The organism is Stenotrophomonas sp. STEN035, assembly GCF_056759935.1.
The window spans coordinates 115344-157015 of record NZ_JBRRDY010000005.1 but is presented as its reverse complement, the minus strand read 5'-3'; the positions used below and the strand labels follow the sequence as shown (position 1 = coordinate 157015).

At 64.8% G+C, this 41672-nt stretch carries 31 protein-coding genes (1 of these 31 only partly in view); 19 read left to right on the top strand and 12 right to left on the bottom strand.

The features are described from left to right. Positions 1–74: 74 nt before the first annotated feature. Positions 75–2012 (bottom strand): transglycosylase SLT domain-containing protein, encoded by a 1938-nt coding sequence (locus ACVOLL_RS04415; RefSeq protein ID WP_481511777.1) that lies wholly within the window; start codon positions 2010–2012, stop codon positions 75–77. 178 nt (positions 2013–2190) lie between these two features. Here ACVOLL_RS04415 and ACVOLL_RS04410 point away from each other — a divergent pair, with 178 nt between their 5' ends. Together ACVOLL_RS04410 and ACVOLL_RS04405 are read left to right on the top strand one after the other, a co-directional pair. Continuing rightward, positions 2191–2601 (top strand): ExbD/TolR family protein, encoded by a 411-nt coding sequence (locus tag ACVOLL_RS04410; RefSeq protein ID WP_481511776.1) that lies wholly within the window; start codon positions 2191–2193, stop codon positions 2599–2601. A gap of 162 nt (positions 2602–2763) precedes the next feature. After that, positions 2764–3639, top strand: coding sequence for an EamA family transporter (locus ACVOLL_RS04405; RefSeq protein WP_481511775.1), 876 nt, complete (start codon positions 2764–2766; stop codon positions 3637–3639). An 8-nt stretch (positions 3640–3647) separates the two neighbouring features. Here ACVOLL_RS04405 and ACVOLL_RS04400 read toward each other — a convergent pair whose 3' ends face one another. From ACVOLL_RS04400 to ACVOLL_RS04385, 4 genes are all read right to left on the bottom strand, one after another. Further along, a complete protein-coding gene (locus tag ACVOLL_RS04400; RefSeq protein WP_481511780.1) occupies positions 3648–4385 on the bottom strand; it encodes an endonuclease/exonuclease/phosphatase family protein in 738 nt (245 codons plus the stop codon). A gap of 71 nt (positions 4386–4456) precedes the next feature. Continuing rightward, a complete protein-coding gene (locus ACVOLL_RS04395) occupies positions 4457–5275 on the bottom strand; it encodes a thiol:disulfide interchange protein DsbA/DsbL (RefSeq protein ID WP_481511774.1) in 819 nt (272 codons plus the stop codon). 128 nt (positions 5276–5403) lie between these two features. Then, entirely contained in the window at positions 5404–6051 is a 648-nt protein-coding gene (locus tag ACVOLL_RS04390) for a thiol:disulfide interchange protein DsbA/DsbL (protein WP_481511773.1), read from the bottom strand. 94 nt (positions 6052–6145) lie between these two features. Beyond that, positions 6146–6931: a c-type cytochrome gene (locus ACVOLL_RS04385; protein WP_481511772.1), complete on the bottom strand. Its 786-nt coding sequence runs from the start codon at positions 6929–6931 to the stop codon at positions 6146–6148. 173 nt (positions 6932–7104) lie between these two features. Here ACVOLL_RS04385 and yihA point away from each other — a divergent pair, with 173 nt between their 5' ends. After that, positions 7105–7746: a ribosome biogenesis GTP-binding protein YihA/YsxC gene (gene yihA / locus ACVOLL_RS04380; protein ID WP_481511771.1), complete on the top strand. Its 642-nt coding sequence runs from the start codon at positions 7105–7107 to the stop codon at positions 7744–7746. A gap of 324 nt (positions 7747–8070) precedes the next feature. Here yihA and ACVOLL_RS04375 read toward each other — a convergent pair whose 3' ends face one another. The 3 genes from ACVOLL_RS04375 to ACVOLL_RS04365 form a co-directional block, all read right to left on the bottom strand. After that, the gene (locus ACVOLL_RS04375) at positions 8071–9039 is read right to left on the bottom strand and encodes an MBL fold metallo-hydrolase (protein WP_481511770.1); all 969 of its coding nucleotides are present in this window, start codon (positions 9037–9039) and stop codon (positions 8071–8073) included. A gap of 100 nt (positions 9040–9139) precedes the next feature. Continuing rightward, entirely contained in the window at positions 9140–9973 is an 834-nt protein-coding gene (locus tag ACVOLL_RS04370; protein ID WP_481511769.1) for a helix-turn-helix transcriptional regulator, read from the bottom strand. A 3-nt stretch (positions 9974–9976) separates the two neighbouring features. After that, the gene (locus tag ACVOLL_RS04365) at positions 9977–10675 is read right to left on the bottom strand and encodes a VIT1/CCC1 transporter family protein (RefSeq protein ID WP_481511768.1); all 699 of its coding nucleotides are present in this window, start codon (positions 10673–10675) and stop codon (positions 9977–9979) included. Between the two features lie 203 nt (positions 10676–10878). On the opposite strand from ACVOLL_RS04365, the gene ACVOLL_RS04360 reads away from it, so the two are divergent. From ACVOLL_RS04360 to ACVOLL_RS04315, 10 genes are all read left to right on the top strand, one after another. Beyond that, entirely contained in the window at positions 10879–12243 is a 1365-nt protein-coding gene (locus ACVOLL_RS04360) for a glutamate--cysteine ligase (protein WP_481511767.1), read from the top strand. A 427-nt stretch (positions 12244–12670) separates the two neighbouring features. After that, a complete protein-coding gene (locus ACVOLL_RS04355) occupies positions 12671–13309 on the top strand; it encodes a glutathione S-transferase family protein (RefSeq protein ID WP_481511766.1) in 639 nt (212 codons plus the stop codon). Further along, positions 13309–13773 (top strand): DUF6265 family protein, encoded by a 465-nt coding sequence (locus ACVOLL_RS04350; protein WP_481511765.1) that lies wholly within the window; start codon positions 13309–13311, stop codon positions 13771–13773. The genes ACVOLL_RS04355 and ACVOLL_RS04350 overlap by 1 nt, the downstream gene beginning before the upstream one ends. Positions 13774–13819: 46 nt before the next feature. Then, entirely contained in the window at positions 13820–15415 is a 1596-nt protein-coding gene (locus ACVOLL_RS04345) for an AAA family ATPase (RefSeq protein ID WP_303747440.1), read from the top strand. 1 nt (position 15416) lies between these two features. Further along, positions 15417–16409, top strand: coding sequence for a hypothetical protein (locus tag ACVOLL_RS04340; protein ID WP_481511764.1), 993 nt, complete (start codon positions 15417–15419; stop codon positions 16407–16409). Beyond that, positions 16406–18187 carry a hypothetical protein gene (locus ACVOLL_RS04335; protein ID WP_481511763.1) on the top strand — a complete coding sequence of 594 codons (1782 nt, stop codon included), beginning with the start codon at positions 16406–16408 and terminating at the stop codon, positions 18185–18187. Before ACVOLL_RS04340 ends, ACVOLL_RS04335 begins: the two co-directional genes overlap by 4 nt. A 22-nt stretch (positions 18188–18209) precedes the next feature. Next, complete coding sequence (locus ACVOLL_RS04330) at positions 18210–18791, top strand: hypothetical protein (RefSeq protein WP_481511762.1); 582 nt, start codon at positions 18210–18212, stop codon at positions 18789–18791. After that, positions 18776–20149, top strand: coding sequence for an AMP-binding protein (locus ACVOLL_RS04325; RefSeq protein ID WP_481511761.1), 1374 nt, complete (start codon positions 18776–18778; stop codon positions 20147–20149). Before ACVOLL_RS04330 ends, ACVOLL_RS04325 begins: the two co-directional genes overlap by 16 nt. After that, positions 20146–20715: a nicotinamide riboside transporter PnuC gene (pnuC, locus tag ACVOLL_RS04320; RefSeq protein ID WP_481511760.1), complete on the top strand. Its 570-nt coding sequence runs from the start codon at positions 20146–20148 to the stop codon at positions 20713–20715. The genes ACVOLL_RS04325 and pnuC overlap by 4 nt, the downstream gene beginning before the upstream one ends. Next, a complete protein-coding gene (locus ACVOLL_RS04315) occupies positions 20712–21803 on the top strand; it encodes an AAA family ATPase (protein WP_481511759.1) in 1092 nt (363 codons plus the stop codon). Before pnuC ends, ACVOLL_RS04315 begins: the two co-directional genes overlap by 4 nt. On the opposite strand, the gene ACVOLL_RS04310 is transcribed toward ACVOLL_RS04315, so the two are convergent. Then, positions 21797–23482, bottom strand: a complete 1686-nt coding sequence (locus ACVOLL_RS04310) for a tetratricopeptide repeat protein (protein WP_481511758.1) — start codon at positions 23480–23482, stop codon at positions 21797–21799. The two genes, ACVOLL_RS04315 and ACVOLL_RS04310, sit on opposite strands and share 7 nt — an antisense overlap. A 153-nt stretch (positions 23483–23635) precedes the next feature. On the opposite strand from ACVOLL_RS04310, the gene ACVOLL_RS04305 reads away from it, so the two are divergent. After that, entirely contained in the window at positions 23636–23776 is a 141-nt protein-coding gene (locus ACVOLL_RS04305) for a hypothetical protein (RefSeq protein ID WP_481511757.1), read from the top strand. Continuing rightward, entirely contained in the window at positions 23773–24657 is an 885-nt protein-coding gene (gene bla, locus ACVOLL_RS04300) for a subclass B3 metallo-beta-lactamase (protein ID WP_481511756.1), read from the top strand. The genes ACVOLL_RS04305 and bla overlap by 4 nt, the downstream gene beginning before the upstream one ends. A gap of 235 nt (positions 24658–24892) precedes the next feature. Here bla and ACVOLL_RS04295 read toward each other — a convergent pair whose 3' ends face one another. Next, a complete protein-coding gene (locus tag ACVOLL_RS04295; protein WP_481511755.1) occupies positions 24893–25594 on the bottom strand; it encodes a LytR/AlgR family response regulator transcription factor in 702 nt (233 codons plus the stop codon). Next, positions 25582–27291: a histidine kinase gene (locus ACVOLL_RS04290; protein ID WP_481511754.1), complete on the bottom strand. Its 1710-nt coding sequence runs from the start codon at positions 27289–27291 to the stop codon at positions 25582–25584. The genes ACVOLL_RS04295 and ACVOLL_RS04290 overlap by 13 nt, the downstream gene beginning before the upstream one ends. A 170-nt stretch (positions 27292–27461) precedes the next feature. Between ACVOLL_RS04290 and ACVOLL_RS04285 the strand changes: the two genes are divergently transcribed. Both ACVOLL_RS04285 and ACVOLL_RS04280 read left to right on the top strand, forming a co-directional pair. Next, complete coding sequence (locus ACVOLL_RS04285) at positions 27462–29048, top strand: alpha/beta fold hydrolase (RefSeq protein WP_481511753.1); 1587 nt, start codon at positions 27462–27464, stop codon at positions 29046–29048. 302 nt (positions 29049–29350) lie between these two features. Next, positions 29351–30457 carry a serine hydrolase domain-containing protein gene (locus tag ACVOLL_RS04280; protein ID WP_481511752.1) on the top strand — a complete coding sequence of 369 codons (1107 nt, stop codon included), beginning with the start codon at positions 29351–29353 and terminating at the stop codon, positions 30455–30457. Here ACVOLL_RS04280 and ACVOLL_RS04275 read toward each other — a convergent pair. Then, a complete protein-coding gene (locus tag ACVOLL_RS04275) occupies positions 30441–31967 on the bottom strand; it encodes a winged helix-turn-helix domain-containing protein (RefSeq protein ID WP_481511751.1) in 1527 nt (508 codons plus the stop codon). The two genes, ACVOLL_RS04280 and ACVOLL_RS04275, sit on opposite strands and share 17 nt — an antisense overlap. Before the next feature lie 408 nt (positions 31968–32375). Here ACVOLL_RS04275 and ACVOLL_RS04270 point away from each other — a divergent pair, with 408 nt between their 5' ends. Further along, on the top strand, positions 32376–32726 hold the full coding sequence (locus ACVOLL_RS04270; RefSeq protein WP_481511750.1) for a hypothetical protein: 351 nt from the start codon (positions 32376–32378) through the stop codon (positions 32724–32726). Between the two features lie 319 nt (positions 32727–33045). Next, on the top strand, positions 33046–41672 hold the 5' portion of the coding sequence (locus ACVOLL_RS04265; RefSeq protein ID WP_481511749.1) for an SdrD B-like domain-containing protein. The gene runs 2503 nt beyond the window's last position; only the first 8627 of its 11130 coding nucleotides appear in the window; it begins with the start codon at positions 33046–33048; its stop codon lies off the right edge, out of view.

Sequence of the window (41672 nt, the reverse complement as noted above, 5' to 3'; positions counted from 1 at the left end):
GAGCCATGCTCGGCAGGGGTTTTACCGGTAACGCCTCTGCCGAGCATGGCTCGGCACTACAGATATCGCGGTTGCTACTGGCAGCTGAAGGCTTTGCGCGCGCCCTGGGTCTTGCCGACCATGCGGTCGCTCAGGGTCAGGGCGTTGTTGTTGAGGCGCCAGTCGTAGATCACGCTGAAGGCCAGAACACGCGCAACGTACTCGCGGGTTTCCTTGTAGCTGATGGTCTCGATCCAGAAATCCGGGTCGTAGTTCGGTCGCTGGCTTTGCCAGCGTGCGGTCGGCGTGGGGCCGGCGTTGTAGGCGGCGATGGTGACGTAGGGCAGGCCGTTGTACTTGTCCATCAGCTGACGCAGGTAGGCGGTGCCGATGGCGATGTTGGTATCCGAGTCGTACAGGCTGTCCGCACCGCCATAGCCGCTCAGGCCGATGCTTTTGGCCACGCTGGCGCCGGTGGCAGGCAATACCTGCATCAGGCCCATGGCGTTGGCCGGTGAGCGCGCATTCGGGTTGAAGATGCTTTCGGCGCGGATTTCCGCCGCAATCCAGGCCGGGTCCAATGCATTGCGGGCGGCTTCGCGGCGGATCGTGTCGTCGTGGTGCAGTGGGAAGCGCAGGTTGTACAGGCGCAACTCCTGCGGGCCTTTCAACGCAAACACCGCGCGGTCAAACCAACCGTTGTTGCTGGCTACTTCCACGGCGAGACGGCGCTGGCTGTCGTCGAAACGCGACAAGGCCTCCGCCCATTCGCGCGCGGCCCAGCTTGGGCGTTCGATCTTGAACAACTCGATGGCGCGCACGAGCGCCGGGTCACGGGCAACTACGGCTTTTGCCGCTGCGCTGTCGCCCGGATTCCATGGACACAGGTTGTAGGGCTGCTTGAGCTTGTCGGCGGCCAGGAAACCGTGGAAGGTCGGCTCGGTCGAGGCGGCGCGGTACAGCGCGGTCGCCTCGGCCGGTTTGCCGGTCTTCTCCAGCAGGCGGCCCTCGAACCAGCGCCAGCGCGAATCGTTGCGCTGGCTGGCCGGCATCTTGCGGATGGCGGTCAGTGCCGCCGGCCAGTCGCCGCGCGCCATCGCTTCGCGGGTGCGCCACTCGTGCAGGCGTTCGTCATAGGCCGATTCGGGTACGGCGGCCAGTCGCCGCGCCGAATCCGGCAGGTAAGAGGCCACCGTCCACAACGCGATCTCGTACAGCACCTGGCCTTGCTGCTGGGCGCTCAGGGCGAGCGCCTGCGCGTACTGCGGCAGCTGCAGCTCGGCGGCGCCGGGGTCGGCCTTGGCCAGCTTCTGCAGGCCGTCGACGGCGATGCGGCGGCTGCGCTCGTTCTTCGGCCAGTTCAGGGCGCGCGCGTCGGGCTTGTCGACGAAGGCTGCGTAGTCATTGGCCTGGGCAAGCTCGGTAGCTGGCAGGCCACGTGCGGCGGCGCGCATCACCGCCGCTTGCTGTGCATCGGCAGCAGCGTCGATGCGTTCCCAACGCAGCGCCGGGGTCAGGCCGCCACGGCTGGCGAGGACTGCAAACACCGGATCACAGCCATCGGGCAGCGACTTGCCGGCGCTGCGCCATACAGACTGGGCGTCGCTGGTCCATTGCGCATCGGCCTTGCCGGTGGCTTGGCGTGCATTGAGTTCAGCACATCGCAGGCCGGGATCGCTGCTGGTTTTCCAGTTGGCCAGCAGGGTCGGCCAGTCCTGGCGACGGGCGAGGGCGGGCAACCAGGCCGAACGGAAGCTCTCGGCGACGGCCTGGCCCTGGTAGCGCTTCAGAAAGTCCTGCGCCTGCGTATTCGGCAGCGTGTCGATGTTGCGACGCAAAGCGCTGAACTCCAACCAGCCATACAGCGGGTGGTTGCGCAGTGGCGCGGTCGCATTGGCATCGAACTGCCCACGTTCGGCGTTGTCGATGGCGGAGCGCATCGCGGTGCGCTGTGCGTCCAGGTTCTGGGCTTGGACGCAGGCGCTGAGCAGCGCGGCGAGGGTGGCCAGAGGCAGCAGGAGGATTTTATTCATGGCGGAAGGATAACGGCCACAGCGTCAACGGCAGAGCAGCAGCCCGACCCGCACATGAACAAGCGCGTCGCCGCCACGCAAATGGAAGCTGAACGGAAACCACGGCATTGCTGGAAACCCTTGGAAGCAGGCGTAGCTTCGATGGCGAGGCAGCCGGCCTCGCCCTGGGGGAACTGGAATGGCATTCAGTGCAGCAGGCAATAGCGGGCGTCCATTGGCCGATATCAACGTGACACCTCTCGTCGACGTGATGTTGGTGTTGTTGATCATTTTCATTGTGACCGCGCCGATGGTGTCGGTGCCGATCCCGGTGGATCTGCCACAACGAACCGACAAGATCGTGCAGCGCGTCGAGCCGCCACCGCCGATCGAGTTGCGGGTGGATGCATCCGACCAGCTCTTCTGGAACGGCGAGTTGCTGGCGATAGGCGACTTGCAGGCCCGGCTGCAGGCTCAGGCCGATCTGCATGAGGGCAACCAGCCCGAGCTGCGCATCGACGCCTCGCCGGATGCGCAGTACCAGGTGATGGCCAAGGTGTTGGCGGCGGCCAACAACACGCACATGCAGCGTATTGCCTTCATCCAGTAGCGTGCCGCGCGTGGCAGGAATCAACCAGTCGATGTACTGGTTGATTCCTGTCCAGCGGCGATGGTGGCCGCACCGCCACGCAGGTCCGGCGACATCATTGGATCTGCCGCCCATCGCCATTTCGCCCAAGCGTTTGCAGCAGCGGCCGAATACACTAGCGGGATGCAAAATTCCCGATTCGCATCGCTGTTGCCGGTGCTGGCGGTACTCGGCTCGGTGACCTCGTTGTCGATCGGCACGTCCTACGCCAAAAACCTGTTTCCCATCATTGGTGCGCAAGGCACCAGCGCGTTGCGCGTGGGCTTTTCGGCGCTGTTCCTGTTGCTGCTGTGGCGGCCATGGCGCTGGCATACCAGCCGCGCCGATGGCGCAGCGATCCTGCGCTATGGGCTGACGCTTGGGCTGATGAACCTGCTGTTCTACATGGCGTTGCGCACGATTCCGTTCGGGATTGCCGTTGCCATCGAGTTCACGGGTCCACTGGCGGTGGCGATGTTCTCCTCGCGGCGGCCGATTGATTTCGTCTGGGTCGGCTGTGCGCTGGTCGGGCTGGTGCTGCTGTTGCCGCTGGATGGTGGCCAGGCGCTGGACCCGGTCGGGGTCATGTATGCCTTGGGCGCTGCATTCTGCTGGGCGCTGTACATCATCTACGGCAAGCGCACCGGCCATCTGCATGCCGGCCACAGCGTGTCATTGGGCTTGCTGGCGGCGTCGCTGGTGGTGGTGCCGGTCGGTGTTGCGCATGCCGGCATGGCGCTGCTGGAGCCGAAGATTCTGCTGGCCGGTTTCGTGGTGGCGGTGGTGTCCAGTGCCATCCCGATGTCACTGGAAATGATGGCGCTCAAGCGCCTGCCCAAGGAAACCTTCGGCATCCTGATCAGCATGGAGCCGGCAGTGGCTGCGCTGTGGGCATTGCTGTTGCTGCACGAGCACCTGACCGGCCTGCAGTGGCTGGCGATTGGCTGCACGGTGTTGGCATCGGTGGGCAGTACCTTGACCGCGCGACGGCGGCCACCACCCGCCGCAGTGGCAGGCTGAGCCTGCGCTCAGCGCAGGCTGTCGACAGGGACTTCGACTTCCATTTCCACGGCCAGATGGTCCGAGTGCGCGGCAGGAACGGCGCGGGTGTCGAGCATCTTCAGGTTGTCGGAAATCAGGATGTGGTCGATGGCGCGGTCCGGGCCCCAGCTGGGGAAGGTCGGCACCAGGCAGCTCGGTGGCTGCAGCCGGGTCTTGTGGTACAGCACGCGCATTTCCGGGCGGTCGGCCATGCAGTTGAAGTCGCCCATCAGTACCGCGTTCGGATGGTCGGCCAACAGGTCGGAAATGAAGTCCAGCTGTGCCAGGCGTGAGCCGGTGCCCAGTGACAGATGTGCCACCGCCACGGTCAGGCCTTCCTTGCCATCGCCATAGCGCGCCAGCAGCACGCCGCGGCCGCCGATGCGGCCGGGCAGGGCGTGGTCCTGTACTTCTACCGGTTCCAGTCGGCTCAGCAGGCCATTGGCGCTGGAGGCCACGCCGCCCATGCGGCGATTGGGCTGGTGTGCCCAATAGTTGAAACCAGCGCGTTCGGCCAGGTAATGGGTCTGGTTGGTGAAGCCCGAGCGCAGGCTGCCCGGATCGGCTTCCTGCAGGCCGACGATGTCGCGGCCGCTGGCCAGTTTGGCAATCGCGTCCAGGCTGGAGCGCTTCTGCCCTGCGGGCAAGGCGTGCGACCAGCTACGGGTTACGTAGTCACTGTAGCGGCGGGTGCTGGAGCCGGCCTGGATATTGGCGGTCAGCAATCGCAATGTCTGGGTAGGGGATTTCACGACGGGTCGAACTCAAGGGCCTCGTTGCCGAGGCCCTTGATACCTCACTTGGCGTTGGCGGCGCGTTCGCGCGCGATCAGGTGGTCGGCAATGCGGAGCATGTCTTCATAGCCCTTGCCCTTGACCAGGTACTTGCCGTTGATGATCAGCGACGGGGTACCGGCGATCTTGCTGCGCTGGGCGAACTGCTTGCCACGGTTGACCTTGGCGGCGACGCCGAAGCTGCCCATGGTGTCGGCGAAGGTCTTGGGATCAACGCCGTACTTGCCGTAGAAGTTGGCGATGTCCTGGACCGAATCGCTGCCGCGCTCGCCCTTCAGGGTCTGCTCGATGTGGATGGCTGAGTACAGCGCGTCGTGGGTCTTTTCCTGCACACCCAGAGTTTCAGCGGCGTAGAAGGCGCGCGCGTAGTTGTCCCAGGTACCGCCAAAGGCGGCCGGCACGTAGACGAAGCTCACGTCCGAAGGCAGACCGGCCTTCCACGAGCTGATCAGCGGCTGGAAGCGGGCGCAGGCCGGGCAGACATAGCCGAAGATCTCAGCCACTTCGACCTTGCCGGTAGCCGGCTGGAACGGCTGGCCGCCTTCGATGGCGACATAGTCGGTGCCGGCGACCGGCTCCGGGCCGACCAGGCGGGCCTGTGCCGGGACCGGGGTAGCCGGAGCGGCGTCGGTGGCAGCCGGAGCGGCGGTAGCGCCTTCAGCGGCGGCACCTTCAGCGGCCGGGGCCGGGGTGGCAGCCGGAGCGGCTTCGGTTGCGGCCGGGGCTGCCGGAGCGGTGGTATCAGCAGTGCCGTCCTGGGCTTTGCAGGCAACCATCAGCGGCAACAGGGCGGTCAGGGCCAGGGCGAAGCGGATCTTCATCGGGAGGGGTCTCCAGCAGGGTGTGTTTGGGGCGCCGGGCAGTGAGACTGCAACCGGCGCGCAGGGACGCATTATGTGCGTATTCGGCTGAACAGGTGGCCCGGCTCAGCCGGGCTTCAGCCGAGGTTTCAGCCGCGGCTGGCGGCGCTGCGTTCGCGTGCCACCAGGGCACCGGCAATGCGCAGAGTGTCATCAAAGGTCTTGCCCTTGACCAGGTACTTGCCATTGACGATCAGCATCGGCGTGCCGGTGACCTTGACCCGCATGGCGAAGGCGCGGGCGTACTTGACCTTGTCTTCCACCTGCGGGCTGCGCAGGGCTTCGACAAAGCGCTGCGGCTGCACGCCGTACTGCGCATAGAAGGTTGCCAGTTCGTCGGGCGAGACGTTCTGCGCTGGCAGGCTGCCCTGCACATGCAGCGCCTTGAACACGTCGGCATGGCTGCGCTGGCGTACGCCGACCTGTTCGGCGGCATAGAAGGCACGTGCGTAGGAATCCCAGTAGCCGCCAAATGCTGCCGGCACCGGGGTAAAGCGCACGTCGGCTGGCTGCTTTGCAACCCAGGCTTCCAGCTGCGGCTCGAAGTGGGCGCAGTGCGGGCAGGTGTAACCAAATACCTCGACGACCTCGATCTTGCCGGCCAGCGGCGCAAACGGGCCCGGCTCGGCGATCAATTCATAGTCATCGCCTTCGACCAGCGCGGTAGGGGCGGCGGCACAGGCCGAGAGCGGGGCTATTGCCAGCAGCATCAGCAACAGTCGGGGGAACAACTTCATCGTGGTGAGTCTCCGTTGGAAAAACAGACGCCGACCTCGCGGCCGGCGTGTCTGCTTGGGGCAGTTGCCGGGTCGCCGGAGCGACCGGCGGGTATCAGGGTTGCGCGGCGGCGGTGGCTACCGCGGCATCGTTGGCTCGATCATGCAGGCCCTGGACGTAACTGGCCAGCGCCTGGATCTCCTGCCCGGTCAGCGCGTGGCTGATCTGGGCCATGATCTTGAACTGTGCGGCATCCGTCTCGCCGGTCTGACCAGATTGGTAGCGCTGCAGACGTTGCGCGACGTAGCCTGCATGTTGGCCGCCGATGTGCGGATACGCCGGGCCCGGGTTGCCGGCGCCGGTTGGGCCATGGCAGGCGATGCAGGCCGGGATGTTGCGGCTGGCGTCGCCGCCGCGGTAGAGCTTCTGGCCGACTTCGAAGAACTTCATGTCCTTGTACGGGCCTTCGCTGACCACGGCGTCATCGGCCACACCGGCACCGGACTTCTGGGTGGCGAAGAAGGCACCGATATCGCGCATGTCCTGCGGGGTAAGCCCTTCCATGAAGGGCAGCATCGCGGCGACTGCGCCTTCGGTGCGCTGGCCGCTGGCGATCAGGGCCATCTCCTTGGCGATATAGCGCTCGCTCTGACCGGCCAGGCGCGGATAGATCTCCACGGCCGAGTTGCCGTCGGCGCCGTGACAGGCCGCGCAGGTTGACGCTTTGGCCTCGCCGGCCTTGGCATCACCGGGTTTGGTCTTGCTGAAGTCGATCTCCAGCGAAGCGGTTTGTACGGGCGCATTGTCCGGCACGGGGGTAACCGAGCTCTGGGCAAAGGCGACGGCGGCGATTACGGGGACTACCAGTGCTGCAACGGCAAGAACACGAGCATGGCGCATGCTGAAGCTCCGTGTGGACCGGGCCGGGCGGGGCTTTCCGCCGGCATCGCCCGGATTATCAACGGCGTTTTGCGGCACGGTCAACGCAGCAGTGCAGCAAAATCGGCCGGCTCGGTGGTCCCGGGACAGCGGCCAGGCCGACGCGCGGCGCCGCAACATGCGATCCTATGCATATGTCATTGCTCATCGAACGCGCCCGTTACCACCTTTCCGCCCACAATTCCCGGCAATTGCCGCCGGATCTGGGGGCCGAAGTGGCATTTGCCGGTCGCTCCAACGCCGGCAAGTCCAGCGCGCTCAACGCGCTGACCCGCCAAAACTCACTGGCCCGCGTCTCCAAGACCCCCGGCCGCACCCAGCAGCTGGTGTTCTTCGAGGTAACCCCCGAGGCGCATCTGGTCGATCTGCCCGGTTACGGCTACGCCAAGGTGCCGCTGGACCTGCAGGCGCACTGGCAGGCCTTCATTGACCAGTACTTCCGCACCCGCAACGCGCTCAAGGGCCTGGTGGTGGTGATGGACATCCGTCATCCGCTGAAGGACTACGACCGGCAGATGCTGGGGTATGCAGTACAGCGCGGCCTGCCGGCGCATGCGCTGCTGACCAAGGCCGACAAGCTGGGCCGTGGCCAGCAGATGCAGACCCTGCAGAAGGTGCGCAAGGAGCTGCATTCGATTTTTGGTGACACCGTCAGCGTGCAGACCTTCTCCGGCGAATCCCGCCAGGGCGTGGACGAAGCGCGCGGCATCATCGGCGGCTGGCTGGGCTTGAACCCGCCGGCAGCCGAAGGCGCAGCGCCTGTAGGAGCGGCGTAAGTCTTGTAGGAGCGGCGTAAGCCGCGAAGCTGATGGTCCATCAGACTTGAGGGCATGGAGAACGCCGCCTTGATCAGGGTGGCGTTTTTGTTTTTGTGGGTTTTGCTTGTTACTGGATCAGAAGCCAAAGCCAAAGCCAAAGCCAAAGCTCCCCTCACCCCTACCCCTCTCCCGTAAACGGGAGAGGGGACAGCAACGTCAACAGCAATATCCAAGCCCAAAGCCCAAACCAAGCTCTCCCCTTCGCTGCGCGAAAGGGAGGGCTTCAAGCCCCTCTCCCTCCGGGAGAGGGGTTGGGGTGAGGGTAGGGGGTATCCCTCAATGTCACTTCAACGGCGAAAATTCACCCGGCACCCACGCAAACGCTTCGCCTTCGCGGCGCACATGCCCCAGACCCGGGAACGGCAGGTGTGCACCGGCCACCCACCAGCCCTTGTCGGATGCTTCCGCCATCAGCCTGCGGCGGCTGGCAATGGCAGCGCTACGGTCGCTGTCGGCTTCAAATGCGGCGTCGGGACGGGCGAACTGCACCGCATGGAAGTGCACGATGTCGCCCCACACCAGCAGCTGCTGGGCACTGTCGCCCTCAAGCAGATACGAGACATGACCCGGGGTATGGCCGTGGCTGTCCAACGCGGTGATCCCTGCCGGAAGAGGCTCGCCCGAACCGAACCGGTGCAATTTGCCGGCGGCCACATAAGGCGCCACCGCATTGCGGGCCAGGCCAAACGCGAACCGCAGCGGCTGCGGGGCGGTGGCTTCGCTGGCCGGATCGAGCCAATAGGCGGCATCGGCCTGCGACAGCCATACCATGGCTTTCGGGAAGGCCGGCTTGCCCTGCGCATCCAGCAGGCCGCACATATGGTCCGGATGGGCATGTGTCAGCAGTACATCATCAACGTCGGCGGGGTCGTAGCCGGCGGCGCGCAGGTTGCCCAGCACCTGCCCAAGTCCCGGGCCGAAGCATTGCGCAGTGCCGGTGTCGATCAGGCTCAAATGATCGCCGCGTTGCACCAGATAGGCGTTGACTGCGGTTTGCAGGCCTTTGCCATCTTCCGGGACATAGCCATGCTCCAGCAGACGGGTGACTGCACCGGGATCAATGCCGACCAGTTCCTTGCGGCCCAGTGCTACCGTGCCGTCGAACAAGGCAGTTACCTGCAGTTCGCCGATCTGCTGGTGATAGACACCGGCAACCTGCTGCTGCACGACATGCGTGCTGCGCGCCTGCGCAGCGCAACTGACAGCAAGGATCAACAAGGCGGCTAGACGGTAGTGGGGGCGGATACGCATGGGGGTTCCTGCAGATACGGCTGTGCCGCGGGAACTCAATGCTGCGCTGGAGTGCCGCTGCGTTTCGCTCACAATGCTGCGCGAAACGCTCGCATCGCGATCAGCTGTTGCCAATTGCCGCAGGCTCCAGGCCGTAGCGCGCGGCGAAGCGCTTGTTGAAGCTACCGAGCGAACGATAGCCGGCGCGCGCTGCCACGGTCTTCAGCGGCAGTCGCGTGGTGTAAAGCAGCTGCATGGCATGCGCCAGCCGCGCATCGGTCACCAGCTCGCGCACACTGAGTTGTTCGCCAGCCAAACGCCGCCGCAAGGTGGCACCACTGATGCCCAGGTGCGATTCGAAATCACGGGACTGCCAATCGCGTTCTGGCTGCGCGGCAACCAGGTCGCGGATGCGGTCGCCAAGACCGGGTTCGGGTGCGGCGAGCAGGCTGCCATGGCCACGACGGCAGAACGCCACCACCAGTGCGGCGAGGGCCAGTCGCGCCTCGGTGTACTGGCCGTTCTGCAATGCCTGCCGCCATTGCAGCAGGGCGTTGCCATGTTCGGCCAGCGGCAGGCGCGCCAGCGCGTGGCCGGCATCGGGCAGGTCGTCAGTCCACAAGGCGCGGGCGGCTGCCAGCACTTCCGGGCATAGCGGCACGATGGCACTCAGATACAGGCCACTGTGCGGATCGGGAATATTGACCACGTCGATGCGGCTGCGCCGGGTGATCAGGAACAGATCGCCAGGGCCGAATTCCAGCGACTGCTGCGCGGTGCGGGCCTGCTTGCGTCCCTGCAGCAGGATGGCGAACTGTGGCTGTGGGATGTCCACCGAGCTGGCACCGTGCTCGCGCCGTGCGGTGATGCAGGCATAGCCTTCGGCGCGTTGGCAGTCGACCAGTGAGGACAGCTGGGCCAGCAAGTTGAGCGTGGGATCGGCTTCGGTATTCATCGCTTACACCGTGATCTGGAACAGGTGGCCGATGGCGGCGGCTGCGGCCATTGCCAATGCGCCCCAGAACACTACCCGCAACGCACCGCGCATCATCGGTGCGCCGCCTGCGCGTGCTGCCAGTGCGCCGGTGATGCACAGTCCGACCAGCGTGGCGGCGGTGGTTATCTCCGCGACCCGTGCATGCGGAGCCAGCAGCGCGGTCAGCACTGGCAGGGCCGCGCCGATGATGAAAGCACTGGCCGAGGCTGCCGCCGCCTGCAGCGGCCGGGCCCGCAGTTCCTCGGTGATGCCCAGTTCGTCGCGCGCATGGGCGGCGAGGGCGTCGTGGGCGGTCAGCTGCTCGGCAACCTGCTGGGCAAGCTCGGGGCTGAGCCCGCGACGGCGATAGATGCCGGCCAGTTCCTGCAGTTCGCTATGCGGGTCTTCGTGCAGCTCGCGGCGCTCCATGCTCAGGTCCGCATGTTCGGCATCGGCCTGGGACATCACCGAGACATATTCGCCGGCCGCCATCGACATGGCGCCGGCGACGGTGCCGGCGATGCCGGTGGCCAGGATGGTCGAGGCGCTGGCACCGCCAGCGGCAACGCCAACCACCAGGCCGGCGACCGAGACGATGCCGTCGTTCGCACCCAGCACGGCGGCGCGCAGCCAGCCGACGCGGTTTGACCGGTGGGTTTCACTATGGTGGGCGCGGCTCATGCCTACAGTGTAGGACCAGTGCCCAGTCAGCCGCGGAATGACTCGCAAGTGCAGCTCCGGCGGCGGTCAAGTCTGCTTTTTTAGGACGCTGAAAACCGCTGCCGTGACACGATGGCAATGTGCGCCGATATATAGTGCGCCCTTGCGATGGCGGGGGCTGGCCCCCACCTTCCCGCCCTGACCAGAATTCTGCGAGCCTGCCCTTGTCGAGCCCGAGCCACGTCGCTGATACACCCATCACCCACCGCGACCAGCTGGTCCAGAGCATCGCGTCGGGTGAAAAACCCAAGTCGCAATGGCGGATCGGCACCGAGCACGAGAAGTTCGGCTTCCGCCTGGATGACCTGCGCCCGCCGACGTTTGAAGGCGAGCGCGGCATCAATGCGGTGCTCGATGGGCTGACCCGCTTTGGCTGGGAGCCGGTGCAGGAGAACGGCAATACCATCGCGCTGCTGCGTGACGGTGCCTCGGTGAGCCTGGAGCCTGCCGGGCAGCTGGAGCTTTCAGGCGCTGCGTTGGAAACCCTGCATGAAACCTGCGTGGAGACCGGCAGCCATCTCAACGAAGTGGCGCAGGTGGCCAGTGAGCTGCAGCTGGGTTTCCTCGGCATGGGCTTCCAGCCCAAGTGGGCACGTGCGGACATGCCGTGGATGCCCAAGGGCCGCTACCAGATCATGAAAAGCTATATGCCCAAGGTCGGCTCGCTCGGCCTGGACATGATGACCCGCACCTGCACCACCCAGGTCAACCTTGACTACGCCAGCGAAGCGGACATGGTGAAGAAGTTCCGCGTGTCCTTGGCCCTGCAGCCGATCGCCACTGCGCTGTTCGCCGATTCGCCGTTCACCGAAGGCAAGCCCAACGGCTACCTGAGCTACCGCTCGCACATCTGGACCGATACCGATCCGGACCGCACCGGCATGCTCGATTTCGTGTTCGAGGATGGCTTCGGTTACGAGCGTTACGTCGACTATCTGTTGGACGTGCCGATGTATTTCTCTTACCGCGACGGCATCTATCACGATGCCAGCGGGCAGAGCTTCCGCGATTTCCTGCAGGGCAAGCTGCCGGTGTTGCCGGGCGCGTTGCCGACCCTGCGCGACTGGTCGGACCACACCACGACGGCGTTCCCGGAAGTACGGCTGAAGAAGTATCTGGAAATGCGCGGCGCCGACAGTGGCCCGTGGAGCCGCATCTGCGCGCTGCCGGCATTCTGGGTTGGCTTGTTGTATGACGAGACCGCGTTGGATGCGGCGTGGGACCTGGTCAAGGATTTCAGCCTGGCCGAACGCAACGTGCTGCGCGATGGTGTGCCCAGGCACGCGATGAACCTGCCGTTCCGCAATGGCACGGTGCGTGATCTGGCCCGTGAAGCCTTGGCGATTTCGTACGATGGCCTGCGCCGTCGTGCCGCGCTCAATGCCGATGGTCAGGATGAAACGCGCTTCCTGGATGTGCTGCAGGAGATCGTGGATTCGGGCAAAACCGCGGCCGAGCGCAAGCTGGAGCTGTTCCATGGGCGTTGGAATGGTAGCGTGGATCCGTTGTTCGGTGAATTTGCGTACTGACTGAGTGTGATCGAGGCGCGGTGAGGGCTTAGCCTTTCGCCTTGGTTGTCGCCTTGGTTGTCGCCTTGGTTGTCGCCTTGGTTGTCGCCTTGGTTGTCGTTTTTGCCTTTGCTTTTTTGCCGTCATTCCCGCGAAGGCGGGAATCGCTCTGGCGTTGGCTTGCGCGTCAAGAAGCGAAGGACCTTGCGGAAGGCAAGGGCAGACGTCATTACCGCCAGCGCGGGAATGACGAGCCTGAGGAGCGATTACCGCCAGCGCGGGAATGACGAGCCTGAGGAGCGATTCCCGCCTGCGCGGGAATGACGAGCCTGAGGAGCGATTCCCGCCTGCGCGGGAATGACGAGCCTGAGGAGCGATTCCCGCCTTCGCGGGAATAATAGAACTGGCGTATTGCTAGACTGCAGCCTCACCCTCTGGAGTCAGGCGCATGGGCAGCACGGCAGAAGAAATCGTCTTCTATACCAACCCGATGTCGCGCGGGCGCATCGTGCGCTGGATGCTGGAGGAGTTGGGCCAGCCGTATCGCACGGAAGTGCTGGAGTACGGCCAGAGCATGAAAGGTTCGGACTTCCTCGCCATCAACCCAATGGGCAAGGTGCCGACCATCGTGCACCGAGGCGTGGTGGTGACCGAGGCTGCGGCGATCTGCGCCTATCTGGCCGATGCCTTCCCCGCTGCAGGGCTGGCGCCAGCCTTGGATGATCCACTGCGTGGCAGCTACCTGCGCTGGTTGTTCTTCGCCGCCGGACCGGTGGAAGCCGCTGTCAGCGCCAAGGCGCTGGGCCTGCTTGCGCCGCTGGAGAAGGCCGGCACCGTGGGCTATGGCAGCTTCGAGCAGACCATCGATACCCTGGAGCAGGTGGCCGCATCGGCGTCGCCGTGGCTGCTTGGCGAGCGCTTCAGTGCGGCCGATGTCTATGTCGGCAGCCAGATCGTGTGGGGACAGATGTTCAAGAGCATGCCTGCGCGCGACGCGTTTGCAGCGTATGGAGAGCGCCTGCGCGGCCGCCCGGCCTGGCAACGTGCAAGCGCGTTGGATGATGCGCTGATCCCGCCGCGCGGCTGATGCGCAGGTCCTTGCTCTGCTTGGTCCTGCTGGTCGGTGCGGCCAGTGCCGTGACCGCTGCTGCGGCAGAACTGGCGTCGCTGGACTGGCTGCTGGGCAACTGGCAGCGCACGGGCATGGCAGCCGGCACCAGCGGCGCTGAGCAATGGCATCGGCAGGCGGATGCGCTGGAAGGCGAGGGTCGCAGCTATCGGCAAGGCGAACTGCGGTTCCAGGAGCGTCTGCGCATCATCGATGAAGGCGGGCAGCTGTACTACGTCGCCGATGTTGCAGGGAACCCCGCACCGGTCAGGTTCGCACTGGTGGAGCAGGGCGCGCAGTCGGTGGTGTTCGAGAACCTCCAACATGACTTCCCGCAACGGATCGCCTATCAGCGTAATGGCCGGCAGCTGACGGCCACAGTATCCGCTGGCGAACACGTGCAGGTGTTCGAGTTCGAGCAGGCCGCGCCGCCTGCTGACTGAGTGGCGGCCAAGCTCACGGCCCCCACGTTAGAATCCGGGCTCCGTGATGAAGGGACGCCCGGTGTCGCCATTCAACCTGTTCCAGCGCCTGTCGCAGGCGCCAACCAATCCGAAGGCCGAGCCGGTGGCGCGCACCTTCGATGTGGCCGAATTGTATGAAGGACCGGTGCAGTTGGCCGGCGCCGCGGATGCCGCGCCGCTGGCGTTGGACGAGAAGTTGCGCCAGGCCTATTTCTGGATCGTCAACAACGCCATCATCAGCCCGCATTACGACATCGAGTACCACGCCGGTCCGTCGGCCAGCTTCAATGTTGGCGATACCCGCCGCCAGCTGACCTTGCCCTCGGCGCAGAGCTATTCCAGCTACGTGCTGCTGCCGCTGCTGACCTTCGCCACCCGCCGCAAATGCCTGTTCGTTGGCGGTCCCGGCCGTGGCAAGACCGCCAGCGCGATCCTGATGGGCGTGCTTGCCGGTTACCCGGTGCGCGAGGTGCGCCGCGCAATGCAGCACGGCCACCCGCAGATGACCATTGCCGACCTGCTCGGCAATCCGCTGCCGGCCGACCTGGTCGCCGCGCAGGACATGTCGCAGATCCGCATTGCCTGGCGCAGCTGGCTGGGCATGCGGGTCAAGATCATCGACGAGTACAACCGCATCCCCACCCGCACCCAGAGCGCCTTGTTGACGGTGATGGGGGACAACTACGCCGAAGTGCTCAACCAGGTCTACGAATGCCCGGAGTCGGCGTGGTACCTCACCGCCAACGACGACCGCGGTGGCGGCACCTACCAGGTGATCGAGGCCCTGCGCGACCGCATCGACGTGGTGGTGCAGGCGCTGGCCTTCAACCCGCGCTTCCTCGAAGAGATGCTGCTGCGCATCGAGCAGAACATCCGTCCGGAAGAAGTGGTGCCGCGCGAGATCATCTTCAGTGAGGAGGAAGGCGATCAGATGCTGCAGCAGATCCGTGCGGTGGAGGTACCGCAGGATGTGCGCAGGCGCATTGAGTTCTTCAGCAGCCAGTTCGAGTTGATGGAAACCGCGGGTGCGCAGTTCGAATACCTGACCAAGGACACCGTGCGCCTGGCCGGCGTCGACTGGGCCCAGGCGATTGCTGCTGATTCCGGCCGTGATCGCATGAAGGACCTGGGCTGCCAGACCCGCAATGGCTTGTCGGTACGCAACCTGATGACCTTGCTGATGTTCGCCAAGGCGTTGGCCTGGTTCCGTGGCAATGCCGCAGTCGCGCTGGACGACGTGCGCCAGGTATTGCCGTTCGTGCTCAACGACAAGCTGCAACCGGATCTGGACGCGCCGTTCTTCGCGCTGCCGGAAAACGCCGCTTACCGCAGCGACCGGCTCAGCTGGCTGCGCTGGTTGCTGGACAGCTCCAATGCCGAGTACGACCGCCTGGACCTGGACCGCAACGATCCGGTCGGCGAGCTGTCCGCGCAGTTCGCGCGCGGCCTGGATGGCGTCAGCGAGCGCGAGACGCGTGCGCGTCTCACGCGCATCGAACGGCTGGTGGAGGAACGGGTGAAGGGCCGCAAGCTCTACGGTCATCTGTACGACGACCTGCTCAAGCTCAAGTACCTGCACCAGCGCTATACCAATTACCTGCATTGGCAGCAGGCGCGCTGAGGTGCTGTCACCCGCACTGACCGGCCTGCTGGCATCGCGCCGCAGCCTGCTCAACCAGCAGGTTGCCGAAGCGCGGCAGCGCTGGCCAAATTTGGACACCGCAGCGTTCTCCATCTTCGTCGCGCAGACGCTCGACCCCTTGTGCCTGGCGCTCGCCGCAGCGGACGAAGCCGCAATGCCGGCGGCCACCGAAGCGGCCTTCGAGCTGGGCCTGGAACTGGTGGCGCAGGGGCTTGCAGGCCCGGCAGCTCGCCTGCCGTGGGTGGATGCGGCGTGGCAGCAGCTGGCAGTGCCTGCTGCAGCACTGATCGCAGCTGCACCGCTGGCGACACTGGGCGCACTCAGCAATGCGGTCGTGCGCATGCATGAGGTGCCGGGCGTGCGCATTGACGCGTGGCTGCAGCGCATGGCCGCATTGGCGCCGCGCTGCGACAGCACGGCGGCCTTGCGCAGCGTCGGTGCGCTGCGTGCGTGGCAGGCGGGCATGGCGCATCTGCGCGAGGCAGCGTTGGCGCAGGCCGATGGTCTGCCTGTCGCCTTGGCTGCAGAAGCGATGGGCGTCGACGAAATGCAGTGGCCGTCGCTACGCAGCCAACTCTGCAGCGAGCGCTGGTGGCACCCGCAGGGCGCAGCGGCGAGCGTACAGGGGCAGACGGTGGGTGGCTTCAGCGGGCTTGGCGGCCCTTTCGTCGCGCCGCCGGAGCTGCGCGCCAGCGCGGAAGGTTTCATCGCATGTAGCGGCGACCGCCATTACCTGCTGATTGCCGATGCCTTTGGTGGCGTGGTGTTGCCGGCCAGTGCAGCAGAGTTTGCTGCCGCGCGGGTCACGCCGGCCGCGCAGCTTTCGATCGACAACCAGGGCGCGCGTATTGGCACGACGGCCATCGCTTACGCCGCACCCGCTGATGGCCTTGTGGCGGTGGCTGGGCCGGCGGGTATCGCACTGTATTCGCCGTGGTCGCACCACGTGCGCCTGCTACCGGGCGTGGCATGAGCAGCACCGAGCAGGAAAGCCTGCTGGCCAACTGGCGCGCCGCTTGGCCGCTGGCGCTGGCCGACTGGAGCCGTTTCACCCGTTTGCAGGATCCGCGCCTGTGCGCCAGCAGCGTCGAGGCGGCGAAGGAGGGCCTGACCGGCAGCTTCGCGATGATCCGCCTGGCCGACCAGCGGGTGGTGATCGATCTGCCACAGGTGCAGCGCTTGGGGCTGCAGGATCACGCCCGCGAAATCCTCGCCCACGAGATCGGCCATCACGTGCTGGCACCTGCGACCGCAACGGATCACGCGCGGCTGCTGGCGCGTATCCATCGCGCATTGCCGACATTGGAAGCGCACGCGCCGATGGTCGCCAACCTCTATACCGATCTGCTGATCAACGATCGCCTGCAACGCCAATGTGGCCTGCGCATGGCCGACATCTACCGGCGTCTTGCCACCGGCGCCAGCGGCAGTTCGCCGCTGTGGCAGCTGTACATGGGCATCTACGAGCAACTGTGGCAGCAGCCCGCCGGCAGCCTCGGCGGGCCAGCGCTGGAAGCTGCAGGCCTGCGCGGCGATGCCTGGCTGGGCGCACGGGTGATCCGCACCTATGCCGGCGAGTGGATGGAAGGTGCCAGCCGTTTCAGTGCCTTGTTGTTGCCGCACTTGCTGGAGACGATCAGTGACGCGCGCGTCGACGCGCTGATGGATACCCGCCATGCCGGCCGCGGCAGTCAACCGGTGGGACTGGACCGGCTGGAAGAAGACGAACTCGCACCGGTGCTGCATCCAGCATTGGATCCGCGCATCACTGGCGAGGACGAGGCTGGCGTAGCAGACGTGGTGGCGGAGGACGCATTGCCAACCAGCGCACCGGGCTACGGGCAGACCCGCGAGCCGTTCGAGTACGGCGAGATCCTGCGTGCGGCCGGGCTGGACATGGACCCGCAGCAGTTCGCGGTGCGCTATTACCGCGAGCGCGCCCTGCCGCACCTGATCCGTTTCCCGGTCAGCCCGCAGCCGCAGGCGCAGGAGCTTGAACTGGAGGGCCTGGAGCCCTGGGAGCCGGGCGATCCATTGGATGCGGTGGATTGGCTGCAGACCTTGATGCAGTCCCCCACCGTGGTGCCGGGGGTGACCACGGTGCAGCGGGTGATGGGGCCGGCGCCGGGCAACGAGCCTGCCAACGAACCCATTGATCTGGACCTGTACGTGGACAGCTCCGGCTCCATGCCCGATCCGCAGCAGGTCACCTCATGGTTGACCTTGGCCGGGGCAGTGATCGCGCTGTCGGCATTGCGTGCGGGCGCGCGCGTGCAGGCCACCTTGTGGAGCGGCAAGCAGCAATGCCTGCACACCGATGGTTTCGTGCGCAGCGAGGACGACATCCTCAAGGTGCTGGTGGGCTATTTCGGTGGGGCAACGGCTTTTCCCATCCATCGCCTGCGCAGCACCTATGCACAGCGGCCGGCGGCTGCGCGTGCGGTGCACATCCTGCATATCTCCGACGATGGCATCACCACCATGTTCGAACCGGACGAGCGCGGCAACAGCGGCTGGGATGTCGCCGCGCAGGCGCTGCGTGCAGCCCGGGCTGGCGGCACCATGGCGCTGAATCTTTACAGCCCGCTGCCAGCAAGCATGGCCGGCGCCAAAGGCTGGACCGCAGACCTGCTGCGCGCCCGCGAGCACGGCTGGGATATCCACGTCGTGCGTGACATGACCGACCTGCTGGCCTTCGCACGTGATTTCAGCCAGCACCATTACCAGTCATCGGGTGGGGTCAGCCGATGAAGAACACCTTACGGAACCAACCATGAGCAACAGCGCCTCGCTGGACGCCCTGCTGCGTCGCCTGATCGATACGCCACCGGACTTCCTCGATCCGCCACGGCGCGGCCGCGAAGGGCAGCTGCAGGTCGCCGCTGTGGTCAATGACGTGCTGGCCCTGCACGGCGTCGCCTTGCCTGCTGCGTTGCAGGCCAGCCTGTCCGGCAACCTGGCAGCGGTCACCGCCAACCAGCTGAGCCTGTCCGCGGTGATGGCCTGGCTGCTCGCCGATGACGCGTGGCACACGCTGCGCTTCCCGCGCGAGGCGCTGCTGCCGGTATTTGCCGAAGCGGTGCCCGCGTTGGCGGCAGAAGCCGCAGTGAACCGCTATCTGCACGACCCGGACCGGCGCGAGGAACTGGTGCGTACGGCCATCGCCCGCCTTGGCTTGCTGCCTGCGGGTGAAACCGCGGCACAGGCAGCCGATCGCCTGGCCAGCGTCAGCAGTGTCGAGCGCCGTCGCCTGCTCGAAGCCAGCCGTGCCGCCGAGGCGCGCGCACGTGCCATCCGCGAGGCGCTGGCACGCAAGGCCGCCGAGGAGTCGGCGGACAAGTGGACACGCGAGTGACCGCGCGAGTGAATCAAGACCCGCACGACGGTGAGCGCTATCCCACCCTGAGCGAAGCGGGCAGGGCGATGCTGCAGCGGATGCGCGAGCATCCGGCGGCACCGCGTTACCGCAACCAGAGTGGCAATCGACTGCTCGCCGCGGAAGTGCAGGAACTGCGCGCGTACGAGCACGACATCCTCGGTGCTGGTTTCCAGTGGCAGCCGGGTTCACCGCCACCGTGGTTGCAGGGCTTTGTCGAGGATGTGGTGGCACAGGTGCCGTATTTCCGCGCGCGCGGACATGCTGCATGTTTCGAGGACATCGCCACCACCCATCGCGGTGACCTGGCTGCCGACGTCGCCCAGTTCGTTCCCGATCCGGTGCCGTTGCAGCGGATGATGAATTTCCGCACCACCGGAACCACCGGCCATCCGCTGGTGCTGCCCTCGCATCCAGTCGTGGCCGGCCGCTATCTGGCCTATCACAAGCGTGCCTTGGCACGCGCTGGCGTGGTATTGCGCAACGGCCGCGGGCAGATGGGCGTGATGCTGCTGGGCATGCAGCAACGCTGCTTCACCTATGTATCGGTGACGCCGAGCATGGACGAGTCCGGGCTGGCCAAGATCAACCTGCATCCGGATGAGTGGCGTCATCCCGGTGACCGCGCGCGCTATATCGATGCGCTGCAGCCGGAAGTGATTGCCGGTGATCCGATCTCCTTCGCCACCTTGCTGGAACTGGGGGTCAGCCACCGGCCACGCGCGCTGCTGTCGGTGTCGATGGCCTTGTCGCCGGGCCTGCGGCAGGCCTTGCAGCAGCGCTTCGACTGCCCGGTACTGGACATTTACTCGATGAACGAAGCCGGTCCGCTCGCGGTGCATGATGCCGCCGCCGGCGGCCACGTGTTGCTGCAGCCGGGCATGTATGTGGAGGTGCTGGACGATGCCGGTCGTGCCGTTGCGGATGGACAGGTCGGTGAGATCACCCTGACCGGTGGTTTCAACTTCTGCCTGCCGCTGCTGCGCTACCGCACTGGCGACCGTGGCGCGCTGGCGATGTGTGGTGATGTGCCGATGATTGTCGACCTGCAGGGCAGGCGACCGGTACGCTACCGCACCTGCAGTGGCCGCTGGATCAACAACATCGACCTGACCCACGCCTTGGCGGCGCTGCCGCTGTCGCGTTTTCGTGTGCACCAGCAGGGCGACGGCAGCGTCAACCTGCATCTACCAGCCGCCGAGGCCGGTTACGCACAGCAGGCGCAAGCGGCCCTGCAACATAGCCTGGACGACCTGCCGGTGCAGGTCGTGCTGATGCACGTGGAGGACAAAGTGCTGCAATACACCACCGATCTCAACGAAGGCCTGGGCGCATGACCGCACTGGAAATCGCTGCCAACGCCTTCGCCACCGCGTCCATCCTGTGTGCGGCGCGCAACAGCGTGCATACCTGGTGGACGGGCATCATTGGCTGCTCGCTGTTCGGCCTGCTGTTCTGGCATACCCAGCTGTATGCCGATGTGCTGCTGCAGGTGTTCTTCGTCGTCGCCAGCATGTTCGGCTGGTGGAACTGGCACGCCAGTGCCAGCCATGCGGCACTGCCGATCAAGCGCACGCCGATGCGCAGCTTCCTGCTGATGGGCGCGGGCGCCCTGCTGGCCGGCGCTGCTTACGGGCTGGTGCTGCATCGCTTCACCGACGCCTATGCGCCGTTCGCCGATTCCTCGGTGCTGTGCCTGTCGGTGCTGGCGCAGCTGTTGCTGATGCGCAGGCGCATCGAAACCTGGCCGGTGTGGGTGCTGGTCAATACCATTGCGGTGCCGCTGTACGCCTCGCGCGGGCTCACCCTGACGTCCGTGTTGTACGCGGTTTACTGGATCAATGCATGGCTGGCCTGGCGGCACTGGCGCCGGCTGTGGCGCGAACAGGGCACGGCTGCGTGAGCACGTTGCAGGTTGGCCTGGTGGTGGGCAAGTTCTGCCCGCTGCATCGCGGCCACCAGTTGCTGCTGGATCATGCACAGGCCGCTTGCGAGCGATTGGTCGTGGTCAGTTACACCAAGCCCGAGTTCCCCGGCATGGGGCCTGCTCGACGTGAGGCTTGGTTGCAAGCGCTGTACCCAGATGCGGAGCACTGGGTGCTCGATGACAGCCGGCTTGGCGCACATTGCGAACGGCTGGGGCTGGCTGTGCGATGCCTGCCGGACAACGATGCGGATGATGAGGCGCATCGCTTGTTCATGGCCTGGCTGCTCCGTGAGGTGATCCAACGCGAGGTGGATCTGGTGTTCACCAGCGAGAACTACGGCCCCGGTTTCGCCGCAGTGCTTTCGCAGCAACAGCAACTGCATGGCGGTCGCGCGGTGGCGCACGTTGAGGTCGATCCGGCACGGCGAAGCGTGCCGGTATCGGGCACTGCAGTGCGCGCGGATCTGCATGCGCAACGACAGCAGCTGGCGCCGCAGGTGTATCGCGATTTCGTCAGGCGGGTGGTGTTGCTGGGCGGTGAATCCACCGGGAAATCGACCTTGGCCCAGATACTGGCCACACGCTGCGGCAGTGTCTACGCGGCCGAATATGGTCGCGAGCTATGGGAGGCGCAGGATGGCCAGCTGCAGGAGACGGATCTGCTGCATATCGCGCAGACCCAGGTGGCGCGCGAGGAGGATCTGCTGGGAGCCGCCACCGGCTGGCTGGTCTGCGACACCTCGCCGTTGACCACCTTGTTGTACGCAGAGGCGATGTTTGGTCGCGCCGATCCGTGCTTGCTGGAATTGTCGCGGCGTCGCTATGACCTGGTGTTGCTGTGCAACCCTGATGTTCCATTCGTGCAGGACGGTACCCGCCGCGACGAGGAGTTCCGCCGCTGGCAGCATGCTTGGTATCTGCGTGAGCTTGGCAGCCGGCAGATTCCTTTCCGCCAGTTGGGCGGCGATTGGCAGCAGCGTGAGGCGGCGGCGCTGGCAGCGATGGCCGAGCTGCAGCCGGATGTGGATGCAGCCACGTCGCGGCCAGCGCTGCCGGTTCAATAGCGCGCGGCTGCCAGTGGCGCATCCGCCCATTGCCAGGCTGCTGCTTGTTGGCGTTTGGTTTCGGCCGCTGCATTGGCTTGGCCCAACATCTGTTGTGCCTGTGCCAGCCCGAACAACGACCAGCCATTGGCCGGATAGGTCTTCAGGTCCTGACGGAAGGCTTCGGCTGCGGATTTCGCATCACCTGCATCCAGCAGCGCGGCACCCAGGTAGGGGCGCACCGGCAGCGGCCAGTCGGCGGGCTCGTTGTAGGCCAGGGCATCTTCGGCGGCTGCGGCCTCGCGCAATGCAGTGATGGCAGCGTCGTGCTTGCCTTGTGCGAGTAGCAACTCGCCACGCAGGAGCGCATCGGCCACACGCAGCACGCTGTCTGCATGGTTGATGTCGAAGAAACTGACCTGCGCCATTGCCGTATCGGCAGCAATGGCATGCAGGGTTTCGGCGTCGCGTGCTGCTTCGGCCAGCGCACCCTTGCGGACATTTGCCATGCCGCGGGCGAAATGGCGGATCGCGGCAGGATAGGGAAGTTCGGCTGCAGTGCTGGGGTCGGCGAGGATGCCGTCCCAATCGCCGAAGCGGACCTGGGTAAGCAGCGGTGCCACCACGAACTGCTGCATGAAGTGCATCGGGGCCTCGCCCATGACCGCGCGGTCCGCCCGATCGGCCGTCTGCTTGGCGGCCTGCATGGACAGCGTGCGCGAGCCGGTCAGTCCTGTGGTCATCGTGGCGAAGTGCCAGTTATGCGGCACATAGCCCAATGGATACACGCCATTGCTGCCACGGCAGACCGCGAGGAAGTCCTTGTCGGCGGTGGTCGCAGCCAGATTGGTCAGGGTTGCGTCGTGGTAGCGGCCAACGCGAATGTAGATATGCGCGGGCATATGCACTAGATGACCGGATCCGGGCGCCAGTGCAGCCAAGGCGTCGGCGTAGGGCTCGGCACGCTTTGGCTCGGGAGACGATTCCATGGCGTGGATGTAGTAGTGCATCGCGCCGATATGGCGCGGGTTGCGTGCCAGCACGCGCTCCAGTTCGCCGACCAATGCCTGCGTGAACTCGGCGGGCTTGCCATCCTGCCAGTAGGCCCAGGGCGAGAGATCCATCAAGGCTTCTGCGTACATCGTGGCGGCATCATCGTCATCCGGGAACTTCGCGACCACCCCAGCCATCGCATCGGCGTAGTTGCGGTCCAGCTGCTTGCGGTCTTCCGGTGCGGGGTCGGCGTAGCGCTTCTGTAGTGCCTGGATCAGCGCTTGGTCGGCAGGTCGCGCGCCAGTGGCGAGGGTGGCGGCACGTGCTGCCAATGCAGTGGCTTGCTTGGCAGCTGCCGGGTCCATCGGCAGATTGATGTTCGGCCCAAGCACCAAGGCCTGGCCCCAGATGCACATTGCACATGTGGGGTCCAAGCGCGCGGCTTCGGCGAATGCGCGCCCGGCGGCTTCATGGTTGAAGCCATAGGCCAGGCGCAGACCCTGGTCGAAGTAGCGCTGCGCCAGCGGCACCCTGCTGCCGATGCCGCGGTGCAGGTCGCCGAAGGTGTCGAACAGCGGGAGTTCGCTGGCATCTGCTGCGGGGGCTTTCTCGACGATGGAGGTTGGCTTGTTGGAACTGTCGCAGCCCGACAGCGCTGCAGCCGCAAACAGGGACGGAAGCAGCAGGGACAAGGATCGACGGATCATTGTGGCTTCTCGGGGCGGATGTACGCGAAGATACTGCTGGGGCGGCTGAGTGGTGATACGTCGCGATGAAAACACCGTAAAAATTGCAGACCGGAGAATCGCAATTACGGTGCGCTGCGAACGCCGGCCGTTCATTGCCGGATGGCGAGGTGCTTGGCGCGTATCGTGCAGGCCTGGCTGCAGGTGGCCGCGAAGGCCCAGAAAAATTCATGCCTCGACCCAGTTCTACGCATTTGTCGCAATTTCCTCTACGGCGCACAGTTCCTGCACGTATTGGACAAGGCGCAGAAATGACGCAGAAGCAGGGAATTTGCAGGAAATTGCAGGTGGCGGCGATGGTGCTTGCCGGAGCGGCGTCGTCGGCTGCATGGGCTGGACCGCCCGCGGACTGGACGACACCGATCAAACCATTTCATATCGTCGACAACATCTATTACGTAGGCAGCGAGGGACTGGCGGCATACCTGATCGTGTCGGAGCAGGGTGCGATCCTGCTCGACGCTCCGTTTGCTGCCAATGCGGATCAGATTGAACGCAACATCGAAAGCCTGGGTGTGCCGCTGCATGATGTGCGGTTGCTGCTCAGCAGCCACGCGCACGCCGATCATGTTGGCGCGATGGCGACACTCAAGCGGGACACCGGTGCGCGCTATGCCGCCAGTGCTGGCGACCGCTGGGCGCTTGAGAACGGCAGGAACCAGGGCGACAACAACTACGGCATCCAGCCCTTCGATCCGATCAAGCTGGATGAGATCGTCAGCGATGGACAGAAGATGCGGCTTGGTGACGTCGAGCTGACTGCGCATCTCACCCCGGGGCACACCGCCGGTTGCACCAGCTGGAGCATGACCGTGAATGACCGTGGCACGCCGCGCGAGGTGTTGTTCCTGTGCAGCATTACCGTCGCCGGTAATACGCTGGTTGGGAATCGCAGCTATCCGACGATCGCCGAAGACTTCCGCGCGACGTTTGCAAAGCTTGGCGAGATGCAGGCGGACATCGTCCTGAGCGGCCATCCCGATACCACCGGCATCCTTGAGCGGCAGGCGCAACGCGCTGATGGCGATGAGGATGCATTTGTGGACCCCGGCCTGCTTGCGCGGCTGGTGGATGAGCACAAGGAGAGTTTTGAGGACGCGTTGAGCAAGGCGCGTTCAACGACCCCGCGCCCTTGAGCAGGCGCCGGGGATTCCATCGCCAGGCACCCTGATCGAGCGGACCTGGCTCTTCAGCGGAACCATGTAGCCCGGGTAAGCGCAGCGCACCCGGGATCGTTGAGTCGGATATGGCGTTGATGTGCTTGTTGCAGAGATTGCATGGGCACGCGGTTTGATGACGCTCTGCAAGCTCCCGGGTACGCTGCGCTTACCCGGGACTATGGAGTCTGCTCACTTCGATGAGTCGGTTGGTTCACTCAAGCGCGAGTGCCTGCCGCAGGCCGGCCACATGAGCGCGGCCGACCGGCAGCTCCGCGCCGCCATTGAGCACCAGCCAGTAGCGACTACCGCTACCGGAATGCAAGGTGCTGATGTGGCGCAGGTTGACCAGATAGGAACGGTGGCAGCGGATGAAGTCCGGCGGCAGCACCGCGCTCAGCCCGGCCAGGGATTTGTCGTGCAGCTCACTGCGCCCGTCGCGCATGCGCAACTCGCTGTAGTCGCCGTCGGCGCGGATCCACTGCACATCGGCCAGTTCGACAAGTGCCGTGCCCTGCGCGCGCCAGATGCCCAGGTAGCGTGCGCGGCCTGAGCTGTAGCGGCCAACATCGAGCAGGCGTTCCAGTGCCTGGCCAAGCCGCTCGCGCGAGAAGGGCTTGGGCACGAAATCCAGCACGCCATGCTCGAAGGCCTGCAGGGCGCGCTCGCGATGGGCCGATACGACCACGCAGTGATAACGGCCGGCGACGGCGCGGCGCAGCAGGTCAAAGCCATCTTCGCCGCCGAGGTTGAGGTCGAGCAGCAGACCGTCGTAGACGCTGCGCTGCAACCGGTCACCGGCTGCATCCAGATCGGCGACGGCATCGAAGCGCGCACGCGTGCCCGCGATTTCCGCACACAGGCGCAACAGGCGCTGGCGGACCAGCGGTTCATCTTCGACGATCAATATGCGCATGTGAGCTCGATGCGGCTGCACCAGTCGGCGCCATCGGCGCCTTGGCTGTAGTGCCAGCGGTTGGGATGGGAGGCGGCCAGGCTGGCCTCGATATAGCGGGTGCCGGTGCCCTGACCGCGGTGGGGTGCGGAGCCGCGTGCGCTGCGCAGCTCCAGAACCCAATGCTGGTTCTCGCGCTGCACGCGCAGGCGGAACGGTCGTTGCGCGCAGGCCACCGCGCCAGCGTGGGTCAAGGCATTCTCGACCTGTGCATGCAGCACGCCGGGTGGCAGCGACAGCTGCAGGTCGTTGGCGTCGACTTCCAGCACCATGGTTTGATCCAGGGCTTGGCCGACGATATCCAGATGGTTGCGGCACAGGGCCAGCTCTTCGCTGAGCGGAACGCTCTGGCGGCTGCTGCTCTCGCGCAGACGGTCGAACTGCTCGGCCAGCGATTCGACCAGGCGGCTTGCCTTTGTCGGGGCTTGTTCGATCAGTTCCTGCAGGCAGGTGAGCGTGTTCATCAGCCAATGTGGCTGGATGCCACGCTGCAACAGCTGCAGCGACAGGTTTGCCCGCTCTTCGCGCAGACGTGCGTTGTGCAGGTCCAGCGCTCGCACCTGTGCGGCATGGCAGAGCAGCAGGAAGCCCATCAGCACCGCGAGCAGCAGGAAGTAGGGGCCATCGAGGAAGGCCCCGGGCGCAAACAGCAAGGCCAGTACCCCGGCGACCAGCAGGGCCAGGATCGGCCAGCGTTCTTCGCGCTCACCATGGGCCCGCAGCAGCAGCGCAGACGAGGCCAGCAGACTCAGCAGCAGTGCTACCGCCGAGCGGATATCGAAGCTGGGCAGCAGCACGGCCGTCATCACCAGTGCGGCCGCGTAGGCGATGCCCAGGCCCTTGGGAACGGCAACGCCGTAGCGTCGGGCAAGATAGGCAGGCAGCAGCATGGCCGCTGCCACGTGCAAGGCCAGCAGCGCATACAGGCGCAGGCCGTGCCATGGATAGGGGTAGCCGAGCAACGGTCGCCAGCCTTCGACCACCGGCAGTGCAATCCCGACCGCGCACAGCGCGAGCAGCAGTCGCCCGCCAGGCATCTGCGGCCGACCGTGCTGTAGCGCAAGGAAGTACAGACAGGCTGCTGCGAGTGCGCCGGTGGCGAGGGCCGCGATCAACCAGGGCAGGACCATGCGCTGGTACAACACCACGGCCGGCGCCACCGCAACCAGGGCATCGGCGCTGTACAGACCGAACTGCTGGTGGTGGCTGGAGGCGAGCACCAGCAGTTCGTCGGTACCCGTGGGCGAGGAAGGCGGAAGTACGCGGGTGATGTCGACCTGGCCCGGCTGCTCCTGCGCGGCGCTGGTGCCGACGACGCCGTTGCCCTGCATCGGCTGGCCGTTCCAGTAGAGCTGGCTGGCGCCACGTAGCGACAGGCGCAGGGCGCGGCCGCCATCGTCAGGCTGGGTGGACGCGGGCGATTGCCAGCGCAGCCAGTACGGGCCGCGCCAGCTGGCCAGCGCTTGTTGATCGATTGGCTGCCAGCTGATGTCCGCAGGCGGCGAGGTCGGCAAGCCGCCAGCAGCGGTGATGCTGGCGGGCGCCATCTCTCCGCTCAGCACTTGCACGCTGTTGACGTCGCGCAGCAGCACAGCCAGCCACGCGGCGACCGCGAAGACCAGCACGGCCAGTACGCTCAGGATTCGTAGGATCGGCATGGGCCTATCGTATCGGCTGCGCGGAGACGCTGGGCGGTGAGTTGGAGCTGTTCGGCGGACGCGCGCCCCGCAAGTGCCGTTGAGGGAGGGATGCTGGCTCCGTGGCGAGGCAACGGGAGGTTTTCCGGGTTGTCGGTGCCACGGCCACACCCACCTAGTCGGAGCCCACCATGTCCAACAACTCTCTGTTCGTTTCCAGTGCCCGCCGTCCTTGCCTGCAGTCGTTGGCGGCTCCTTCAAACGCCTCGCTTGTCGCTGGGCATCAACGCGACGCTGGCGGAGTGCTTGTGACCGGCAAGGGGAAGCTGGGACGTGGCGGTCGCCTGTTGGCGCTGTGCCTGGCCCTGGTCTGCGCCTCGCCGGCGCTGGCCAAGGACTCGGTTGCGCCGCTGGTGTTTGCACCCTATGCAATGCAGACCAAGAACAACGGCACCATCGCCACCGAAGAGGCTTTCCTCGAAGTTCCGCGTCGCCACAGTGAGCCGAACGGGCCGCGTATCCGCCTGCGTGTGGTGCGTCTGCCGGCGACCGGCGGCAATCGCAGCGCTGCCCCGGTGGTCTATCTGGCCGGTGGCCCCGGTGGCTCTGGCTTTGGGACCGCATTGGGCCCGCGTTGGCCGGTATTCGACCGGGTTCGCCGCGAGACCGATGTGCTGCTGCTTGATCAGCGCGGTACCGACTTCTCCGAGATGCCGCCGGAATGCCCGCACGAGCAGAAGTTCGACGACGCCCAGCCGCTGCAGCGTGACGCGGCCCTGGTCGGAATAAAGGCCGCACTGGCCAGCTGCCTGACCTTCTGGAAAGACGCCGGGGTCGATATGGGCGCCTACACCACCGCCGAGAGCGCCGACGATATCGAGTACCTGCGCAAGGCGATGGCGCTGCCCAAACTGAGTCTGTGGGGCATGAGCTATGGCACGCATCTGGCACTGGCCACCGTGCGCCGCCACCCGGACAGCTTGGAGCGCGTGGTGTTGATGGGCAGCGAGGGCCCGGACGACACGCTCAAGCTGCCGTTGGCCGGTGATGCCTTGTTGGCTGATCTGGCAGTCATCGCCAAGAAGGACGGCTTCGAGGATCTGCAGGGTTCGGCACAGCGTGTGTTGGCCAAATTGCGCGAGCAGCCGGGGCAGGGCAGCAGCCCGATGCATAAGGGCAGGACGGTGACCATCGGTGAGTTCGATGCGCAGATGGCGATAGCGATCGCCCTCGGCCGCCGCTCCACCCAGCGCATGCTGCCGCTGGCACTGCGTGAGGCCGAGGCTGGCAACTATGACCTGCTCGGCGCCATCGCCTTGATGGTGCGCGAGGGCCTGGGCGGCTGGCGCGCCATGCCGACGGCGATGGATGTGGCCTCCGGGCAGAGCCCGCAGCGGCGCGCATTGGCGGCGGCGCAGGCCCGGCAAAGTCTGCTCGGCGATGCCTTGAACTTCCCGTTCCCGGAAGTTGCTGATGGCCTGGGCATGCTGGACCTGGGTGAGGCCTTCCGTGCGCCACTGCGCAGCGACGTGCCGGTGCTGTTCATCAGCGGCACGCTGGACGGGCGCACCCCGCATGCCAATGCCCAGGCGTTGCTGCCCGGTTTCAGCAAGGGCAAAGAGCTGCTGGTGCGCAGCGCCAGCCATGACAACGAAATGTGGGTGGGTAATCCCGCCATCGCCGACAACATCGCCGGGTTCCTGGCCGGGCGCGGACTGAGTGCCGAAGTGCTGGATGTGCCGCTGCCGGTGTTCATCACTGACCGGTCTGCGCTGTAACTGAAGGGCAAAGCCGGGGTCAGGGTGGGGCTTCTTTGAAGCCCTACGCTGGCCCCGGCTTTCGGACCTTTGTGGGAGCGGTGTAAACCGCGAAGCAAGCACATGTTCAGATGGCAGGGAGCAGTTGTTCGGCCACCGTCGGCTTCGCGGCTTACGCCGCTCCCACAAAACCAAAGAACCGCTGTCGCAGCATTTTTGTGCCAAGTTATTGATCGCGAACGACTTCATAAATCTTCATCCAGGCATCAGGCGCTTCATCCGGGGCAATGTTCGACTGGAGGCTCCACTTACGGAGCACTTTGATGTCATTGCTGATCCGCCTTCCTCTGTTTGCCGCCCTGCTGCTGAGCACGGGCTCTGTCGTCGCCGCGCCGCAGCCTGCCAACGATGACTGGACGCTCGCCGCCCCCGCCACGCACGGTCTGGATGCCACCCGCTTCAGCGCCTTGGACGCCGCCATCACCAGCGGCCAGGCGCCGGATACGACCAGCGTGCTGGTGGTGCACCGGGGCGCGCTGGTGCATGAGGCCTACTTCAACGGTGCCGACCGCAGCACACTGCACAACACCCGCTCGCTGACCAAGAGCGTGACCGCGATGCTGGTCGGCGCAGCCATCGACCGCGGCCTGATCAGCGGGGTCAGCGCGCCGGTGCTAGGTTTCTTCCCGGAGCGCACGCCGGCCCATCCGGGTGCGTTCAAGAACGCGATCACGGTCGAAGACCTGCTGACGATGAGCGCGCAGTGGGAGTGCGATGACAACAACGAGTACTCCGCCGGGCATGAGGAGCGCATGTATGTCAGTGCCGACTGGACCGGCTTCGCTCTCGACCTGCCGGAGCGCGGCTATGCGTCGTGGAACAAACGACCGGCAGACAGCCCGCACGGGCGCGCCTTCGCCTACTGCACGGCCAATTCCTTCATGCTCGGTGCCATTGTCGAGCGGGCCAGCGGCATGCCCTTGCAGCGCTTCGCCGCCGAGGTACTGGAGCGGCCGTTGGGAATCGACAAGTCGGTCTGGAGCCGCTCATCCGAGGGCGTTGGCATGGGCGGTGGTGGCACCGAGTACCGCAGTCGCGACCTGGCCAAGCTCGGTCAGCTGATCATCGACGGCGGGCGCTGGAAGGGCCAGCAGGTGCTGCCCGCTGCCTGGACCCGGGCAATGACCAAGGTGCATGCGCAGACGCCGTTCGATGCCGACTACGGCTACCAGATCTGGCGTTTCCCGTTCACTGCCGGTGGCAAGCAGGTGCATGCCTGGGCGATGTCTGGCAATGGTGGCAATGCGGTGTTCGTGGTGCCGGAGAAGCAACTGGTGGTTGTGGTGACACGGACCCGCTTCAACCAGCGCGGCATGCACCAGGAAACCCAGAAGCTGCTGCAGGACTACATCCTCAGCGCGCTACCGTAACCGCCTGCGCATCGGCTGGCAGCTGACCGGAAGCGATGACCCGCGCCCGGTCGGCGGCCACGGCTGCTTCCATCGATTGCAGCAGCGGGGTGAAGCCGGAATCCTTGCGAAGCCCGGCAAACAGCGGTGACACCTGCAGGTAGCCGCCGTTGCGGTAACCGGAGGCTACTGCCGCCTGCAATGCCACCAACGCGGCGTGGTGGTCGCCTGCCAGATCAGCCAGCAAGCCGGCTTCGATTCCATCGGACGGATCGCTGCCTTGTGCAAGCCCGGCCTGCAACGCTGCCGAACGCGCCAGCAGTTGCTCTGACGTCTGCTTGGGCCCGGTGCCGATGATCCAGGCGAACGTGGTTGGCCAGCTGGCCTCTGGCTTCAGTGCCTGCGCACGTTGCACCGCAGTTTGCGCGCCAGTGACATCACCGCGCTGCAGAGCCAGCTCGGCGGACAGCAGATGCAGGGAGGCATGTTCGGTACGGCGGGAAAAGGCCTCATCCAGCGCTGCCTGCGCTTCGCCGAAGCGGCTGTGCTCAAAGAGAAATGTTGGCCAGGCGATGTTGGAGAATACGTTGTCCGGATACAGCAGGAAGCTGCGCCGGTAACGTGCCTCCGCCGCAGCGGAATAACCCAGTAGATCGAGATTGGACGCGACCTGCAGCTCCCAGAAGCGCACACGCTCGGGTGCGCGTACCGCCAGATTTGCGGCCAACGCATCACTCAAGCGGCCTTGGCGCGCGTACAGATAGGCCGCCGATGCGCGGCTGGCATCAGCGCCCGGGTCCAGCTGCACCGCACGCTCATAGGCGGCCAACGCCGCTTCAACCTCACCACGGCAATCGTGGGCATAGCCCAGCGCCGCATGCGCAGCCGCCAGTTTCGGCTGGCGCGTGATCACTGCCTGTGCCAGCTGCAATGCCTGCTTGGCATCCTCGCTGCTGCCGCTGTACAGGCAGGCGCGCGCGGCCTGTGCGCGGGCAATGCCGAGTTGTGCCTGCACGTCATCGGGTGCTTCCTGCAGATGTTGCCGATACAGCGCGATGGCACGTTCGTTGTTGTCGCGCTGGCCGATGCTGGCGTAGTAGTCGGCACGCTGCAGTAGTGGTGAAACGGCGGCTGTCTCCGTGCTTGGCCATTGTCGGTAGAGAATGCCGGCCGCGACCAGCAACAGCAGCGCAGCCGTGGGCATGATCCAGCGGCGCTTGGGGTTCGCTGCCGAAGTGGGTACTGCCGTAGGCACCTCGACAACGGGTTCGCTGCACAGCTGGTAGCCCTGGCCACGCACCGAGCGCAGGTAACGCGCTTGCCTGCCGTCATCCCCCAGCGCCTGCCGCAACAGTCTTACCCGCTGGGTGACGGTTTCTTCGTTGACGACGGCTGGCGCCCAGATGCTGGCGATCAAGGCGTCAAACCCAACCACCTGGGTGCCCTGGGTCAACAGGTAATGCAACAGGCGGAAGCTGAGCCCGGAGACATCCAGTAGTTGGCCGTCGCGTAGCACGCGCTGGCGTGCCACATCGATGTGGAGATCGTCCAGGCGGTAGTGCAGTGCTGTGCTGCGGGGGGAATCAGACGTGGCGGATGAGGGGGCTGGTGTCGCGCTTGGCCGGGCTGATGGTCCGTGCGGTGCGATGGAGACCACCGACTGGGTTGTGGGGCCCCGCCCGCGACAGTCCGATGCACATACCGGCAGCTATTGCGGGCAGCGGCAGCGGGCAACTGTTGTGCGCAGCGGAAAGCGGGGCAGGGGAGGCATTCATGACCGTCAAGGTTAGCAGGCGGAACCAGAGCGGGCGGATCTTCGGGTTGTGCTGAGGCTCTGCAGCGGTGGCTTGCCTGCGGCGACACCGGCAGGTTGTGTGCTCGCCGGTCACGGGTGTCAGGTGCTGTGCGATAGCCGAAACGTGCTGGCCGGAGGGCGGCATTGGCGATCTTGCCCCTGAATTTTGCGCGCGAGGGACGCGTGACACCGGCCAATCCGGAGAAATTTAGGACTGAGAGTAGTCAGATTTTCAAAGGAGTAGTTCACGGCGGTAAAGAGGCGTCATCAGGAATCGCAATTTTCAGTCTTGAATTTTCCGTGGCAGTTGGCGCCATGTCGTCGTGCCTGCTGATGTCGCCCAACAGCTGTGTGGTGTCGCTTCTTGCTTGGCGTCGGCTGGCGGATTCTTCCGTTGGCGCAAGCGCTGGAAGCGGTTATACCGGGTGTTTCCACATTCGCGCGCACTGGTGGATGCGTACGGTTTCATTAGTTGGAAAAGGCGAAGCAAGGTGATGTAAGTAATCGTAGTTTCAGTAGTGAAACTGCTTCGTCAATCGAACTTTTGCTGTACAAAAAAGCTGAATGCGTATCGCGTTCTCAACAGGGCAGTCGACCATGCATTCATGCAGTTGAATGCAAGCAAATTTGACATTGCTATCACGCAGCCCAATGCAACTCTCGCCGGGCATTCAGGCTCATCAAGATTGGGGACGCGGCATCACTGTCGAGTGAAGTGCCGTGGGCTGTAGATCGTTCATGACGTGTTGGTGTTGGCACATTGCTGAGATGTGCTGCGAATTCCTTCGTGTGGTGGAAGTTCTGGAGAGATGAGATGTCGCAGTTGCTTGGGGCAGGTGCTGCGGTACAGCCGGATGGTGTTGCACGCCATTGGGTCAGATATCTTCTCGGTCCAATGCTCCTGCTATTGCTGCTGGGCTGGATGCCGGTGGTTGCTGCGGCAAACCTGGAAATCGTCAGTCTCTCGGAGGCGACTGATCCGATACCTGCTGGTGGTGTCATCGACTACAAGTTGACCATCCACAACGGTGGCCCCGGGCCAGTATCCAACGCTGTTGCTGCGTTTGATATTCCGGCCGGGACAACCGCAATCAACCTGCCCGCGTTCTGCAGTGTCGACCCTGTTGTCAGTACACGTGTGGTCTGCGTCATTCCTCGTCCGCTCTCCAATGATGGCTCCACCGATGATTCGTTTGCCATCGACCTGCAGGTAAGCACCGCAGGCCTGGGGCCCTCTACCATCGGTATCACCGCAGCGGTCGGGCGCCAGCCTGCACCGGCCGCCGGTACTCCGCTTGCCAACGTGCCCGCGAACGATCCGTTCTTCCTCGGCGACCCCAACCTCAACGACAATCGGGCAACACAGAACACCACATTGATACAGGCCGGCGATCTGAGCATGAACAAGACCGCCACGCCTGATCCGGTAGTGGCCGGCGCCGAAGTGACCTACACCATCACCGTCTCCAACAATGGGCCCAGCATCTCCACCAACTTCAACGTGGCGGACGCGCTGCCAAGCGGCGTCACCTTTGTACCCGGCAGCGCGCAGAGTGTGACTGGTGGTTGGACGTTTGTCGGTCAGAACGGCACCCATGCCGGCCCGCTTGGCGTAGGCCAGAGCGCGAGCTATACGTTCAGGGGCAAAGTGGAGGTTGCAAGTGGCAGCGTGGTGAACACCGCTACCGTCAACGCGGTGGGAACACCCGACCCCAATCCCGGCAACAATAACGATGATGTTGCGGTAACTATTGCAGCCGGTGCCGACCTGGCAATCGGCAAGACCGCATCGCCCGTGCCAGGCCTGCCGGGTGAATTGATCACCTTCACCGTTACCGTGACCAACAACGGACCCAGCCCTGCCGAAAACGTAGCGTGGAGCGATCCGATGCCGGCCGGGTTTCTGATCGAAAGTACAAACAACGCCGCGGGGTGGGCTTGCGCCACCAACGGCCCGGCCACGGCGCACGGTTGCTCGCTGCCTGCTCCGGCCACACTGGCGGTTGGTGCCAGCGCAACCTTCACGATTGTTGCCCGTGTGCCGCTGACCGGCCCAGGTAGCAGCGGGCCGATCACCAATACCGCGACGGTCAGCGGCAGCCTGCCTGACCCGAACAGCAGCAACAATAATGGGACCGCCAATTTCACGGTGCTGCCCAATGGTGCCGACTTGAGTTTGAGCAAGGACAAGGCGCCGAAGCTGGTTCCCATTTGGCCAGGCCCGGGACTGCCGCCAGCAGGCAGCGGCTACATCATCACCTCCACCATCAATGTAGAGAACCAGGGCCCGGCGAACGCAGACAGCGACGTGCAGGTCGTCGACGTACTTGCTCCAGGCGAAGAGTACTTTCCTTCCAGTACCACGCCATGGACCTGCACGGCCACCGCGTATGCGCCGCCGCCCTCACGTCAGACCGTGACCTGCAACTTCGATGGCCCCTATCCGCTGACGATGGGGCAGAGCGCAGCGCCACTGAAACTGCTGAGCTTCGCCCACCCCGAGGCTAACGGTACCGACCTGACCAACACCGCCTGCACCGGCGGTGAGGGCGGTTCGATAGGGCCGGGCACCGGCAGTGGCTTGGGCGATCCGAATGGCAGCAACAACTGCAGCGGTGCCGGCATCACGCCTTCACCACTGCGTGCGGACCTGAGTATTGAAAAGCGCACCAATGGTGTGGGTGAGGTCGACAACACCTTGCCGATCGGCTACACCGGCATGAGTTACACCATCACCGTGCGCAATGCCGGCCCGGACGCCACCCGCGGTGTGGTGGTCGAGGACACGCTACCGGGCTTCCTGCAGGGCCGGACCCAGGCTGCTGCGGTAGCTCCGCCTGGTTGGAACTGTTTGCCGGTGAGTGCCTCAGGAACCTTGCACTGCGAATCCGGGGCTACGCCGTTGCTTGCGAACACGCCTGTGGACATCGTGGTGAATCTGACCGGCCCATTGGCTGACAGCGCGTCCAATGCGGCCGCAAACTGCGGTGGCGTCTTGTCACCGCCAGGGGCTTGGTGCAATACCGCCGGTGCAGGGATCGACCCCACGGTGTCGGGTGCGGCCGGCGAGATCAATCCGGGCAACAACACCGGCTCGGACTACGTGCGGGTACCGCGCGTCTCCAATGTGAAGACCGAGGCCAAGAGGATCACGGCTGGTGATCCGGGTGAGGTAGGTGTCAATACAACCTACCGCATCGAGTATCTCAATGATGGTCCTTCGCTGGCACCAGGCGTGGTGTTCCGCGACGTGATCGATCTGCGTGCGGACGATCCGGGTTTTACCCTGGTCAACGATACTCGCAGTGGTGGTGGCACCACGCTTTGCGTTCCCACCGCCACCGGCGGCGTGACGCTTTCGCCGGGTAGTGGTGGCCTGCTGAACGTGTCCACGAAAGGGGCAGCGTCGGGCACGCTGGTATTGACCTGTACGCCACTGGACATGCCTGGTGGCCAGCAGCACACAATGACGGTTGTGATCCGGCCATTGGATGATCCCATCGTCGGAGGTGGTTTGCGTGCGTATACCAACACCGCGGACTTCTTCTTTGATATCAATAAAGACGGCATCTCAGATCAAAGCGGTGGCGTCGATTCCAATGGCGAGTACGAGTACAACACCATCGCCACCGCTCAGGATGATCAGAAGTCCGCTGAGTTGAGGGTAGGCGAAGGTGCGATCGAGCTGGTCGTGAACAAGGACGACACCGGGTTTACCGGTGGCGTTGATCCCTTGCCCTATGATCCCAACGATCCCAACGCAAACCTCATCACTTACCGGGTAACCGTGCAGAACCTGGGGCCGTCAGTGGCCAGCAGCGTGAGCATCACCGACACCATCACCCCCGAAGCAAATAAGACACTACTTTTTCTGGGCAGCTCGCCGGACCCGGGCGGACCGTTCAGCACGGTTCGTTGTCCGCTGACTGTTGGCAATAACCCGACCACGGGCAGCGCGCTGACGGTGAAGTGTGAAGTGCCGGGAGCTGGCTTTCCGGACAATCAGGTGCAAGGCGTGATTGACGTTGGTGCAACCTCAACGTTGTACCTGCGTTATCAATACCTGTCGCAGCCCGGTGCCGGCGGTGACACGATCAACAACGAGGCAGTGGCAAGCGGGGCCGAACCCGAAGCCAATCTGAGCAACAACACCGAGGGTGAAACCACCGCCATCCGCAGCAAGGTAGACCTTGCGATCAGCAAACGTGCCGTATCAAGGCTCACTCCGCCCAGTCCTGATCCGGGCATGGCGTTGCCGCCGGTGCTGAGCTCGGTATCGATCCGCGAGCCGTTCTTCTGGGTGTTCGAGGTAGAGAACAACGGCCCCGGCAACAGCTTGTCGCGTGACCGCACCGGCACCAGCCCGCTCAATGGCACCGGTACGGTGATCACCGATACCTTGCCCCCGAACATGGTGGTTACCGGGACGCCAATCAGCTGGCAGAAAGTTGGCCCGGATATCGCGACTCTGCTTGACGACCAACCCAATGGCAGCGGAAATTGCAGCCAGAGTGGGCAGAATGTCACCTGCAATGTCGGCGACGTGACCTCCGAGGGGGCAAACCATGGCCGCGTGCGGGTGATCATTCCCGTGCGTTGGGATGTGATGCCGCCCGGGGGCAATGCGATCAATACGGTGGCAGTGGGCACCGAGCAGGTGGACACCAATGCGGGTAACAACACTGCCACCGCGCCGATCAACGTCACTGCATCCACGTTGGTCGGCACGGTATTCCAGGACCGTGACCGCAGTGGCAGCAATGGCGGTGTCCCCCAAGCCGCCGCGGTGGAGCCGCGGATCGGCGGCGTCACGCTGGGCCTGAGTGGTACCGATGAATATGACAATCCGGTCAATCTCAGTACGACCACCGATGCCAATGGGGACTACAGCTTTGGGAATCTCTCGCCTTCCAATGCAAGGGGCTACAGCATCTTGCAGACGCAGCCGGCGGGCTTTGCCAATGGTCCGGTGGACCCGCCAAGCAGCGGGCCGGATGCGCCTTCATTCGGCGGCGTGTATGCCGCAGGTGCGCCGAATTCCAGCTACAGCACGATTATGGTGCCGGTAGACAGCAGTGGCGTGCGCTACAACTTCCCCGAGTTGATCAACGCAAGGCTCGCCGGCTTTGTCTATGTGGATGCCGACTTCAACAATGTGCGCACCGTCGGCAGTGACCCGCCGATTGTTGGCGCAACGGTAGAGCTGCTTGATGCTGCTACCTCGGCCGTACTGCAGACCACCACGACCGATGCGACGGGCGCTTATCAGTTCATCGGCCTGGATCCCGGTCGCATCTACACCCTGCGCGAACCACTGCCTGCAGGCATGTACCGGAACCGGGCGACAGCGGTCAACCCCGGTACCGTCAATGGTGCGGCATGCATCAGCGGTTGCGTACCCGGAACCGCGGTGGCGGGCGATCCCAACACCACGGACCGCATCAGTCAGATCAATCTCAGCGTGGGCATAGGTGCCAGCGAAGGCCTGAATTTCAACTTCGGTGAGGAGCCGACAGGCAGCTCCCTGGCCGGCAAGGTGTGGCTGGATGCCAACAACAACGGCGCCATCGATAGCGGAGAGACCGGCATTGCCGGGGTGGATATCCAACTCAGCGGAACCGACCTCGACAACAGGACGGTGACGTTGAGCCAATCGACTGACGCCAATGGTGCGTATCGGTTCGCCGGTCTACTGCCTGGCACCTACACCGTCAGCGAGCCCGACCAGCCAGCCGGTACCCGCAATGGCATCACCGTACCTGGTAGCACTGGCGGGACCGCTACCGCGGTGAGCGTGACCCCGTCGACCATCAGTGGCATCGTGCTTGCCATCGACCAAGCCAGCATCGACAACAATTTCGGTGAGATCGCCAGTTCGTCCATTGCTGGCCGCGTGTATTACGACAACAACAAGAACGGCATCATTGACGCTGGCGAGTCCGGCATTGCCAACGTGGTTCTGCAGCTCAGTGGTGACGATGATCTGCCGGGTGGAGCGATAACACCACGCAGCGTTGTCACCGATGCCGATGGCGCCTATCTGTTTGACGACCTGCGCCCGGGTACCTACATCGTGACCGAGCCGAACCAACCAGCGGACACCACCAATGGCATCACCACGCCGGGCACCGTCAATGGTGCATCGATGGGCGTTGCCACGTCGGTGGCCACCTTGCCATCGGTGATCAGCGTCATCACCCTGACCTTGGGCCAGATATCCATTGTGCAGAATTTCGGCGAGGTGGCTGATACGCCGGACCTGGTGGTCAGCAAGAGCGCCGCTCCAACCCGTTTCACCGTCAACAACGCGGCCACCTACACGGTGCGGGTACGCAATATCGGTCCACAGCCGACGGTTGGCAGTTATCAGGTGGATGATCGCCTGCCGACCGGTGTGACCCTGGCGGCAACGCCCACCGGCAACGCCTGGAGCTGCACCGGTGCACCCGGTGCCGACCGCTTCAGCTGCACCAGCAGCACAGTCCTCGCCAGTGGCGTCACCTCGCCCGATGCAATCACGGTGAGTGTGGCGGTGAGCGCTGCAGCCGCAGCGGCATCGCCGATCCATAACGCGGTGATCGTGCGTGGTGGTGGCGAAGATGCCGACCATGCGCCTTCGCCGGCCGAGCAGGGCGCATTTGATGGTGATGTAACCCAGCTGCCAATCTGCGACCCGGCCATCACCCAGAACGCTTGTCGAGTGATGACCGAGGTGCAGGACGCGGCTTCGCTGTCCGGTACGGTCTGGTTCGATATCGGCAGTGACGATGCGCTGCTCGACGGCGGCGACGTACGCTTGCCTAACTGGACCGTGGAGCTGTTCGACCCGGCCAGCAACAAGGTGATCCGTACCGCCGCCACCGGCGCTGATGGCAGCTACCGCTTCAATGACCTGCTGCCGGGCACGCGCTTCGATGTGCGTTTCCGTCACCCGCAGAGCGGCGTGTTGTGGGGCTTCCCGGTGACCGGTGAAACCACGGCCGGGCCGCCTGCACCTTGTGATTCAGGCACTGCGATTGCCAACGGCACGAGCAGCACCTGCCGCATCGACAGCAACGGTATCACCCAGCTGGAAGTCGTGCTGCGCGCTGGCGAGAACCTGCCGCAGCAGAGCCTGCCGGTAGATCCTAGTGGTCTGGTCTATGACGCGGTGACACGCAACCCGGTGCAGGGCGCGATCGTGACCTTGGCGCCGGTCGGCGTGTGCGCTGGCTATGACCCGGCCACCGGTGTGCTCAATGGCGGGCAGGGCGGCTACAGCATCAGTGGCAATCAGATCTCGATGACGGTCGGCAGCGATGGCTATTACCAGTTCCTGCTGGGGCCGGCTGCGCCCAGCCGCTGCGAGTTCCAGCTGACGGTGACGCCGCCGGCCGGCTACACCTTCCGCTCGGCGCTGATCCCTGCTGAAACCAACAGCCTGTCGCCGCCGGGCATATCGGGTACTACCTACAAGGTGCAGCCGCAGGCGACCGCGCCAACCGCGCCGGTTGGCACCGGCACCCAGTACTTCCTGGGCCTGTTTGCCGGCTCGGCCACCGCCAATATCGTCCACAACCATCTGCCTCTGGATCCGGCGGTGGCGCCGGGTCTGGTGATCAGCAAGACCGGTGACAAGCAGGTGGTCGAGGTCGGCGACACGATGCTGTACACCATCAGCATCCGCCAGACCGCTGGCGAGCCGCTGCAGACGGTGAATGTCATCGACAACCTGCCGCCGGGCTTCACTTACATCAACGGCACCGCGCGGGTGGACGGTGGCGGTATCGCCGACCCGTTCGGCAAGCCCGGCCCGCGCCTGGTGTTCAACGTCGGCAGCATCCGCCTGGGCCAGCAGAAATTGCTGACCTACCGCGTGCGCATTGGCGTTGGCGCGATGCAGGGCGACGGCATCAACCGCGCGCAGGCGCATGGTTGCTCCACCGAAGGCGGCTGCGTCGACCCGGGAACCTTGTATCCGTACCCGGGCGGTGTGACCTCCAACCCGGCGCAGTACCGCGTGCGGGTCACCGGTGGCGTGTTCACCGATGAGGCCTGTGTGCTGGGCAAGATCTTCGTGGACAGCAACAACAACCATCTGCAGGACCGCGAGGAAATCGGCATCCCGGGTGTGCGCTTCTACTTCAACGACGGCACATGGATGGTGTCCGACTCGGAAGGCAAGTACAGCTACTGCGGCCTGCCGCCCAAGAGCCACACGCTGAAGGTGGACGCCAGCACCTTGCCGCGTGGCTCGCGCCTGATCACCAGCAGCAACCGCAACCTCGGCGACGCGGACAGCCTCTTCATTGACCTGAAGAACGGCGAGCTGCACCGTGCCGACTTCATCGAAGGCAGCGGCTCCAACGAAGTACTGGAGCAGGTCAAGGCACGGCGTACGCAAGGTGAAATTGGTGCGCCGGAAACGGAGCTGCCGGGCTTGCCGCTGAGCTTCCAGGCGCAGCCCTTGCGTGCACCCATCGGCGCTACCGATTCGGCAAACCAGGTGCCGGGCATCGTTGCCCCGCGTGGCACCGTGCGGCCGGAACCGGCTCAGCGTGGTGTGGGTATTACGGTCGAGCAGTCCGGCGCCATGTCGGTTGCCACCACCAGCGATGGCAGCCTGCCGACGGCTCCGGTTGCTGGCAGTGTGCAGGTTGGCCCCAGCGCCGGAGAAGTCACGACGCTGGTAGGCAGTCATCGTTTTGACGGCGCACTGAGTTCCAGCCCGATCGCCAATCCACAGTCGCTGGGCTCAACCGATGCGCGGCCACAGGCGATCAACCTGCAGTCCGGAACAGTCGACTACAGCGTCAATGCTGATGTGGACACGCTGCGGGTGGATGTAGACCGCGACGGTGTGCCGGCTGATGGCCAGTCACCAGTGCATGTACGGGTCCAGTTGTTGGGTGCAGATGGCAAGCTGCTGGCGGGCAAGCGCTTTGCCACCATCGAGTACAGCGGTGGCCGGGTGCGCTTGGTTGGTGGTCGCACCGACGAGCTTGGTCCCGGCCGTCTGGATGCCGACCGCGGCACGCCGGGCATCCAGTTACCGATAGAAAACGGTAGCGCCGAATTCGATCTGCTGGCACCGGACGTGCCGCAGGACGTGCTGGTGCGCATTACCTCGGGTGGCGTCAGCGCCGAGAACACGGTCAGTTTCCTGCCGGAGATGCGCGAGTTGCTGGCAACCGGTCTGGTTGAAGGCGTCGTCAACTTCCGCAACGGTGCCACCTTGGACACGGCGCGGCGTGATGATGGCTTCGACCGTGATATCCGCCGCTGGGAGCGCAGCTTCAACAGCGGCAAGGCCAATGCCGCCGCGCGCACCGCCTTCTTCGTCAAGGGCAAGATCAAGGGCGAGTACCTGCTTACCGCTGCCTACGACTCGGACAAGGAAGTGCGTGGCCGCCTGCTGCGCGACATCCAGCCGGAGGAGTTCTATCCGGTCTATGGTGACTC

Excerpts from the sequence above, each read along its gene's own strand:
- ACVOLL_RS04365 (WP_481511768.1), bottom strand. The coding sequence starts at position 10,675 with ATGAGCCGCGCCCACCATAGTGAAACCCACCGGTCAAACCGCGTCGGC.
- ACVOLL_RS04330 (WP_481511762.1), top strand. The coding sequence starts at position 18,210 with ATGAGCAACAGCGCCTCGCTGGACGCCCTGCTGCGTCGCCTGATCGAT.
- ACVOLL_RS04410 (WP_481511776.1), top strand. The coding sequence starts at position 2,191 with ATGGCATTCAGTGCAGCAGGCAATAGCGGGCGTCCATTGGCCGATATC.
- ACVOLL_RS04350 (WP_481511765.1), top strand. The coding sequence starts at position 13,309 with ATGCGCAGGTCCTTGCTCTGCTTGGTCCTGCTGGTCGGTGCGGCCAGT.
- ACVOLL_RS04345 (WP_303747440.1), top strand. The coding sequence starts at position 13,820 with ATGAAGGGACGCCCGGTGTCGCCATTCAACCTGTTCCAGCGCCTGTCG.
- yihA (WP_481511771.1), top strand. The coding sequence starts at position 7,105 with ATGTCATTGCTCATCGAACGCGCCCGTTACCACCTTTCCGCCCACAAT.
- ACVOLL_RS04390 (WP_481511773.1), bottom strand. The coding sequence starts at position 6,051 with ATGAAGTTGTTCCCCCGACTGTTGCTGATGCTGCTGGCAATAGCCCCG.
- ACVOLL_RS04280 (WP_481511752.1), top strand. The coding sequence starts at position 29,351 with ATGTCATTGCTGATCCGCCTTCCTCTGTTTGCCGCCCTGCTGCTGAGC.
- ACVOLL_RS04295 (WP_481511755.1), bottom strand. The coding sequence starts at position 25,594 with ATGCGCATATTGATCGTCGAAGATGAACCGCTGGTCCGCCAGCGCCTG.
- ACVOLL_RS04285 (WP_481511753.1), top strand. The coding sequence starts at position 27,462 with ATGTCCAACAACTCTCTGTTCGTTTCCAGTGCCCGCCGTCCTTGCCTG.
- ACVOLL_RS04290 (WP_481511754.1), bottom strand. The coding sequence starts at position 27,291 with ATGCCGATCCTACGAATCCTGAGCGTACTGGCCGTGCTGGTCTTCGCG.
- ACVOLL_RS04310 (WP_481511758.1), bottom strand. The coding sequence starts at position 23,482 with ATGATCCGTCGATCCTTGTCCCTGCTGCTTCCGTCCCTGTTTGCGGCT.
- ACVOLL_RS04335 (WP_481511763.1), top strand. The coding sequence starts at position 16,406 with ATGAGCAGCACCGAGCAGGAAAGCCTGCTGGCCAACTGGCGCGCCGCT.
- ACVOLL_RS04415 (WP_481511777.1), bottom strand. The coding sequence starts at position 2,012 with ATGAATAAAATCCTCCTGCTGCCTCTGGCCACCCTCGCCGCGCTGCTC.
- pnuC (WP_481511760.1), top strand. The coding sequence starts at position 20,146 with ATGACCGCACTGGAAATCGCTGCCAACGCCTTCGCCACCGCGTCCATC.
- ACVOLL_RS04405 (WP_481511775.1), top strand. The coding sequence starts at position 2,764 with ATGCAAAATTCCCGATTCGCATCGCTGTTGCCGGTGCTGGCGGTACTC.
- ACVOLL_RS04370 (WP_481511769.1), bottom strand. The coding sequence starts at position 9,973 with ATGAATACCGAAGCCGATCCCACGCTCAACTTGCTGGCCCAGCTGTCC.
- ACVOLL_RS04355 (WP_481511766.1), top strand. The coding sequence starts at position 12,671 with ATGGGCAGCACGGCAGAAGAAATCGTCTTCTATACCAACCCGATGTCG.
- ACVOLL_RS04375 (WP_481511770.1), bottom strand. The coding sequence starts at position 9,039 with ATGCGTATCCGCCCCCACTACCGTCTAGCCGCCTTGTTGATCCTTGCT.
- bla (WP_481511756.1), top strand. The coding sequence starts at position 23,773 with ATGACGCAGAAGCAGGGAATTTGCAGGAAATTGCAGGTGGCGGCGATG.
- ACVOLL_RS04385 (WP_481511772.1), bottom strand. The coding sequence starts at position 6,931 with ATGCGCCATGCTCGTGTTCTTGCCGTTGCAGCACTGGTAGTCCCCGTA.
- ACVOLL_RS04395 (WP_481511774.1), bottom strand. The coding sequence starts at position 5,275 with ATGAAGATCCGCTTCGCCCTGGCCCTGACCGCCCTGTTGCCGCTGATG.